Here is a 56,903-nt window from a genome sequence, read left to right on the forward strand (position 1 = left end):
TTGCCAGCGCCCGGCCACCTGCGGCAGGGTAGCCCGCGATGTCCGAGTCCCAGCCCGCCATGACCAGTCATCGCCCGTACCTGCTGCGGGCGCTGTACGAGTGGATTTCCGACAACGGCATGACCCCGCACATCCTCGTCGATGCGGGGCTGCCCGGCGTGCGGGTGCCGACGCACACGGTCAAGGACGGGCGCGTGGTGCTGAACATCGCCGACCGCGCCGTGGCCAAGCTCGAGCTGGACAACGATGCGGTGCGCTTCACCGCCCGGTTCGGCGGCGTGAGCCATCCGGTCGTGGTGCCGGTGTCGGCCGTCCTGGCGATCTACGCCCGCGAGACCGGCCAGGGCATGGCGCTGCCGGAGGAGGTGGGCCCCGGCCAGCCCCCGCCCGACGACGAACCCACGCCGCCCGACGACACGCCCGGCGACGATGGCGCGCCCAAGCGGGGCGCGCACCTGCGGGTCATCAAGTAGCAGCGCGCGAGTCGCGGCACGCCTGCGGCGTCAGTGCAGCGCCACGACCTGCGCCGCGCGCGCGGGCCCGGTGAACTGCACCAGTTCCTCACCGTGCAGCACCAGGCGGCCGACGTGCCGCTGCTCCCCGTCTTCCGAGTATTCGAAGCGGAAGCTCCGCTCCCAGCCCAGCCGGCCGTCGCGCCGTCGCCGGAGCCGCAGGCCCGCGGCGTGCACGCTCTGGTCGAGCCAGATCACACCGGCCGCGCGGCAGGCATCGCGGCCCAGCTGGGTGGCGCGCTCGGCCGCGGCACGGGACGCGTTCCACCAGGCATACCCGGCCGCGCCGGCGAGCATCAAAGCGATCAGGACGGGAAAGTCGGGCATCGGCGGAATGTGGCGGCGTCCGGCGCGGATTGCAATCGGGCCGAGTGTCGCGCGCCGGTCCCGCCGGGCGCCGGGTGGAAGCGCGACACGCCGGCGCCGCGGTCGCCTCGTGCCCTGTGCCCCTAGGCCTTGGCCAGGCGCGCGTCGGCGGCCGGGGCGTACGCGCGCGGCGCGCCCGCCGCCGCCGGGCCGGACGCGTCCACCGCCAGCGGCGGTACCTCGACGCGCGGCAGCAGGCGACGGGTGAAGTAGCGATCGTTGTAGTAGCGGATCTTGCGGCACAGCACCGGATGCGCCAGCCCCTCGTAGAGCAGGATCTGCTTCTCCGGCCCCATCGCCTTGAGTTCCTGCGGCAGCATCAGGGCGCGACGCTCCAGCACCTCATTGTCCGAGACGCTGCGCGCGCCGCCGTGCGAGCGTGTCCGCGCGCGCCGCTTGATCGTGCGGTAGCCCAGCATCTCCGAGTAATCGTTCGCGTCCTGCTGCTCGCGCGGCGCGTAGACGATCTGCAGCGCGTGGTTGGTCAGGATGGTGCGCGACAGTTCCTTGCCGTACACCGCGTCCAGCTGCGCCATCGACTGGATGATCGGCAGCAGGCGCAGGTTGTAGCCGGCCATGTAGGCCACCGCGCGCGAGAGGATGTCGACGCGTCCGATCGAGGTGAACTCGTCCATCAGCAGCAGGCACTGGTGCCGCAACGAGGGGTCGGTCTGCGGCAGCACGCGCGTGTTGACGTTGACCAGCTGGCTGAAGAACAGGTTCACGATCAGCCGGCTCTCGGTCAGCTTGTTGGGCTGGATGCCGACGTAGATGGTCATGCGCCTGCGGCGCAGGTCCTCGAGGCTGAAATCGTCGCCACTGGTCGCCGCGTCCAGCACCGGATTGAGCCAGGGATTGAGCGGCTCGCGGAACGATCCGATGATCGACGCGAAGGTGACGTCGGCCTGCGACAACAGGCCGGCGAACGCGGTCTGGGTGTGCCGGCTCAGCCCCGGGCGCTGCAGCAGCCCGTGCAGGTACGGCTTGAGTTCGCCGCCGTCGCCGGAGGCCACTCGCAGGATCGCGCCCAGCGTGGGCACCGGGAGCAGGTCCGGCGGCGTGCCGTCGCGCAGCTGGTGCTCGCGGGTCTCGAACAGGTACAGCGCGAAGGCGACGAAGGCGTTGCGCGCCTGGCTGGACCAGAACCGGTCCTTGTCGTCGCCGTCGGGATACAGCATCGCGGCGATGCCCTGCAGGTCGGAGATCCGGAACGCGGCGTCGGCCGACACATAGCTCAGCGGGTTCCAGCGTGCGGTGCGCCGGTCCTCGGCGAACGGGTTGAACAGGTGCACCTCGTGGCCGATCGACCGCCGCCAGCCGGAGGTCAGGTCGAAGTTCTCCTGCTTGATGTCGAGCACGACCGCCGATTCGCGGTAGTCGAGCAGGTTCGGGATCACCACGCCCACGCCCTTGCCCGACCGCGTGGGGGCGGCCAGTACCGCGAACTGCTGGCCGGACAGCCGCAGCAGCCTGCCGTTCATGCGTCCGACCACGATGCCGTCATCGCGCCGGCGCAGGAAGCCGGTGCGCGCGAGGTCGACCAGGCCGGCGAAGCGCGCGCGGCCGTGGATGTCGCGATGGCTGCGCAGCTTGAACAGCATCACCAGCACCGCCGCCCATGCCAGCAGCATCAGTCCGCCGCCGAGCGCGCCGGCCGTGAGCAGGCGGGTCGAATAGCGGGCGACGGCCGGGTGGTCCAGGTGCGTGAGATAGCGCAGGTAGGTGCCGAAACCCACGCCGGCGGGGTCCAGGCCCAGGAACATCAGCGCCAGGTAGCCGGAGAGGTAGAGCGCGGCCACGGCCGCGAGCAGGGTGGTCGCCAGGGCGGCCAGGAGTCGGGAATCGGTCACGAGGTCATCCTTGACGACGGGCGGGTACGGGCCGGGACGGGCAGCCGGGCGCGAAGGCGGGGCGGGTCATCGCGTCTGCGGTGCGGCGGCGGCATCGGCCCCGGTGTCGACCAGCACGTAGGCCTCGTTCCCGGCCCAGCGGCGCAGGCCGTCCTCCAGCTTCAGGCAGGGATGGCCGTCGCAGGAGGTGATCGTGACCTGCGCGAGCGCCTGCATCACGTCGCCGCGCACGCGGGCGTCCTGGGCGCGCGCGAGGTTGGCCCAGGCCACGTAGCCGGTCGCGGCGAGCACCGCCAGGGCCGCCAGCAGGACCGCGCCGGTCGCCTTCAGGCCCAGCCACCGCGCGCGCTGCTCGAGCAGCACCTGCTCCCGCTGCACGCGGTCGGCCACGCCCTGCAGTTGCCGTGCGCCATCGGCAAGCGCCTCCAGCGCGGCGGGAATCTCGGCCGCCAGCGATGCGCGCACCTGGGCGCGGGTGGATTCGGCGATCGACAACCGGCCGTCCTCCACGCTGCGTTCGAAGTGGGAGGCCGTCTGCTGCAGGCGGGCGCCAGCGCGCTCGCACTGCTGCCCCAGGTGCGCGGCGAGCAGCGCGGCATTGGCGACGAATTCCTCGATCGTGTCGCGATCCATGTCAGGCCTCCGCCCGTGCGGGGACGCGCGCGCCGCCCGTCCTGCCTGCGGCGGACCATTGCGTACGGTTGTCGCCAGGGCCGCTGGCGGAGCGCCGCGTGCCGCGATGCGGGCGCGGACAAGGCCGGCGATGGTGACTCGCCCGCCGCGTCGGGGCGGGGCCGCAACGCGGGCGGACGAAAGAATGGCGGAGTGCGGGTCGCGGCATGTTCGATCCTTCGAACGGGGGGTAGCGTCCAATGCGTCAGGCCGGCGGTCCGGCCGCGGCGCCCGCGTTCTTGCGCGGCGCCGGCGACGCATGCGGCCGCGGGTGCGGCGTGGGCGTCGGTGGGCCGATCTTGGACCACCGCGCCGCGTGCTGCAAGGCGGGTGGGCGCACGGATCGTCCGGCTGCACGCAGGTCGCCATGCACGCGGCCCGGAGCCAAGGCCGCGCGCCGAAATGCCGCTGCGCAGCCGGTGCGCGCATCGCGGGGGCGCTCGGCCATGCGCGTGCGATCGGCTACCCTCCCGGTCCGTCCAGGTTCCAGGAGCGCGACGCGCATGGCCGATCCGATCCCGCTGCTGATCGATACCGATCCGGGCGTCGACGACGCGCTCGCGTTGCTGATGGCGTTCGACGATCCCGCGCACGCGGTGGTCGGCCTGACGGTCGCCGCCGGCAACGTGGGGCTGGCGCACACCGTGGCCAATGCGCTGAAGCTGTGCGAAGTGGCGGGCCGCGGCGACATTCCGGTGTTCCCCGGCAGTGCCGCGCCCCTGCTGCATCCCGCGCCCGATGCGGCCTACGTGCACGGCCGCGACGGCTTCGGCGATACCGGCTACGAGCCGGCCGCCGCGAGGGCCGCCGGCGAACACGCCGCGCTCGCGATCCTGCGCCTGTCGCACGCGCACGCCGGGCGGCTGCTGCTGGTCGCGCTCGGACCCCTCACCAACGTGGCGCTGGCGCTTGCGCTAGACCCGACGCTGCCGCAGCGGGTGGCGCGGCTGGTGGTGATGGGCGGCGCGGTCACCGCGCACGGCAACATCACCCCGGCCGCGGAGTTCAACATCCATTTCGATCCCGAGGCGGCGCGGATCGTGTTCGAGGCCTTCCCGCACTTCGAACTCGCCGACTGGGAGGCCACGATCGCCCATGGCCTGCCGCACGCGGACGTGGAGTCGTGGCTGGGCGGCAGCGGCGCGCGTGCGCGCTTCTACGAGGCGATCTCGCGCCAGACCCGACGCTGGTCCGCCGATCGGCGCGGCGACCGCTGGTTCGCCGCCGACGCGCTGGCGATGGCTTGGGCGCTGGAGCCGGCCGGCGCGCTGGAGACCGCCGAGCGCGCCATGGAGGTGTGCCTGGAACACGGGCCGGCGCGGGGGGCGACGGTGGTCGACTGGAACCGCCAGTCCGGCCGGCCCGAGCGGGCGCGGATCCTGCTGCGCTACGCCCAGGACCGGTTCGAGGCCCGGGTGCGCGCGGCGCTCGCCGCCGGGTGAGGGGGCGGCTTGCGTCGTCGGGCCCGGGCGGGCTAAAATGCCGCTCTTTCCTCGCGCGAATCCGGTGCCCGCCCATGAAGGCCGACATCCATCCCGACTATCGTGAAGTCGTCTTCCAGGACGTGACCTCCGATTTCAAGTTCCTCACCCGCTCCACGCTGGCCGCTTCCACCAAGGAAACGATCAAGTGGGACGACGGCAAGGACTACCCGCTGGTGAAGATCGAAGTGTCCTCGGCGACGCATCCGTTCTACACCGGCCAGAACAAGATCGTCGACACCAGCGGCCGCATCGACAAGTTCAAGCGCCGCTACGCGAAGTAAGCCGCGTCGCGCACGCGAACGATCTGGCACGGCCGCCTCCGGGCGGCCGTTCTGTTTTCCGCTGTCGGGTGGCCTGCCCCCGGGCGTCGGTGCAGGCGTCGGCCGGCGCATCGGCGCGGCGCCCGCTGCCGTCCGGAGCGCCTGCGCATGGCCGGCGCGCGCCGCGACGGTCAGCGCGGCGGCGGTCCCAGCTTGAGCGACAGGTCGATCGCGCGCACGTGCTTGGTCAGGCCGCCGATCGAGATGCAGTCCACGCCGTCCCCGGCGATGGCGCGCACCCCGGCGAGATCGACGCTGCCGGACACTTCCAGCGGGATCCGGCCGTCGAACGGCGCGCCGTGCGCGATCGACACGGCCGTTCGCCGCGTCGCCGCATCGAAGTCGTCCACCAGGATCCGGTCGCAGCCCGCGGCGAGCGCTTCGCGCAGCTGGTCGAGCGTCTCGACCTCTACGATCAGCGGCAGCCCGGGCTGCGCCGCGCGCGCGGCGCGGATGGCGTCGGCGATCGAGCCGAACGCGCGCACGTGGTTTTCCTTGAGCATCACCGCGTCGAACAGGCCGATGCGGTGATTGTGCCCACCGCCCACGCGCACCGCGTACTTCTGTGCGGCGCGCAGGCCCGGCAGCGTCTTGCGGGTGTCGAGGATGCGGGTGCCGGTGCCGGCGACCGCATCGACATAGGCGGCGGTGGTGGTCGCGGTGCCGCTCAGTGTCTGCAGGAAGTTGAGCGACGCGCGCTCGGCGCTGACCAGGGCGCGCGCGCGCCCCTCGAGCGTCGCCAGCACCGTGCCGGCCGCCACGCGCTCGCCTTCGGCCACGGTCCAGTCGATCCGCACCTGCGGGTCGAGCGCGCGATGGCAGGCATCGAACCAGGGCCGCCCGCAGACCACCGCTGCCTCCTTGCACAGCAGGTAGGCGCGGTCGGGGCCATCAGGCAGCAGGGCGGCGGTGACGTCGCCGCTGCCGAGGTCTTCGGCCAGCGCGCGGGCGACGTCCTCGGCGACTGCTGCCGGATCGGGCGGCGTGATGGACCGGGTCGCGACAGGTGCGGTCATGGCGGAGGCGGGCTGCGGATCGCGCGCCCGGTCGCGCGCCACGCGCGCGCCGGTGCGCCGCGACTCAGGCGCGGGCCGCGTCGCCCCTCGGGAAGTCGGCGACCTGGCCGGTCGGAATGCCTTCCTCGACCAGCAGCACCGGGATGCCGTCGTCGATCCGGTACACCAGCCGCTGGTCGTGCGTCACCAGCGCCTCGCGCAGCGGCGCCGACTGCGGCGTGCCGTCCACGCGGCTCAGCGCGCCGGCGGCGACGGCGGCATTGAGCGCGGCCAGCCCGGACGCGCCCAGCATCGCCAGCGGTTGCCTGGTTTCGGGGCAGACGAGGAGATCGAGCAGCTTGCGGTCCATGGCGGGAAGCGGGGAGGGTGAACCGTTAGAATACGTCTTTAGGCAGGGGAGCAGGCATGTCCGCCAATCCGCAGAGCCCGCTGGTCGGCGTCGTGATGGGATCGCGTTCCGACTGGGACACCATGCAGCACGCAGTGCAGAAGCTCGAGGCACTGGGTGTCGCGCACGAAGTACGGGTCGTGTCCGCGCACCGCACGCCTGACGTCCTGTTCGACTATGCAGCGACCGCGCAGGCGCGCGGGCTGCGCGCGATCATCGCCGGCGCCGGGGGCGCCGCGCACCTGCCCGGCATGCTGGCGGCGAAGACCGCGGTGCCGGTGCTGGGCGTGCCGGTGCAGAGCCGCGCGCTCAACGGCCTGGATTCGCTGCTCTCGATCGTGCAGATGCCGGGCGGCGTGCCGGTGGCGACCTTCGCCATCGGCCAGGCCGGCGCGACCAACGCCGCGCTGTTCGCCGCGGCCATGCTGGCCGAGGGCCATGCCGCGATCGGCCAGGCGCTGGCGGAGTTCCGGCAGCGCCAGACCGACGAGGTGGCCGGCAACGACGATCCCCGCCGATGAGCGCCGCGATGACGACCGTCGGCATCCTCGGTGGCGGGCAGCTGGCGCGCATGCTGGCGCTGGCCGGCGCGCCCATGGGGCTGCGCATGCTGGTGATGGACACCGTGGCCGACGCCTGCGCCGGCCAGTGCGCGCCGCTGCTGGTGGGCGACTACCGCGACGAAGCGGCGCTCGCGGAGTTCGCGTCGAAGGCCGGCGTGGCCACCTTCGATTTCGAGAACGTGCCGGCCGAGAGCGCCGAATGGCTGTCGCGCCGCATTCCCGTGTTTCCCGGGCCGCATGCGCTGGCGGTGGCGCAGGACCGGCTGGCGGAGAAGACGCTGTTCCGCGAACTGGGTATTCCCGTGCCCGACTTCGTCGACGTGTCCACGCGCGCGGCGCTGGACGCGGCGGTCGCGCAGGTCGGCGTGCCCTGCATCCTCAAGACGCGGCGGCTCGGCTACGACGGCAAGGGGCAGTTCCGGATCCGCTCGGCCGCCGACATCGACGCCGCGTGGGCCGCGCTCGGTGCGCAGGCCGGCAGCGTCGGTCTGATCCTCGAGGGCTTCGTCGCCTTCGAGCGCGAACTCAGCGTGGTCGCCGTGCGCGGCCGCGACGGCGAATTCCGCACCTGGCCGCTGACCGAGAACTGGCACGTCGACGGCGTGCTGTCCGCGAGCCTGGCGCCGGCCGCGTGCTCCGACGAACTCCAGGCGCAGGCGAACTTGCACGCACGCGCACTGGCCGAGCGCCTCGACTACGTGGGCGTGTTCGCGCTGGAACTGTTCTGCAGGGACGGCGTGCTGCTGGCCAACGAACTTGCGCCGCGCGTGCACAACTCCGGGCACTGGACCATCGAGGGCGCGGAGACCTCGCAGTTCGAGAACCACCTGCGCGCGGTGCTGGGCTGGCCGCTGGGCGAGACGCGCATGCTCGGGCACGCCTGCATGCTGAACTGGATCGGTGCCATGCCGGACTCGGCGGCGGTGCTGCGCGAGCCGGGCGGGCACTGGCACGACTACGGCAAGCAGCCGCGCGACGGCCGCAAGGTCGGCCATGCCACGCTGCGCGCCGACACCCGCGAGGCGCTGGGGACGGCGCTGGAACGCGTCGGCGCGGCCCTGGGACGCGAGCCGCAGGTCGCGCCCGTGGTCGAACGGCTGCGCGGCTAGAGTCGATGCCGGTGGTCGGCTCGCGCCACTACGGCGCGCGCGCCTGCGGCATGCGCGAGGCGACCACGCTCCAGTTCACCAGCGACCACATGCCGGACAGATAGCGCGCGCGGGCGTCTGCGCGGTCCTGAATCCATGCGTGCGGCCACAGGCAGCAGGCCAGCAGCGGCACGTCGGGGCCGGTGAGCGGCGTCGCGGACTGCGGCGTGGCCAGGATCGCGAGGCGGCCGTCACGACGCAGCACCAGCCAGGCCCAGCCGGGGCCGGCCAACCGCTCGGCGGCGTCTGCGAATCGCTCCTGCAGCCGCCTGGCGTCGCCGAAATCACGCGCGACCGCATCGGCCAGCGGCCCCTTCGGGCCCGGCGTGTCGCCGGGCGGCGGCGGCCGCAGCGCGGCCCAGTGGAACGCTTCGCTCCAGGCCTGCGCTGCGCGTGCGGCCAGTGCGCCGCGCGCCTGCACGACCAGCGTCGCGAGCGCGGGCGCCTCGTCGTCCGCATGCGGGCCCAGCATCGCGTTCAGGGCGTCCAGGCCCGCCTGCTGCGCGCGCCGATGCTGCTCCACCGCCGCCGCGGGCAGGTGGGGCGCGAACGCCGCGGGGTCACAGGGCAGGGGATGCAGCTGGATCGGCATCGCAGGTCCGGATCGTTCGTGGGGCGGAATACAATACGCAATCCCGACGTTTTTCCCGCACGCGCCTGTCCGGCGTGGCGGCACAGGAGATCCACCATGGCCGTGCTCGAACGCATCCAGGCCGAAGTCGACGCCCATCCCGTGGTGCTGTTCATGAAAGGCACGCCGCAGTTCCCGATGTGCGGGTTTTCCAGCCGCACCGTCGAGGTGCTCAAGGCCGCGGGCGCATCCGGCATCCACACCATCAACGTGCTGGAGGATCCCGAGATCCGCGCCAACCTGCCGCGCTTCTCGAACTGGCCGACGTTCCCGCAGCTGTTCATCCACGGCGAACTGATCGGCGGCTGCGACATCACCCTGGAACTGCACGAGAGCGGCGAGCTGGCGCGCATGATCGCGGAAGTGCAGTCGGCGTGAGCGCGCTGGCGTCCGTGCCCGACACCCGTCCGCTGGCGGGGCGGGTCGTCCTGGTGGTCGGGGCCCACGGCGGCCTTGGGCGCGCGCTGGCGCTGGCTTGCGCGCGGGCCGGCGCGACCCAGGTGCTGCTCGGGCGCAGCGCGCGCAAGCTCGAGCGCGTCGCCGACGCGGTCGAGCAGGCCGGCGGTGAGGCGCTGCTGTATCCGCTCGATCTCGAGGGCGCGTCGCCTGACGATTACGCCGAGCTCGCCGCCCGCATCGGCGAGCGCTTCGGCCGCCTCGACGGCCTGGTGCACTGCGCCGCCGATTTCCCCGGCCTGACTCCGCTCGAACACGCCGATCCGGCCGGATTCGCGCGCACCGTGCATGTCGGGCTGACCGCGCGCTGGTGGCTCAGCCAGGCCTGCCTGCCGCTGTTGCGTGCCTCCGATGCGGGCCGACTGGTGTTCCTGGCCGACCCTGCGCCAGCCGCGGCGCCGGCCTACTGGGGCGGCTATGGCATCGTGCAGCCGGCGATCGAGGCGCTCGCGGCGACGCTGCAGGCCGAAACGGCCACCTCCCCGCTGCGCGTGCACGTGCTGCGGCCCGGGCCGCTGCGTACGCCGCTGCGGGCGCGCGCCTATGCCGCGGACGGCGATCGCCTGGCACGCGATCCGGCCGCCGCCGCGGACGACTGCATCGCGCTGCTGGCGCCCGGCCCGGATCCGGCGGCCGCGCCGTGACCATCCTTTCCGCCGCCCTGCTGCTGTTCCTGATCCTCGACCCGCTGGGCAACATCCCGGTGTTCCTGAGCATGCTGCGGCGGCTCGAGCCCGCGCGGCAGCGCATCGTGCTCGCGCGCGAGCTGCTGATCGCGCTGGCGGTGCTGATGCTGTTCCTGTGGGCCGGCAAGTACGCGCTGGAAGTGATGCACCTGCGCCAGGAGTCGGTGTCGATCGCCGGCGGCATCGTGCTGTTCCTGATCGGGATCCGGATGATCTTCCCGCCGCCGGAAGGGCTGATGGGCGAGATTCCCGGGGGTGAGCCCTTCATCGTGCCGATGGCGATCCCGCTGGTGGCCGGGCCGTCGGGCATGGCCGCGGTGATGCTGATGGGCAGCCGCGAACCCGACCGCCTGCCGGACTGGAGCCTGGCCCTGTTCCTGGCCTGGGCGGCGACCGCGGCGATCCTGTTCTCCGCCACCTGGCTGTACCGCCTGCTCGGCGCCCGCGCGCTGACCGCGATCGAGCGCCTGATGGGCATGCTGCTGGTCGCGATCTCGGTCCAGATGCTGCTCGACGGGCTGGCCAGCTACTTCGGGCGCGGGACTGCCTGAATCCTGTTGCGCTGCAGCAACAACGACTTGGCGGCACTATCTCGATCCGCCATCAAATCCAGCCACGTCAAGCACTTCCGTGAATTTGACGGCTGTCTTTTTGCTGTCATCTGCAACCGTTAACGTGTTAACCTTAAGTTAACCGTTGTGCCCCCGTGCCCGCCACTCGCGCCGGACGGGGACCGCCCCGGATGGCGCGGTGCACCGGTTCCGCCACACACGACCACTGCCTCGAGGCCACCCACCATGACCCACCGCAACCGCGTCCGACTGTCCAAACTGTCGATCGGTCTGATCGCCGCGCTCGCCGCGGCACCCGTCTTCGCCCAGAGCACGTCCGCCGGCGTGGGCGGCCTCGTCACCGACAGCAGCGGGCAGCCGGTTCCCGGCGCCGAAGTCGTCATCACCCACGTCGAGTCGGGCACGGTCAGCCGCGCCACCACCGACGCCAGCGGTCGTTACAACGCCCGCGGCCTGCGCGTGGGCGGCCCGTACGAGATCACGGTGACCAAGCCGGGTGAGGGAACGCGCACCGAGGACAACGTCTTCCTCAACCTCAACCAGGTCAACACGGTGAACGCGGCGCTGGCGGGCGATGTGACGACCCTCGGCACGGTAACCGCGGTCGGCGTCGCCGGTTCGGAGATCTTCAGCTCCAACAAGATGGGCACCGGCAGCAACGTCGCCCGTTCCTCGATCGAGGCCCTTCCGTCCGCGGGACGCGACATCCAGGATTACATCCGCCTCGACCCGCGCATTTCCCAGACGAGCAAGGGCCGCGGCGAGATCTCGGCGGGAGGCCAGAACTCGCGCTTCAACGCGATCCGTGTCGACGGCGTGGCGTCGTCGGACACGTTCGGCCTCGAGTCCAACAACTCGCCCACCATGCGCCAGCCGGTCTCGATCGACGCGATCGAGGAAATCAACATCGCGCTGGCCGATTACGACACCACGATCGCCGCCGCCACCGGCGCGGTCATCAATGCGGTCACCCGCTCGGGCACGAACAACTTCTCCGGCAGCGCCTACTACACCATGCGCGACCAGGACTGGGTGCGCGACGACGACGGCGAGGCCTATGGCTCGCGGCCGGGCCCGTTCACCGGTTTCATCGACGAGGAGACCTACGGCGCCACCTTCGGCGGCCCGCTGATCAAGGATCGGCTGTTCTTCTTCGCCAACTACGAGAAGTTCACCCGGACCGCGCCGGGCGCGACGGTGAGTTCGGCGGCTTCGGCGATCGACACCACGGACATGAACGACGTGATCCGGATCGCCCGCGACGTGTGGGGCTTCGATGCCGGCACGTTCGAAGCGCCGGACAACCTCAAGTCCGACCTCGAGGAGTACGCGGTCAAGCTCGACTGGAACATCAACGACAACCACCGCGCATCGCTGCGCTACAGCAACGTCGAGCAGTCGGACGTGTTCCTCTACGGCTTCAGCAGCACGGCGCGTTCGCTCAGCACGAACTGGAGCGTGACCGACAAGACCATCGAGACCGTGACCGCGCAGCTGTTCAGCGACTGGACCGACAACCTCTCGACCGAGTTCAAGGTGTCGCAGCGCGACTATTCCGCGGTCCGCAATCCGTTCTCCAGGCTGCCGTCGATCGGGATCGGCTTCGGCCCGCCCAATCCGGCCACCGGCGCCCCCAGCAGTCCCTTCCTGAACTTCGGAACCGACAGCTTCAGCCACTACAACACGCTCGAGACCGAGACGCTCAACGTGTTCGGCGCGGCGACCTGGTATGCGGGTGACCACGAGATCAAGTTCGGCTTCGACTACGAGGACAACGAGATCTACAACCTCTTCGGGCAGTCGCAGTTCGGCAGCTACAACTTCGTCTGCGTGCTCGCCAGCGAGTGCGACAACTCGTTCGAGGCCGGGCGCTACTGGTCCTACAACCGCTTCGCTCCCCAGCCCGGCGCGCCTCTCGACAGCATCGCGGCCGCGTACGCGCAGGACAACCTCGGGCTGTTCGTGCAGGATCGCTGGGCGGTCAACTACAACCTGACCCTGATGGCGGGCCTGCGCGTCGACCGGATCGGCCTCGACAGCGCGCCGCCGAGCAACGCGCTGGTCCAGCGCGTCTACGGCTACGACAACGCCTACACGCCCGACGGCGAGAAGCTGTGGCAGCCGCGGTTCGGATTCAACTACACCTTCGACACCGATCGCCCGACCCAGCTGCGTGGCGGCCTCGGCCTGTTCCAGGGCGCTGCCGCCAACGTGTGGATCGGCAACTCGTTCGCGAATGCCGGCATCAACCTGGTCGAATACGCCGTCAACTTCAACCAGGCCGACGACCGCGCGGCGATGGACGAACTGCTGGCGCTGTATCCGTTCTCGCCTGACCCGGACGACCAGCCGGTCCGCGATCGCGGCTACAACCAGACCGTCAACCTGATGGAACCCGGCTTCAAGCAACCCTCGGTCTGGAAGGCCAACCTCGCGTTCGACCACGAGCTGCCGTGGTACGGCCTGGTCGCGTCCGCCGAACTGTTGGTCACGCGCGTCAACGACGCCCTCCACTACGAGCGCCTCGACCTCGGTGCGCCCACCGGCTTCAGCGCGCAGGACGGCCGCGAACTGTACTGGAGCAACCTGGCGACGGGTTCCGGCATCCGCGCCAACCAGAATGCGGAGATCAACGCCCTGCGTGCGGCCGGGCAGATGCCCGCAGGCTACGAGAGCGTGCTCGGGTGGGGCGGCGATGGCGTGATCCTGCTGCGCAACACCGACAAGGGCGGCTCGGAGCAGTTCACCGTGAGCCTCACCAAGCCGCTCGTGGACAACTGGTCGTGGATGTTCGGCTACACCTACACGAACTCCACCGAGGTCAGCCCGCTCACCAGCTCGCGAGCGATCTCGAACTGGAACGGCCGCATGATCCGCGATCCCAACGAGGAGATCGACGCCCGCTCCAACTACGAGATCCGCGACCGCTTCTCCGGTGCGCTCACCTGGCAGCGCGCGTTCTTCGGCGACTACAAGACCACCGCGTCGGTCTTCTACGAGGGGCGCAGCGGCAAGCCCTACAGCTGGGGCTTCTCGAACGACGCCAATGGCGACGGCTACGTCAACGACCTGTTCTACGTGCCGGAGGCTCCGGGCGACGTGATCTTCACCGGCGGCGCCGAGATGGAACAGGCGTTCTTCGACTGGCTCGAGGAGAATCCCGGCCTGCAGCGCTACGCCGGTGGCGTCGCGTCGCGCAACAGCGCGACCTCCAAGTGGGTCAACACCTTCGATGTCCGCTTCAGCCAGGAGCTGCCCGGCTTCTTCAGCGGCCACAAGTCGGAGATCTGGCTCGACGTGATCAACATCGGCAACCTCATCAACAAGGACTGGGGGCAGGTGTACGAGGTCGGCTTCCCGCTGCGGCGCAACGTGGCGCAGTTCCGCGGCATCGATGCGGAGACCGGCCGCTACATCTACAACTTCGTCAACGCGCCGGGCACGTCGGCGAACACGGTCGGCGGCGTGGACCTGTACGACAACCAGGACCAGACCAAGGGCGTGTCGCGCTGGCAGGTCCAGGTGGGGTTCCGCTACAAGTTCTGACCGCGGCTCCCGCAAGGGCAGTCAGGAACGGCCGGGGCGACCCGGCCGTTTCCGTTCGGGCGGCCGGCTGCGCTACAGTCGCCACCTGATCAGGAGGACGAATGTCACAGCAGGCAAGCGAGACGGCGGCGACGGCGCTGCCGGTGGTGAGTACCCGGATCTATCCGCGCGGCGCGCTGGACATCCTGTCGCGCGACGAGGTGGCGCGGCTCAAGGATGCGTCCGCCGGCGGCATGCACGACCTGCTGCGGCGCTGCGCGCTGGCGGTGCTGACCAGCGGCAGCGCGTCGGACGACCCGCGCGCGGCGCAGGAGCTGTATCCCTCGTTCGACATCCAGGTACTGCAGCAGGACCGCGGTGTCCGCATCGAACTGATCAACGCGCCGGCGATGGCGTTCGTCGACGGCGCGATCATCCGCGGCGTGGCCGAGCTGCTGTTCGCGGTGGTGCGCGACCTCGCGTACACGGCGATCGAACTCGGGCCCCAGTACGCCGAGGACCTCGAGTCCTCCGCCGGACTCACCGACGCGGTGTTCGGCCTGCTGCGCAACGCGCGCATCCTGCACCCGATCGAACCGAACCTGGTGGTGTGCTGGGGCGGCCATTCGATCGGGCGCGAGGAATACCAGTACACCAAGGACGTGGGCTACGAACTCGGCCTGCGCGGGCACGACATCTGCACCGGCTGCGGCCCGGGCGCGATGAAGGGGCCGATGAAGGGCGCCACCATTGCCCACGCCAAGCAGCGCAAGCGTCGCACGCGCTACATCGGCATTACCGAACCGGGCATCATCGCGGCCGAGTCGCCGAACCCGATCGTCAACCACCTGGTGATCATGCCGGACATCGAGAAGCGCCTGGAGGCGTTCGTCCGACTCGGCCACGGCATCATCGTGTTCCCGGGCGGCGTGGGCACGGCGGAGGAGATCCTGTATCTGCTCGGCATCCTGCTGCGCGAGGAAAACGCCCAGCTGCCGTTCCCCTTCATCCTGACCGGCCCCACGGCAGCGGCGCCTTATTTCGAACGGATCGACCAGTTCATCCGCCTGACCCTCGGCGAGGCCGCGGCGGCGCGCTACGAGATCATCGTCGCCGACCCGGAGAAGGTGGCCAAGCGCATGACCGCGGGCATCCGCAAGGTGCGCGAGCACCGCATCGCGCAGAAGGATTCGTTCTATTTCAACTGGGGCGTGGACATCCCGCTGCCCTACCAGCAGCCGTTCGTGCCCACCCACGAGGCCATGGCCGCGCTCGACCTGCGCCACGGGCGCCGGCCGCAGGACCTCGCCGCCGACCTGCGCCGCGCGTTCTCCGGCATCGTCGCCGGCAACGTGAAGGAAGACGGCATGCGCCGCGTCGAGGAATTCGGCCCGTTCCAGATCCGCGGCGACCAGGACATCATGCAGGCCCTGGACGCCCTGCTGCGCGCCTTCGTGGAGCAGCGCCGGATGAAGATCTCGGGCGAATACCGGCCCTGTTACCGGGTCATCGCCTGAGGCACCGGCTGCCGTCAGCGCAGCGGCAGGGTGAGCGTGGCGACGTGTTCACCGTCGGCGACCGAAGTCGCCACGCCCCCTTCGCCATGCGTGAACAGCTGGAGGCGCGATCGCACCGCATTGAGCCCGATGCCGTGGCCCGCCGACGCCGCGGCCCCGGCGACGACCGGGTTGCGGACTTCGATCACCACCGTGTCCGGTGACCTGCGCAGCAGAATCGAGACAGTGCCTCCCGCGCGTGCGGGCTCGATCCCGTGCTTGATCGCGTTCTCCACCAGCGGCTGGATCGACAGCGGCGGGATGTCGATCTCGTCCAGGCGGGGATCGTCGTCCGGCACGTTCCAGAGCACCTGCAACCGGTCGCCGAAACGCAGGCGCTCGATCTCGAGGTAGCGTCGCGTCAGGGACAGTTCCTCGGCCAGCGACACCCGCTCACGCCCCAAAATGGCCGCACGGAACAGGTCGGACAGGTCCAGCAGAAGCCGCTCGGTCGCTTCGGGGCGCGCATGTACCAACGCGATTCCCGTATTGAGCGCGTTGAACAGGAAATGCGGGCGGATGCGCGCCTGCAGCGCATCCACCTCCGCCTGCTTGGCGCGGACCGCGAGCTGGCGGGCGCGCCACTGCGCCTGGAAGGCCGCGAACGCCAGCACGCCCACGGTCAGCGCCATCAGCGTCGCCTGCAGCGTGAACACGCCCCAGCCTCCGGTCGGAACCAACCCCAGCTGCGGCAGGAACAGGCGCGCCAGCCCGGCGACCAGCCAGGTACTGAGCAGCAACGCCGCCAGGCCGCTCTGCGCGATGACCGGCGGCGAAGCGCGATCGAGCCAGCGCTTGCCCAGGTAGAGCAGGCACAGCGAGATGATGAAGACCCACTGGATGGCGAACGAGGCCATCCCGAAATAGGGCAGGCGGGCTGCCTGGATGCCTGGCGCCAGGGCGAGCACGGCCGCCAGCGCCTCCCCGGCCAGCACGATCCACAGCAGGGTCCGGGGCTGCCACAGCAGGTCGAGCGGGCGCGGATCGCCGGGGCGGGTGGACATGCGGCGCGGGCCTCGGGGCGTGATGGCGTTCCGGTTTCGGAACGGGATCGACCCGGAGTGTAGCCATCCGGGGCTCCACTTGCGCCGTTCGTCCCCCAGTGCTTGGAGCAGGCTCGGGCAGCCGGCTAGGGTGTCTAGGCAACTGGGGAGTGGTATGCCGATGATCCGTCCAACGCGTCCGCACGCGCCCGCGAGGGCTACCCGTCCGGGCGGCTTCACCCTGATCGAACTGATGGTCACCGTGGCCGTGATCGGCATCCTCGCCGTCGTGGGTGTGCCGGCGATGGCGGGGCTGGTCAACGCCAACCGCATCACCGCAGCCAACGAGAACCTGACCGCCGCGCTGCAGCTGGCGCGGGCGGAGGCGATACGGCGGAGCGCCAGCGTGACCGTCTGCGCGAGCACGAACGGTACCACCTGCGTCAACCAGGCCAACTGGAACCGCTGGATCGTGATTGGCCGCGACAACGCGGCATCCGCTGCCGGCCCGGAAGTGATCGATGTCATGCGTGACGAGACGATGCCCGGCAACATGCAGCTGAGTGGGCCGGCCGCCGGGATCCGGTTCCGGCCCTCGGGGCTGATTGATGCGGAGCAGACGCTGACCGTCTGCCTGCCGACCGACCACCCGTCCCAGAACCAGCGCGTCGTCACCGTCATGCTGGGCGGCGGGGTGCGTACAACCAAGAACAACGGTGGAGGAAGTTGTCCGTGATGTCCAATTCTGCAAGGCAGTGGCGCGCGTCGGCAGGCCGGCGCCTCGCGGCCCGCCGCGGCATGCGCGGCCTGAGCCTGATCGAGATCCTGGTCTCGGTCGTGATCCTCGGCATCGGCTTGCTCGGCGTGGCCGCGATGCAGTCGCTGGCCCTGCGCGGCGGCCAGAGCTCGCTCGAGGCCAGCCAGGTTGTGATGCAGAGCAATGCCATCATCGAGGCGATGCGCGCGAATCGCGCCAATGCAGGCGCCTACAACACGGGCGGGGCATGGGTCTGCGCCGCCGGTGCAGGTGGCACGCTGGCGCAGAACGATATGGTGAACTGGATCACCACGCTTAAAGAGAACGTCAGCGGGACGGTTAATGCAGCTGCCGACGTGACCACGTGCGGGCAGATCGCCGGTTGCCCGGATGCGTGCGTGGTCAGCGTGCGCTGGGATGACTCCCGCGCTGGCGGCGACAACGATCGAACGTTCACGACCCGGACCCGCATATGAGCACGCACACCCTGCGCAGGCGTCGTACCGCACGGGCGATGGGCGGCTTCGGCCTGACCGAGCTAATGATCGCGATGGTCTTGGGGCTGATCGTGATCGGCGCCGCGTTCGCAATCTTCCAGAGCAGCCAGACCACGTTCCGCTCGAATGAAGGATTGAACCGCATCCAGGAGACCGCGCGTGCCGCGTTCGAACTGATGTCCCGCGACATCCGCGCCGCAGGCGGTTCCGCCTGCTCCAATTTCTCCGTCGTCGAGGGCGCCGGGGCGTTCACGGAGCAGTTCCGCAACAACGCGGTCAGTGGAAACGCGAACTCGCTGCGGGTGGTGTCGGGTGACGATACCGCCTATCGGGTGACCAACTCGACCGTTAATTCGGTGACGTTGCACGCCGATGATGTGGATGACGCGACTGACGTGTTCCGGGTCAACGATATCCTGATCCTGTGCAACGCGCGCAAGACACACGTGGTGCAGGCGACCGCCGTGGGCACCAATACGGTGACGTTTGCCGCATTGCCGGGCGGTTACGTGCCCACCGCCGACCAGTACGCGCCGCCGGCGGCTGTCGTGCTCGCACGCTATCGCGACGTGAACTGGTCCGTGGGGGCGAATCCGCGCGGCGGCAGTTCGCTCTGGGTCAGCAGGAATGGTGGGGCCGCCGAAGAGGTGGCGGAAGGTGTGCAGAACATCGCCTTCACTTATCTGCGAGAGGGCGCCACGAATTATGTCGCTGCACCGGCAGACTGGCGGGACGTGGTCGCTGTGCGCATCACCATGACGCTCCAGGGCGCGGATGGAGAGGGCAATGCCCTGACCCGAACCGTGTCGAACGTGGTCAGCATGAGGGGGCGGACGCTGTGATGTTGCGCGCATATCAACCCGGCCCTGTCGCGCGCCATCGCGAACGCGGCATCTCCTTAGTGGTGGTCCTGATCCTGCTGGTGGCGGTGTCGGTGCTTGGCATCGCCGTGCTGCGCAGTTCGGCCATGCAGGAGCGCATGAGCGCCAACCTGCGGGACCGCAACCTGGCGGTGCAGACCACCGAGGCTACTCTGCGTTTCGCACAGGAACGACTGGCCGCGGGAGCTTGGGATACCGCCTTGCCGGACGCCACGAGCTGTAACAATCTCAGCATCTGTCCCACAGGCTCGGCACCCCGCTGGCGGGCCATGCCTGCCGGCAGCTACGACGCGCAGATTCCCGACCCGCCGGAGTACTGGATCGAGTATCTCGGCCAAGGTCCCGCGCGCAAAGGGAGCTGTGACCAACTCCCCCCCACGCTCGACTGCTTCAGCCCGATGTATCGAGTCACCGCGCGCACACGTAGCGTTGGACGCGCGGACGTGGTCATGCAAGCCAACATCATCAGCCGCATCCCGGAACCGGGGACCTGACCTATGAACAACCGCAAACCCATCCAGCGCCCAGCGGTGCGGCCGGTGCCTCGTCGCCATCCGTGGAGGGCGGCGGCAGCGGCATTCTGCGCGACGATGCTGGCCTGGCCTGCCGCCGCCAACTTCGACGTCCCGAACGACCCGTTGACCACGGGCTCGCGCGTGCCTCCGAACATCATGTTCATCCTCGACAACTCGGGGTCGATGGCATTGATCTCGATGCCAACGTTACCGGAGGATTTCGATGTCCAGCCCATCGGTTATTCCGGAACGGGGACGGGCGCCAGCCGCACCGGTCTCCGGGATGATCCGCACGACCGTTCCTACTTGAATAACGGCGTGTACTACAACCCAGCGGTGACCTACCAGCCTTGGATGACCGCCGACGGCGTGACTCGGATGACTGGGGGCACGAGCGTTAGTGCCGCCTACTCCAACTGGAACCTGGCGTCGGGCTCGACGATCGATCTGCGCGGTAGCACGGAGTCGGTCTTCTATGTGCCGCATGCCGGCGTACAGGCTTCCACATCTCCCAGCCCGACTGACTACGACCGCTACAGCATCAATTCGGCCGGCGAGGTAGTACGAAGTGTGTATAGCAGGCCCACGGCCAACCCGGGGCTGCCCGCAGGGCCCTATTCGTCCAGTAACGGTAACGTGGTCGCTACGGTCAACATTACTGTTCCGACAGGAACCGAGATCCTTCAGGTTTTCACGACCGGAGGAAACAGTCGCGTACGATTGGATCTCTACCGCAACGGCAATGTCGAGTGCACATCCCAGAATGGCAATGGTGGTGAGTCCTGCTCTGTTTCCGATCCGGCATCCGGAACGTGGCAGGCCACCCTGCGCCGTGACGGAAGCGGTGGAAACGCCAATTTCACCGGCGTGAGGATCGATGCGCAAGTCGATGTCCCCACGCCCGCCGTACCAAATGCGTCGCGGACCCAAGCCCAGGAGCTGGCCAACTTCGCCACGTGGTATTCGTATTTCCGCACCCGCTTCAAGACCGCGAAGGCCGGCGCTTCCGAAGCGTTCTCGGGCTTGAGCAACGAACTGCGGGTCGGTTATACGCCGATCAATGGCCGCTCGTCCCACCTGAGCGCGACGGGTACTCAAGCCATCATTCCGGTTAACAGCAACAACGGCCTGTTCGAGTCGAACAATCGGACCAACTGGTTCACGAGCATGCAGTCGGAAGTCGTCAGTGCCGGTTCTACACCGTTGCGTACGACACTCAAGGCCGTGGGTGACTATTACACACGCTCGGACACCAACGGACCGTGGGGACCTGGCGCGCTTGCGAGCCAGCTCTCGTGTCGACAGAGCTTCTCGATCCTCACCACGGACGGTTACTGGAACGACAGCAATCCGAGCGGCATAGGTGACTCGGATGGTGACGGGAATGGCCCCACGCTGGGTGACGTCGCCGACTTCTATTACAAGAACGATCTGCGCGACAACCTTTCTAACAATGTGCCGACCTCCAACGCCGATCCGGCCAATTGGCAGCACATGGTGACATTCGGGCTGTCGATCGGTCTGCGCGGCAATATGCAGATCACCAACCCCCCTCCCGCGTCGAATTCCCCGCTCTGGACTAATCCGATGGACGGCGAAGACGCCGATCGCATTGACGATCTCTGGCACGCGGCGGTCAACTCTAAGGGCCGCTTCGTGGCGGCGAGTGACCCCCAGGCTTTCTCGCAGGGACTGCAATCGGCACTCGCCGCCATCGTCGAGCGGACGGGTTCGTTCTCGAACGTGGCGGCGAACTCGACCACGCTCGATGCCGGGTCCCGCGTCTACCAGGCCAATTACGTATCAAGCGTATGGACAGGCGAACTTCGTTCGCAACCAGTGACTGTGGCGGGCGGCGTTCAGGCTGTGGATTGTTCGGGAGCCGCGCAGCCCAGCGTCGGCTGGTGCGCCTCCAAGGGCATCCCGACCACCGGCCGTAACGTGTTCACCTCGGATGGTCGTTATCACAACGACGGATCTGGTACGCCTGCGCTGGACGCCACCACGGCCAACCAGCCTGCGCGCGCGTTCCCAGACCAGGCCACGAGCGGCCAGCTGAGTAGCCTGACCAGACCGGGCGTGACCGGAGCGAACAACGCCGCCTACATCGCGGGCGCGCGTACGCTTGAAGAAAGCCAGACCAACGGTTATCTGCGCAATCGCAACCACCTGCTCGGTGACATCATCGGTTCGTCGCCCGCTTATGTGCCGGGGACGGGTGGTTCCGCCGGAACGGTCTATATCGGTGCCAACGACGGCATGCTCCATGCGTTCGACGCCGCCAATGGCAACGAACTGTTCGCCTACATTCCCGGCATCATCAACTGGCATAACCTCGCCTCGCTGAGCCGCCCCGACTACGGCCATCGCTACTTCGTCGATGGCCCGATCGTGGTGTCCTCGCGCCAGCAGACGCCGAACCAGAACATCCTCGTCGGGGCGCTCGGCAAGGGCGGGAAGGGGTTGTTCGCATTGGATGTGACCAATCCTTCCACTTTCGGAACGGGAAACAACGTCAAGTGGGAGCGAGCCGAAACGCCGCTCGGGAATATGGGGCTCGTGCAAGGACGTCCGTTGCTGGCCACCGTGCCCGATACTGGCACCGGCACAAATGCCGTTGTCCTCGGCAATGGCGTGAACAGCACCAACGGTCGCGCCGCGCTCATCGTGCTTAACCTGGACACCGGGGCCGTCATTCGCGAGATCGCCGTGGGAACCGCCGGCGTGCCCAATGGGCTGTCTGCACCGACGGGTGTCCTGGGCGCTGACGGAAGGACTCTCAGCTACGTTTATGCCGGCGACATGCTGGGTAACGTCTGGAAGTTCGATCTCACAAACACCAATGCGGCTTCGTGGACGGCGACGCGCCTGTTCACGGCAACCAATGCGGCCAACCAGGCGCAGCCGATCAGCGGAGCGGTGACGGTTGCGACGCATCCGCGCAGCAACCAGCGCTGGGTGTTCTTCGGCACTGGCCGCTACCTGACGACGGCCGACGTCGCCAGCACAGCCGTCCAGAGCATGTACGGATTCGTAGACGACGGTACCGCGATCGTCCGGAGTGGAACGGGCGCCAACCTGACCCAACGCACGATCCAGGTCACCAACCAGACCAGCAACGGCTTCCCGGTGCGTGGCTTCGAAGTGAGTACGCCCTTGCCGCCAGATTCGAAAGGCTGGTACATCGATCTGCCAGCCAGCGGCGAGAGGATTGTGCAGGACGCGCAGGTCGTGTCCACCTTCCTGATCACCGCCAGCGTCATCCCGAGCGGCGATGCCTGCGAATCAGGAGGCAGCGGCTTCATCAATGCGCTGGACGCGTTTACCGGAACCAGCGCCGGCGGCTCCTATTTCAATCTTGACGGCAATGGCGGTACCAACGAGGTGGTTGGAACGCCGGCAAGGCCGGTTGGTTCGGTGAACGTCGGAGGCGGAATGCCGACGCTGCCCAACCTGCTTCGCGGCCGCTTCGTGGTCGGGGGTTCGGGCGGTTCCGATGTGCGCGGGACACAGACCCTGGCACCCCGCTGGGATCGGGCGTCGTGGCGTGAGATCAGGGGAGAGTGATGGGCATGTACAGACACGCCGCGCGTCGTGGTGCTTCGGGATTCAGCCTGGTGGAGCTGATGGTGACGGTCGCGATCATCGGCATCCTGGCCTCGATCGCGCTGCCGAGCTACAACGAACACGTGAGAAAGGGGCGTCGCGCCGGGGGCGCAGCCTGTGCGGCAACGATGGCGCAGGGAATGGAGCGGCATTACACGGCAGCGTTGACCTACGCGACGGCACCCAACGCGGACACGCTCGACAATCGCTGCGATCCCGATGCGCTGCGGTTCTACAGCATGCGCGTCGAACAGCTTGCTGCGAAGACATACCGCATTACCGCCACACCGAGAGACAGGCAAGTTGGAGACTCGTGTGGGACGCTCAGCATCGACCATACGGGGGCCAAGCAGCCGGCCACAGCGGGATGCTGGTGAAACCGGGAGGGCGTTGATTTCCATTCGCTGAAAACGCACGAGGCCCGCATCGCTGCGGGCCTCGTGGTATCCGGAATCTGGCGCCCGAAGTTGGACTCGAACCAACGACCCCCTGATTAACAGTCAAGTGCTCTAACCGGCTGAGCTATTCGGGCGGGCAGGAGATTGTAGTCGGCGGTCGGGAGCCGGGCAACCCGGGGTTCGGGGCGACGGCGACACGTCGGGCGCAGCGGGACAGCGGCCAAGGCGGTCTGCTTGCGTTGGGGGCGTTTGGGCGACGGGACGGCCCCTGCGTGCCCCTCAGCCCGGGCACGCCCCCGGAGCCGCGGGCCTGAACGTCCGCGGCCGGCCGGCATTGTTCACGATCACCGCGCCCAGCAGGCTGCCGGCGTCGTTGCAGACCGAGACGGTGAGGTTCGTGCCTGCGCTGCGGCCATCGGGCAGGTAGCGCAGTTGCGTGCGCCCCACCGTGCCGACAAGCCGGAGGGTCGGGCTCATCGGCCGGGTCTCGACCCGCAGGATCTCGTCGTCGGCGTCCGGCGCGCGGTTGCCGTCGCGGTCCAGGAACACCATCCAGCCCCCGCTCCAGTCGGTGGAGCCGTCGCAGGCGACACCATCGCGTGAAGGACACAGGATGGCGGGCTGGCGATAGGTGATGGCCGACATCCGGGCCAGCTGCATCTGGGTCGCCAGCGCGCCCATGGCGGCGCCCGCGCGCTGCCGCTCCAGCACTTCTCCCATGACCGGCGCGGCAACCGCCGCACACACGGCCAGGATCGCGACCGTCAACGTCATCTCGATCAGGGTGAAACCGCGCACCTTCGTGCCCATCCCGACGCCCTCCGTGGCAGTGGACCGACAGCATGGGCCCCGGCTCCTGCCGGGACGATCAGTCACCCCCGTCCCCCGGGGTAGGAAAATCCCCAATCCGTCCCCATCACGGGGGCTCGATACACTGGTTCGCCCGCTCCCCGGTCCCCCATGACGAATCCCCTGCATCCCGCCGCATTCCAGCTCGTCTCGCCGTACCAGCCGGCCGGCGACCAGCCGGCGGCGATCGAGAAACTCGTGGAAGGCTTCGAGAGCGGGCTGGCGCGGCAGACGCTGCTGGGCGTCACCGGCTCGGGCAAGACCTACACCATCGCCAACGTCATCCAGCAGGTGCAGAAGCCCACCCTGGTGATGGCCCCGAACAAGACCCTGGCCGCGCAGCTGTACGGCGAGTTCAAGTCGTTCTTCCCGCACAACGCGGTGGAGTACTTCGTCAGCTATTACGACTACTACCAGCCCGAGGCCTACGTGCCCTCGTCGGATACGTTCATCGAGAAGGACAGCTCGGTCAACGAGCACATCGAGCAGATGCGGCTGTCGGCGACCAAGGCGCTGCTGGAGCGGCGCGACGCGATCATCGTGTGCACCGTGTCGGCGATCTACGGCCTGGGCGATCCGAACGAGTACTTCCGGATGGTGCTGCACATGGTGCGCGGCGAGCGCATCGACCAGCGCGAGCTGATCCGCCGCCTGACGGAGATGCAGTACGCCCGCAACGACACCGAGCTGCGGCGCGGCACCTACCGCGTGCGCGGCGAGGTGGTCGACGTGCACCCGGCCGAGTCGGACGACGAAGCGCTGCGGATCGAGCTGTTCGACGGCGAGATCGAGAAGCTGACCCAGTTCGACCCGCTCACCGGCGAGACCCGCCGGTCGCTGGCGCGCTACACCATCTACCCTAAGTCGCACTACGTCACCACCCGGCGCACCACGCTCGAGGCGGTCGAGGCGATCAAGCTCGAGCTGCCGCAGCGGCTCGAGCAGTTCTACGCCCAGAACAAGCTGGTCGAGGCGCAGCGGCTGCAGCAGCGCACCCAGTTCGACCTGGAGATGATGGCCGAGGTGGGCTTCTGCAACGGCATCGAGAACTACTCCCGCCACCTCACCGGCCGCATGCCGGGCGAGGCGCCGCCGTGCCTGTTCGACTACCTGCCGCCCGACGCACTGCTGGTGGTCGACGAATCGCACGTGACCGTGCCGCAGGTGGGCGCGATGTACAAGGGCGACCGCTCGCGCAAGGAGACGCTGGTGGAGTTCGGCTTCCGGCTGCCCTCGGCGCTGGACAACCGCCCGCTGCGCTTCGAGGAATGGGAGCTGCGTTCGCCGCGCACCATCTTCGTGTCCGCCACACCGGGCAAGTACGAGATCGAGAAGTCGGAGGGGCAGGTGGTCGAGCTGGTGGTGCGGCCGACCGGCCTGATCGATCCGGAAGTCGAGATCCGCCCGGTCGCGACGCAGGTCGACGACGTGCTGGGCGAGATCCACCAGCGCGTCGCGATGGGCGACCGCGTGCTGATCACCACGCTCACCAAGCGCATGGCCGAGAACCTCACCGAGTACCTCGGCGAGCACGACGTGCGCGTGCGCTACCTGCATTCGGACGTGGACACGGTCGAGCGGGTGGAGATCATCCGCGACCTGCGCCTGGGCAAGTTCGACGTGCTGGTGGGCATCAACCTGCTGCGCGAGGGCCTGGACATGCCTGAGGTGTCGCTGGTGGCGATCCTCGACGCCGACAAGGAAGGCTTCCTGCGCTCCACCGGCTCGCTGATCCAGACCATCGGCCGCGCCGCCCGCAACCTGCGCGGCAAGGCGATCCTCTACGCGGACCGGGTCACCGATTCGATGCAGCGCGCGCTGGACGAGACCGACCGGCGCCGGCAGAAGCAGGTGGAGTACAACACCGAGCACGGGATCACGCCGCAGTCGGTGGTGCGGGCGGTCATGGACATCATGGAGGGCGCGCGCGACGAGCCGGCCGCGGCGCGCGCGGCGGCCCGCGGCAAGCGCGTGGCCGACCCGGCCGAGGACTACGCCGCGCTGGACCCGGCCAAGCTCGCCTCCCGCCTCAAGGCCCTCGAGCAGCAGATGTACCAGCACGCGCGCGACCTGGAGTTCGAGGACGCGGCCCGGGTGCGCGACGAGATCCGCAAGATCAAGGAAGCCACGCTGGCGGGCTGAACGGGGGGGCGGAGGATGGCAAGCCCGGTCGGGTTCGGCTAGAATTCGCCTCCCGCCGTACCCTGGCGGGTCCCTCCTTGGCCCCAACGCGGGTGGGAGCGGAGAGCAGACCATCGGGCCTGGCCCGGTCTTGCTCCACGTTACGGGCGGTTAGCTCAGCGGTAGAGCACTACCTTGACATGGTAGGGGTCACAGGTTCGAACCCTGTACCGCCCACCAGACCCGGCCACACGGCTTCGGCGTCTGGATCGAAACCCGCCGACTGGCGGGTTTTTCGTTTCCGGGGGGGCGACATTGCGCCGCTAGGTGCTTGCGCTCGAGGCTGGGCTCACCTCGCGATCGGTCCGGAGGGTTCGTTCCATCGACACGGCCCGGAGTCGATCCAGTTTGAAGCACCGTCCTCGACAATGCTCAGCCGTGCCCGCCGGCGCCGGCCGGGGATCGAGGCAAGCAAGACAGGACGGCCTTGCGCGCGAATCAGGGCAGGATGCCCCGACCGAGCGGAGAGCGATCCCCCCGCCGACGGGACGCGGCGTCGACCCGGAGACGCGAGCGGGATGGCCCAGGCGCCTTGATCGTCTCCCCTGCACGGGAGAAAGCCAAAAAAAATGCCCCGGCCGGGGGAGAGCCGGCCGGGGCTGCAGGGGCGCGGAGGCGCCGTCTGGATCAGAAGCGGTAGTTCACGCCCAGCAGCCAGGTGCGGCCCCACTCGATGTGCTCGAGCGGACGGTCGCGGGTGCCGGCATAGGTGCGGTAGGACTCGTCGGTGATGTTGCTCGCCTGCAGCAGCACGCTCAGCCCGCCCAGGCCGGTCTCGTCGCCGAACGCGTAGCTGATCTGCGCGTCGGTGATGTTCTCGCCCACCACGTAGCGCAGGGTGCGGTCGCCGTCGAAGTTGCCGATCTCGCCGATGAAGTCCGACCGCCGGCGCTGGCTCACGCGCGCCTCGAAGCCGCCACGCTCGTAGTAGGCGGTGAGGTTGTACACGCGCTTGGACAGGCCGGGCAGCATCACGTTCTCGCTGCCCACGCTGCTCTGGGCGTTCGGCGGCGGCGGGATGGTGATGTCGCTGTCGTTGAAGCTGGCGCTGGCCACGATGCCGAAGCCGGTCAGCGCCGGCGTGAACAGGTCGAGCGGCAGGGACGCGGTCAGTTCCAGGCCGCGCAGCGAACCGCCTTCACCGTTGTAGGGCGCGGTGAAGCGGCCGGTGGTCTGGGTCGGCGGCTCGTTCGGGCCGGGCACGTAGTCGACCAGCAGGTCGCTGAAGTCGTAGCCGTCGCGCGCCTCGGTGTAGATGTAGGTGCGCAGGTCCTTGTAGTAGAACGCCGCCGACACGTACGCGCGCTGGCCGAAGTACTTCTCGTACGACAGGTCGAACGCATAGGCCCGCCAGGGATCGAGCTCGGGATTGCCGCCCGACCCGCCGGGCTCGCCGGTCGCCGTGTTGACGCCGAACTCGAGCGAGGCGCGCAGCTCGTCCACGCGTGGCCGCGCGATCTGCTCGGCCAGGGCCACGCGCAGGGTCTGGTCGGACGTGAGCGAGAACGCCAGGTTCATGCTCGGCAGCACTTCCGTGTACGACTTGCCACGGGTGATCGGCTGCACGTTCTGGCCTTCGGGCAGGGTGGCGTCCCAGTAGCGGGAGGTGGACGACTGGTCCACGCGCTGCACCTGCACGCCGACGTTGCCGCGCACCGGCACGCTGCCCCACTGGGTGTCGAGGTTGGCGCGCGCGTAGCCGGTGGCGATTTCCTCATCCACCCGCCACGCCTTCGGGATCAGGTAGGAGAGGTTGTCGACCGGGATGAAGCTCATGTAGCGCGCGACCGCCTCGGGCACGTTCCAGGACGGGATCATGCCCACGCCGGCGAAGCCGAGGTCGACCAGGCCGTACTGCAGGTCGTCGGCGATCGGCGTGTCGCCCTGCGCGCCGAGGTTGATGTTGCCTTCGGGCTGCCACTTGCTCTTCTTGCGGTCGGCGTAGTTCAGACCCAGGTCGAAGTCGATCAGCCACGCCGCGGCTTCCGGCGCCGGGATCGAGGCGTCGACCCGGAATGCGCGCAGCTCGTCCTCCACCCGCGGCGTCTTGCCGTAGCCGGAACCGTAGATGGTGTTGGTGAGGTAGAGCGAGCCGGGATCCGAGTAGTCGCGGTTGGGAACCAGCTGCGAGAAGTCGTCGCTGCGGAACTCGAGCGCGACCGAGTCCAACTGCGGGGCCGGCAGCAGCTGGGTGTTGTTCTCGAGCACGATCTCGTCGCGCTCGGTCTTCGAGTAGCTCACGTCGGTGTTGAGCTCGACCGCGCCCAGGTTGAAGGCGTTGTTCCAGCCGAAGGCGTTGATCTCGTCCTCGCGCTGGTTGTACATGCCGCGCACCAGCGGATAGACGTTGTTGGCGACGCCGCCGGTGAACGTGCCGTCGGCGTTGATCACGGGGTTGGTGACTTCCAGGCGCCCGTAGCCGCCGTTGTAGTCGCCGATGTGGACCTCGAACTGGTTCGCGGTGCTGACCTGGTCGGCCTGCGAGTGGAACAGGTCGAGGGTGCTGGTCCAGACGTTGGACGGCCGGAACTGCAGCGTCATCATCACGCCGTCGCGTTCGGTGTTGCCGGTGCGACGCAGCGCCTTGATGCCGTCGGAGTAGAACGTGCCGGCCGGCACGCCGGGGCGCCAGCCGTCGCCGATGGCCTGCCACGGCTCGTACAGGCCCACCTGGTTCTCCTGGATCGGCGTGTTCGAGTGCGAATAGCCGATGGAGAAGCCGAAGCGGCGGTCCTCGGACCGGGTGATGTAGCTGGCGTTGATGCGCTCGCCATAGCCGGACGCATCGGCCGCGTTGCCGAGCGAATTGTGCTGGCCGCGCACGCTGACCACGCCGGTCGGCTCGTCGAAGCTCAGCGGGCGCACCGTCTGCATGTCCAGGGTGCCGGTCAGGCCCTGGCCCACCAGTCCGGCGTCGGGCGTCTTGTACACGGTGACGCCGCTGATCAGCTCCGAGGGGTACTGGTCGAACTCGACGCTGCGGTTGTCGCCCGTGCTCACCATCTCGCGGCCGTTGAGCAGGGTGGTCGAGAAGTCCGGCGACAGGCCGCGCACGCTGATCACCTGCGCACGTCCGGCCACGCGCTGCGCGGACAGGCCCGGCAGGCGCGCGAGCGATTCGGCGATGCTGACGTCGGGCAGCTTGCCGATGTCCTCCGACGAGATCGCCTCGACGATCGAGGTGGATTCGCGCTTGACCGAGATCGCGCTCTCGATGCCGCGACGGATGCCGCGCACGACGATCGTGTCGAGTTCGGCGGCCTCGGCCTGCGGCGTTTCGGCCGTGTCGCCGGTTTGCGCGTCCTGCGCATCGGCCTGTGCGGCGGCCAACGTGATGGCGGATGCGAGCGCGAGGCTCAGCAGGTTGCGCTGTGGATTCAACATGTCCCCTCCCGAAGGATCAGTCGACGTCTGTGGTGTACCCCGGCGCGTGCGGACGCGTTCGCAAGCGCGGTATCCATGGCTGGATTCGATGGTAGGCGTGCAGCGGACGCGGTGCGCCACGCTGCATACGTATTCATGCGGTTGCGGGCTGCGGTTCCGTCACCGCGGCGAGCTGTGCGTACCAGGCGCCGTGCGCGGGCAGTGCGAGTCGGCCGGAATCGAAGTGGGCCTGGGCCAGGCCGTGCCCCGCGAGCGATGCCGGCGCATGTGCCCACGATGGCAGCGTCATCGACACCGGCGCGTCGCCGAGGTTCAGCACGACCAGCACGCGCTGTTCGTGGGTCTCGCGCACGAAGGCGAGGACCGGTTCGGGCGCATCGATGAAGCGGATGGCGCCCTGCCTCAGGGCAGGCTGGGTGCTGCGCCAGCGCAGGAAGGCGCGCACGCCGTTGAGCGTCGAGGCCGGGTCGGTCTCCTGCGCGCGCACGTTGATGCCCAGGTGTTCGGCGGGGACCGGCAGCCACGGCTCGCCGTCGCTGAAGCCGCCGTTCGTGTCGCCGGTCCACGGCATCGGGGTGCGGCAGCCGTCGCGCCCCTTGAAATTGGGCCAGAACGCGATGCCGTACGGATCGCGCAGCGCCTCGAACGGCACGTCGGCCTCGGGCAGGCCCAGTTCCTCGCCCTGGTACAGGCATACCGACCCGCGCAGCGAGCACACCAGCGCCACCAGCAGTTTCGCCAGCGCCGGCGTGGCTCCCGTGCCGCCCCAGCGTGTCACCGCCCGGCGCACGTCGTGGTTGGAGATGGCCCAGCACGGCCAGCCCTCGGTCATGGTCGATTCGAGCCGCTCGACGGTGTGGCGGATGTAGCCGGCGCTGAAATCGTCGGTCAGCAGTTCGAAGCTGTAGCCCATGTGCAGCCGAGCGGGCGTCACGTACTCGGCGGTGGTCGCCAGCGAATCCTCCGAGGAGATCTCGCCGAGCGTCGTGGCCCCGGGATAGCGGTCGAGCAGGGCGCGCAGCGACTCGAGGAACGGCAGGTTCTCCGGCTGCGTGTTGTTGTAGTGGTGGTACTGGTAGGCGTAGGGGTTGTCGGTGCTGAAGCCGCGCCCGGTGCGCAGCGCCGCCGGCTTGGGCGGGTTGTCGCGCAGCTGGCGGTCGTGGAAGCAGAAGTTGATCGCGTCCAGGCGCAGGCCGTCGACACCGCGATCGAGCCAGAACTGCACGTTCTCCAGCGTCGCCCGCTGCACCTCCGGGTTGTGGAAGTTCAGGTCGGGCTGCGAGGCGAGGAAGTTGTGCAGGTAGTACTGCTCGCGCCGCGGTTCCCAGCGCCATGCGACGCCGCCGAACAGCGACATCCAGTTGTTGGGCGGCGTGCCGTCGGGGCTGGGGTCGGCCCAGACGTACCAGTCCGCCTTCGGGTTGTCGCGGCTCATCCGGCTCTCGCGGAACCAGGCGTGCTGGTCGGAGGTGTGGCTGAGCACCTGGTCGATCATCACCCGGATGCCGAGCGCATGCGCCTTGTCCAGCAGGCGGTCGACGTCGTCGAGGGTGCCGAACAGCGGGTCGACGTCGCGGTAATCGGCGATGTCGTAGCCGAAGTCGGCCATTGGCGAGCGGAAGAACGGCGAAATCCACACCGCGTCCACGCCGAGGCTGGCGACATGGTCGAGCCGGTCGATGATGCCCGGCAGGTCGCCGACGCCGTCGCCATTGGTGTCCTGGAAGCTGCGCGGGTAGATCTGGTAGATCACCGCGCCGCGCCACCAGTCCTGGCTGTTCCGTGCAGACACCGTGTTCTCCGCGACCCCGTTCGGTGGCGCGCACTATTCCACAGCGATCCGCCGGCGCGACCGCCCATGCGGCATCGAATGCAATGAATACGTATGCAGCGGCATGCCACGAGCGCCGCCCCGGTTCGACCGGGGAAGCGCGTCCGGGCGCATGAAACAAGGGATTTTCGTGCGATCCGGGCGCCCGGCGACGCATCACGCGCGCCCGCGCGCCCCGCGCCACAGCGCCGCGCTTTGTGGTCACAATGCGCCCCATCGCAGCGGGGGAGTGCGGGACGGATGGCGAGCAAGCCGCAACTGTCGTTCTGGCAGATCTGGAACATGTGCTTCGGGTTCCTGGGCATCCAGTTCGGCTTCGCGCTGCAGAACGCGAACGTCAGCCGGATCTTCCAGACGCTCGGCGCGGACATGGAGCAGGTGCCTGGGCTGTGGATCGCCGCGCCGCTGACCGGGCTGCTGGTGCAGCCGGTGATCGGCTACTTTTCCGACCGCACCTGGACAAGGCTCGGGCGACGGCGTCCGTACTTCCTCTGGGGCGCGATCTTCTCCACGCTCGCGCTGTTCGTGATGCCCAACTCGCCGCAGCTGTGGATCGCGGCGGGCACGCTGTGGATCCTCGACGCCTCCCTGAACGTGTCGATGGAGCCGTTCCGCGCGTTCGTGGGCGACCAGCTGTCGCCGCGACAGCGGCCGACCGGCTATGCGATGCAGAGCTTCTTCATCGGCGTGGGTTCGGTGATCGCCAGCCTGCTGCCCTGGCTGCTGGCCAAGGCCGGGGTCGCCAATACCGCGGGCCCCGGCGAGGTACCCGACACCGTGCGCTGGGCGTTCTATGCCGGCGGCACCGTCCTGCTGCTCGCGATCCTGTGGACGATCGTGCGCACGCGCGAATACCCGCCGGAGGTGTTGCGCGGATTCGACGATGCCGAACCGGCGGGACGCGCCGGCGGGGCGGTCCACGTGCCCGGGTCGACCGGTGGCTGGCCGTGGCTGCTGGCCGGGTGCGCCGGCGCCGTGCTGGTCTGGCGCCTGGGCTGGGACCGGCTGCTGTACGTACTCGCGGCGCTGCCGCTCGCGTACGGCCTGTTGCGCGTGCTGGCGCCGCGCCTGCGGCGCGAGTCGATGCTGGCCTCGCTGACCGCCGACCTGCACGCGATGCCCGCCACCATGCGCCAGCTCGGCGTGGTGCAGTTCTTCTCCTGGTTCGGCCTGTTCTGCATGTGGATCTACACCACCGCGGCGGTCACCGGCACGCACTACGGCACCACCGACACCGCGTCGGCGGCCTGGAACGAGGGCGCGAACTGGGTCGGCGTGCTGTTCGCGGCCTACAACGGGTTCGCGGCGCTGGCGGCGATCGCGATCCCGTGGATGGCGCGCCGTTTCGGCCTGCGCGGCAGCCACCTGTGCAACCTCTGGCTCGGCGGGCTCGGCCTGCTGTCGATCGCCTTCATCCGCGACCCGCAGTGGCTGCTGCTGTCGATGGTCGGGGTGGGTTTCGCCTGGTCCTCGATCCTGTCGCTGCCCTACGCGATGCTCTCCGACAGCCTGCCCGCCGGGAAGATGGGCGTGTACATGGGCATCTTCAACTTCTTCATCGTCGTCCCGCAGCTGGTCGCGGTCAGCACGCTGGGCGTGGTGCTCTCGCGCGCGCTCGGCGGGGAGCCGATGCATGTGCTGATGCTCGGCGGCGTCAGCCTGCTCGTCGCCGGCCTTTGCGTGCTGCTGGTGCGCGGCGAGCGCGGGCATGCACGCGCCGCCGTATCCGCTTCTTCCGGAGGAACTCCCTGATGTCTGCACGCCTGCTGACGAGCGTCTTTGTGCTCGCACTGCTGTCCGCCTGTGCCAGCACCCCGGCGCCGCGCGCTGGCGCCGGCGTCGACGAGGCGTACGGCACGCTGGAGCCGTTCGCGTCGGAGGCGGTGTACTTCGTCGTCACCGACCGCTTCGTCAACGGAGATCCGGGCAACGACCATCGCGAGCAGGGCGGCGCGCGCCGCACCTTCGACATTCCGCTGGAACCCTGCGACGGCGTGGCCGGCAACATCGGCTACCTGGGTGGCGATTTCCGCGGCCTGGCCGACAACCTCGACTACATCCGCGACCTGGGCTTCTCCGCCGTCTGGATCACCCCGGTGGTCGACAACCCGGACGAGGCCTTCACCGGCGGCCAGCCGCCCGGCTGCAACAGCAGCCTCGCCGACCACGGCAAGACGGGCTACCACGGCTACTGGGGGGTGAACTTCTTCGAGATCGACGAGCACCTGCCCAGTCCGGGCATGGGCTTCGCCGACCTGGCCGCGGCGATGCGCGCGCGCGAACTCCGGCTGGTGCTGGACATCGTCGGCAACCACGGCTCGCCCGCCTGGAGCATGACCGCCGATCAGCCCAAGTTCGGCAAGGTGTTCGGGCGCGACGGCCGCCTGCTGGCCGACCACCAGAACCTGCCGCCGCAGCGGCTCGATCCGGCCGGCAACCCGCTGCACGCGTTCTACAGCAACGTGGGCCCGGTGGATGCGGCGCAGGGCTCGATCTACGACGGCAACCTGGCCCAGCTGTCGGACTTCGATGCCGCCAACCCGGCCGTGCTCGACTACCTGGTCGAGGCGTATTCGCACTGGATCGACCAGGGGGCGGAGGCCTTCCGCATCGACACCATCGGCTGGATGCCGTCCTCGTTCTGGAAGCAGTTCGCCGACCGCATCCGCGCGAAGCGGCCGGGCTTCTTCATGTTCGGCGAGGCGTTCGATTACGACGCTGCCAACATCGCGGTGCACACGCGTCCGGAGAACGGCGGCGTGAGCGTGCTCGATTTCCCGATGAAGCAGGCGATGGAAGAGGTGTTCGGAACGAAGCAGGCCGGCTTCGAGCGCCTGGCGCCGGCGCTGTTGCTGGGCGAGGGCCCGTACGCGAACGTGTACGACCTGGCCACCTTCTACGACAACCACGACATGCCGCGCATGGAGGCGAGCGACGAAGGCTTCATCGACGCCCACAACTGGCTGTTCACCGCGCGCGGCATTCCGGTCGTCTACTACGGCTCGGAAGTCGGCTTCATGCGCGGGCGCGGCGAGCACGCCGGCAACCGCAACTACTTCGGGCAGGCCCGTATCGACGCGGCGCCGGAGAGCGCAATCCACCGGCACCTGCGCCGCATCGCCACCCTGCGCCGGGACACGCCGGCGCTGCAGCGCGGGCTGCAGGTCGACCTGCGGCTGGAGGGCGACACGGCTGCGTTCTACCGCATCTACCAGCATGCCGGCACCGCGCAGACCGCGCTGGTGCTGCTGAACAAGGGCGACCGGGCGCAGCGCATCACGGTCGACGCGCTGGTCCAGCCAGGTGCCTGGCGCGATGCCTTCGACGGGACGCCGGTGCGGATCGACACCCGCATCGATCTCGAGGTGCCGGCGCACGGCGTGCGGGTGCTGCTGCGCGACGCACCGGTGGACGCACCCGCGCTCAAGACCGCGGTCGCAACCGCGATGGCGCGTCCGCGCGCCGAGTAACCGGCGTGCGCGCGGGCGCGACGCGGTGGTGCGCACCGCCCGCACCGCACCCCAGCGCCTGCGTGGCGCGCAGGCCTGCGGACCGACCGGTGCGGGGCTTAGAGCGCCGCGCCGCTCGAGCGCCGCACCACCAGGGAGGTCTCCAGGCGCGTGCTCTCGGCCGGCTCGCCGTTAACCAGGCGCACCAGCGCGTCCACCAGCAGCTCGCCGGCGCGGATGGTGTCCTGCACCACGGTGGTCAGCGCCGGTGTCGCGATGCGCGCCGCCGGGATGTCGTCAAAGCCGACGATCGCCACGTCCTCGGGGATGCGCAGACCGCGCGCCTGCAGCGCGTGCATGGCGCCGATCGCGATCAGGTCGCTGGCCGCGAACACCGCGTCGAACGGCAGGCCGCGCTCGAGCAGCACGTTCGCGGCCGCGAATCCGGAGTCCTCCGCGCTCTCGGCATCCACCTGCAGCGCGCGGTCCAGGCCCGGCCCACCGGCCGCGCGCAGGCCGGCGTCGCAGCCCGCGAAGCGGTCCAGGAACTCCGGGTAATGGTTCGACGCGTCGCCCAGGAACGCCACCCGCCGACGCCCGGCCGCGGCCAGGTGCGCGCCCGCCAGGCGCCCGCCGCCGACGTTGTCGCAGCCGATCGACAGCCCCGGCTGGTCAGGCATCACCGCGCCCCAGCGCACGAACGGCGTGCCCTGTTCGACCAGTTTCGTCAGCTTGCCCTGGTGGGCGAGGTAGTCGCCGTAGCCCAGCAGGATCAGGCCGTCGGCCTTGTGGCTGTCGCCGTACTCGGCGTGCCAGTCGTCGGAGAACTGCTGGAACGAGATCAGCAGGTCCTGGCCGTGTCGGGCGCAGGCGCGGGTGATCGAGCCCAGCATCGGGAAGAAGAACGGGTTGATGTGCGACTCGTCCGGGGTCGGGTCCTCGAACAGCAGCAGCGCCAGGGTGCCGGCGTGCTGGCGCCGCAGCCCCGAGGCGTTCTTGTCGACCTTGTAGTTGAGCTGCTCGGCGATCGCCAGGATCCGCTTGCGGGTCTCCTCGTTCACCATCGGGCTGCCGCGCAGTGCGCGCGACACCGTCGGCTGGGAGACCCCGGCCAGGTGGGCGATGTCGAGCGAGGTGGGTTTGCCGCGGATGGTCATGCCAGGGCGCCTGGGGCAGGGCGGCATGATGCCACCGGGCCGTGCGCGCGCCGCGACGCGCCGCAGCATCGCCCGATCCGCGCTAGAATCGCAGCCACGGACCCGATCACGAGGTGGCCCGCGGAAACGCCGGCCGAGCGTGCGACATGAGCACTTCCACCGCCCATCGCTGAGTCGTCCCCGAGGCCACCTGCAGGGCGCCCTCGTGGCGCTTTTTTGTTGGCTGCGATGCGGAGCCCGGACCCGCGCGATCCCTGCATCACCGGCCGGTTCCGTGCCTCCCATGCCCGCGACCTTCCGCAGCCGGCCACTTCCCTCCCGTTCCCGAACCCCGGTCCCGCCCATGATCACGATCACGCTCCCCGATGGCAGCCGCCGCGAATTCGACCACCCCGTCACCGTGATGGAGGTGGCGCACTCGATCGGCCCCGGGCTGGCCAAGGCCACCGTCGCCGGCAAGGTCGACGGCCGCCAGGTCGACGCTTCCGACCCGATCGACCGCGACGCCAGCCTGCAGATCCTCACCCCGAAGGATCCCGAAGGCGTCGAGATCATCCGCCACTCCACCGCGCACCTGGTCGGGCACGCGGTCAAGCAGCTGTACCCGGACGCGAAGATGGTGATCGGGCCGGTGATCGAGGACGGCTTCTACTACGACATCTGGTACGAACGCCCGTTCACGCCGGACGACATGGCCGCGATCGAGGCGCGCATGCGCGAGCTGATCGCGCAGGACTACGACGTGGTGAAGAAGGTCACGCCGCGCGCCGAGGTGATCGACACCTTCATGCAGCGCGGCGAGACCTACAAGCTGCGCCTGATCGAGGACATGGGCCCCGAGGTCACGGCGATGGGCCTGTACCACCACCAGGAATACGTGGACATGTGCCGCGGCCCGCACGTGCCGAACACGCGTTTCCTGAAGTCGTTCAAGCTGCTGCGGATCTCCGGTGCGTACTGGCGCGGCGATTCGAAGAACGAGCAGCTGCAGCGCATCTACGGCACCGCCTGGGCCGACGACAAGCAGCTCAAGGCCTATATCCAGCGGGTCGAGGAAGCCGAGAAGCGCGACCACCGCCGCATCGGCAAGGCGCAAGAGCTGTTCCATCTGCAGGAAGAGGCGCCGGGCCTGGTGTTCTGGCACCCGAAGGGCTGGGCGGTGTGGCAGGCGGTGGAGCAGTACATGCGGTGCGTGTATCGGGAGACCGGCTACGGCGAGGTGCGCTGCCCGCAGATCCTCGACGTCGAGCTGTGGAAGAAGTCCGGCCACTGGGACAACTACAAGGACAACATGTTTTTCACCGAGTCCGAGAAGCGGACCTATGCGGTGAAGCCCATGAACTGCCCGGGCCACGTGCAGGTGTTCAACCAGGGCCTGCACAGCTACCGCGACCTGCCGATCCGCTACGGCGAGTTCGGCAGCTGCCACCGCAACGAGCCCTCGGGCGCGCTGCACGGCATCCTCCGCGTGCGCGGTTTCACCCAGGACGACGGCCACGTGTTCTGCACCGCCGACCAGGTGGAGGCCGAGGTGCGCGCGTTCCATGCGCAGGCGCTGAAGGTCTACGCGGATTTCGGCTTCGAGGACATCCAGATCAAGATCGCGCTGCGGCCCGAGTCGCGCCTGGGCGACGACGCCACCTGGGACAAGGCCGAGGCCGCCCTGCGCGACGCGCTGCAGGCCTCGGGCGTGGAATGGCAGGAACTCCCCGGCGAGGGCGCCTTCTACGGCCCCAAGATCGAGTACCACCTCAAGGACGCGATCGGGCGCACCTGGCAGCTCGGGACCATGCAGGTCGACTTCATGATGCCCGGCCGCCTGGGTGCCCACTACGTGGACGAGCACAGCCAGAAGCAGGTGCCGGTGATGCTGCACCGGGCCATCGTGGGCTCGATGGAGCGCTTCATCGGGATACTGATCGAGCACCACGCGGGGGCCTTCCCGGCCTGGCTGGCGCCGGTCCAGGCGGTGGTGATGAACATCACCGATGCCCAGGCCGAGGCCGTCCGGGACGTAGCCAAGTTCCTGAATTCGAAGGGGTTCCGGGTCCAGGCCGACCTGCGCAACGAGAAGGTCGGCTACAAGATCCGCGAGCACACCCTGCAGCGGGTGCCCTACCTGCTGGTGGTGGGCGACCGCGAGCGCGAGGCGGGCGCGGTGGCGGTCCGGACCCGGGGCGGGGAGGACCTGGGCAGCATGCCCGTCGACGCCTTCGCGACCCGGCTGGCGGCAGAATCGCACGCCTGATGGTTGTATCGCCGGCGGATTCCGTTAAAAATCCGTACTAACGTCCCGAGGGCGCCCCCCAGGCGCCCCGGCTTTTCCATTTCCGGAGACGCAGTATTAGCACCCCAGACAAGCAGAATCGACGCAACAACGAAATCCGCGTGCCGCGCGTGCGCGTGATCGGGTCCGACGGTGAGATGGTCGGCGTGTTGTCGCGCGACGAAGCCTTGAAGATGGCCGAGGACGAAGGCCTCGATCTGGTCGAGATCCAGCCCAATGCGGATCCGCCGGTCTGCAAGATCATGGACTTCGGCAAGTTCAAGTTCGACCTGCAGAAGAAGGCCAACGAGGCCAAGAAGAAGTCCAAGCAGGTCGAGATCAAGGAAGTGAAGTTCCGCCCGGTGACCGATGAGGGCGACTACCAGATCAAGCTGCGCAAGATGCGCGGCTTCCTGGAGGAAGGGGACAAGATCAAGGTCAACATCCGCTTCCGTGGCCGTGAGATGAGCCATCAGGAGCTGGGCCGCGAGATGGCCGCGCGGATCGAGGCCGACCTCGGCGAGGACATCGTGATCGAATCGCGTCCGCGCCTGGAAGGGCGGCAGATGGTCATGATGATCGCCCCGAAGAAGAAGTGAGCTCACGCGCTGCGGGCGCGTGAGGCCTCTGGTTCCCCCTCCCGTTCACGGGTGAATGGGGTTTGCCTGCGGGGCGCTGGCGCGCGATCGCATGAACGACCGGCGCGCTATGCCGGGCCGGACGGGTGAACGGGGCGCCGACCGGTTTGCTGCCCGGCCCGGCTGGGCACCGGGTGGACGAGCGCGCCGCATGGCGCGCTTCGCTTTTCAGGCGGTTCGTGATCGGAAGGTCCGGTCGTGGGAGCGTGGGCGCCTTGCGGACCGACGCCGCGTCCCGCCGCCCGGGAATCGCTCCTCCCTCGGTCAGGACATCCTGTCCTGACTCGGGCGCAGGACATCCATGTCCTGCTTGCCGCGATCCCCGGCCGGCGGGACGCGGCTCGCGGTCGACCAGCCTGCGTTGCTTCGAGCCCCTTTCGGAAGACGCGAGCGAAAGGTCCCCGGCGGCTGAGCCAGGTCCTGCCACGTCCGTCGGAGAGGGCGCGGCCTGCCGCGCTGGATGACGGATCCGCGGCGGATGACGCCGTGCCGTCCCGCCGAACACCCTGATTTGCAAGCGAAACCCCCGCCGGGCATAATGGCCGGCCCGGTTCGCCGGGTGCGTCATGCGACACCCTTGGACCCGCCCTGATGTCCTTTCGAATCAGCGGCTTACAAACCGGCCAGGCAGGATGGAAAGCCCGTTCCAGTGAGCGGCCTTGCGGCGCAGCCGCGAAGCCTCGACAGGAATGGCGCCCGGGCCAGTACTCGAAACGACCCCAGGACACCCAATGTCGAAGATCAAGATCAAGACGCATCGGGGCGCGGCCAAGCGCTTCCGGAAGACCGCTTCCGGCAAGTACAAGGCAGGCCACGCCAACCGCAGCCACATCCTCACCAAGAAGGCGACCAAGCGGAAGCGCAACCTCCGGCAGACGAACCACGTTCGTGCCGAGGACGCGGGCCGTCTGGACCGCATGCTTCCGTATCTCTGAGGGGGGCTGAACAATGGCACGAGTCAAGCGTGGCGTGCAGGCGCGCCGCCGTCACAAGAAGGTTCTCGGCCGCGCGAAGGGCTATTACAACGCCCGCCGCAAGGTCTTCCGCGTCGCCAAGCAGGCGGTCATCAAGGCCGGGCAGTACGCCTACATCGGCCGCAAGCAGAAGAAGCGCAATTTCCGCACCCTGTGGATCGCGCGCATCAATGCCGCCGCCCGCCTCAACGGCATGAGCTACAGCCGCTTCATGAACGGCCTGCTGAAGGCCGGCATCACCCTGGACCGCAAGGTGCTGGCGGACATCGCCGTGCACGACGCGGCGGGGTTTACCGCCCTGACCGAAAAGGCGAAGGGCGCGCTCGCGGCGTAATGCACGTGTCCCCGCCGGCGTCGCGCAGGCGACTGCCCGCGGGTGGCAAGCTGGTACACGCATGGGGAAGGGCGCGAGTCCTTCCCCATTCGTTTTTCCGGGCCCCGCGGACGCCGCCGCGCGACATCGGGTGCGACGCGCCGCTGGCACGGGCCCGATCGAGCAGTTGGCAACACCGGACCGATCCAGGAACCGAGGACGTTCGATGAGCGACATCGAAGCACTGTCGAAGCAGGCCCTGGCCGACATCGACGCGGCCCCAAGCGCCGACGCGCTCGAATCGCTGCGCGTCGCGCTGCTGGGCAAGAGCGGCGCGATCACCGCGCGGCTCAAGTCGCTGGGCGCGCTGCCGGCCGAGGAGCGCAAGGCCGCGGGCGAGGCGATCAACCGCGTGCGCGATGCGGTGGGCGCGGCGCTGTCCGCGCGCCGCGCGGCGCTCGAGGACGCGGAACTCGATGCCCGCCTGGCGGACGAATCGATCGACGTGACCCTGCCCGGACGCGATCCCGGTCGCGGCGGCATCCATCCGATCAGCCGGACCCTGCAGCGGATGGCCGACATCTTCGGCCGGCTCGGCTACGACCTGGCCGACGGCCCCGAGATCGAGGACGACTGGCACAACTTCGAAGCGCTGAACTTCCCCCCGCACCATCCGGCGCGGGCGATGCACGACACGTTCTATTTCCCGCCCGATGGCCGCGGCATCGCGCGGCTGCTGCGCACCCACACCTCGGGCGTGCAGGTGCGCTACATGCGCGATGCGCTCGCCGGCGGCAACGGGCTGCCGCTGCGCATGATCGCGCTGGGCAAGGTGTACCGCTCCGATTCCGACCAGACCCACTCGCCGATGTTCCACCAGTGCGAGGGCCTGCTGGTGGACGAACATTCGACCTTCGCCGACCTCAAGGGCACGCTGGCCGAGTTCGTGCGCGCGTTCTTCGAGCGCGATTTCGAGATGCGCTTCCGGCCGAGCTACTTCCCCTTCGTCGAACCCGGCGCGGAAGTGGACATCGCCTGGCAGCGGCCGGACGGCAGCACCCGCTGGCTGGAGGTGCTCGGCTGCGGCATGGTGCACCCGAACGTGCTGCGCGCGGTGGGCATCGACCCGGAGCGCTATACCGGCTTCGCCTTCGGCATGGGCGTGGAGCGGCTGGCGATGCTGCGCTATGGCGTGGACGACCTGCGCGCGTTCTTCGACAACGACCTGCGGTTCCTGAAGCAGTTCGCATGAGCGCAGGCGGCCGTTCGCGCGCGGCGCGGCCGCGTCTCCGGCGGGCGCGCGCGGCGGCGTGCGTGGTCCTGGTTTGCAGCGGTCCGGCGGTGGTTCACTGCACGCCGGACCAGACGATGAGAGTGACGGCATGAAGTTCTCCGAAAACTGGCTCCGCCAGCATGTGCCCACCGACGCCACGCGCGAGCGCCTGGTCGAGGTGCTGACCGCGATCGGCCTGGAGGTCGAGGACGTGGTCGCGCTGGGCGAGGCGCTGGACGGCGTGGTGGTGGCGCGCATCGTTTCGGCCGACAAGCACCCCGAAGCCGACCGGCTGCAGGTCTGCCAGGTCGATGCCGGGCAGGCTGGCAGGCTGCAGATCGTCTGCGGCGCACCCAACGCGCGCGTGGGCCTGGTCGCCCCGCTGGCGACGATCGGCACGCGCGTCGGGGAGCTCACGATCAAGGCCGCGAAGCTGCGCGGCGTCGAATCCAGCGGCATGCTGTGCTCGGCGAAGGAGCTCGGCATCGATGCCGACGCCTCGGGCCTGCTGGAACTGCCCGACGACGCGCCGGTCGGCGCGCCGCTGGCGGGCTATCTCGGCCTGCCGGACGCCAGCATCGAGATCAAGCTCACGCCCAACCGCGCCGACTGCTTCAGCCTGCGCGGGATCGCGTTCGATGTCGCCGCCGCGCTCGACGGCGAGGTGGTGGACGGGGACGCCACGCCGGTGCCGGCCACCAGCGACGCACACGTGGCGGTGGAGCTGGGCGCCGGCGCAGATGCGCCACGTTACGTCGGCCGCGTCATCGAGGGCGTCGATGCGGGCGCGGCGACGCCGCTGTGGATGGCCGAGCGGCTGCGCCGCAGCGGCATCCGCCCGGTGAGCCTGCTGGTCGACGTGACCCAGTACGTGATGCTCGACCTCGGCCAGCCGATGCATGCCTTCGACCGCGACCTGCTCACCGGCCCGGTGGGCGTGCGGCGCGCACGCGCGCACGAAACGCTGACCCTGCTCGACGGGCGCGACGTGGTGCTCGACGACGAGTTCCTGGTGATCACCGACGCCGACCGCCCCGTGGCGCTGGCCGGCGTGATGGGCGGTTTCGACACCCGCGTGACCGCCGCCACCCGTAACGTGTTCCTGGAGGCCGCGCACTTCGCCCCGGCCGCGATCATCGGCCGCAGCCGCCGACTGGGCCTGCACACCGATGCCGCGCACCGCTTCGAACGCGGCGTGGATCCGCAGTTGCCGCGCGTCGCGATCGAGGCCGCCACGCGCCTGATCCTGGAGATCGCCGGCGGCACGCCCGGGCCGATGGTCGAGGCCGCGCTCGACGACGGCGCGCCCGGCCCGCAGCCCATCACCCTGCGTCGCGCGCGGCTCGCGCGGGTGCTGGGACTGACCGTGCCCGATGCCGGGGTCGAGCGCATCCTGCGCGCGCTGGGCATGGAGGTCGCCGCGACCGCCGAGGGCTGGCGGGTGGTGCCCCCCAGCCGCCGCTTCGACATCGCGATCGAGGAAGACCTGATCGAGGAAGTCGCGCGCATCCACGGCTACGACGCGATCCCCGCCACGCTGCCGGCCGGTGCCGCGCGCATCGCCGCGCCCAGCGAGACGCGCGTCGCTGACGAGGCATTGCGTGCGCAGCTGGTGGCGCGCGACTACTACGAGGCGGTGAACTTCGCCTTCGTCGACGCGGGCCTGCTCCAGCACTGGCAGGCGCTGGACGGCAGCGTGCCGCTGGCCAATCCGCTGAGCGCGGAACTGGGCGTGATGCGCACGGCGCTGCTGCCGGGCCTGGTCACCGCGCTGGGGCGCAACCTCGCGCGCCAGCAGACGCGCGTGCGGCTGTTCGAGATCGGCAAGGTGTTCGGTGCGGCCGTCGATGGCGAGGCGCCGCGCGAGACCCTGCGCATCGCCGCCGCGATCCACGGCCTGGCCCACGCCGAGCAGTGGGGCGTGCCCGGTCGCGTGGCGGATTTCCATGATCTCAAAGGCGACCTGGACAGCCTTGCCGCCTGCGCCGGCGCGCAACTGGACTATCGTGTGCCGCAGGCGCCGCATGGCCATCCGGGTCGCAGCGCCGAGGTGTGGCGGATCGACGGCGATGCGGAGCGCCGGCTGGGCTGGATCGGCGAACTGCACCCGCGCCTGCTGCGCTCGCTGGACCTGGACGGGCCGGTGCTCGCGTTCGAACTCGATCTCGCCCCGCTGGCCGAACGCGCGATCGCGCGCGCGCAGCCGGTATCGCGCTATCCGTCCGTCCGCCGGGACATCGCGTTCGTCGCCCCGGAGCAGGTGTCCTGGGCGGCGCTGGAAGCCACCATCCGCCGCGCCGCGGGCGCGCTGCTGGCCGAGGTGCGGCTGTTCGACCGTTATCTCGGGAAAGGGGTCGATCCAGGGTTCAGAAGTCTCGCAACCGGCTTGATTCTGCTGGATAAATCGCGCACTCTCACCGACAGTGACGTGGAAGGGGTGGTTGCCGGCGTGATGGACGCGCTGCGCGACGAGCACGGCGCCAGGATCAGAAGCTGATGCGGAATCGGGGGACAGCGTGGCGTTGACCAAGGCGGAGATGGCCGAGAAGCTCTACGAGGAAGTGGGGCTCAACAAGCGCGAGGCGAAGGAGTTCGTCGACGCGTTCTTCAACGTGCTGCGCGAGGCGCTGGAGCAGGGCCGCCAGGTCAAGCTGTCGGGCTTCGGCAATTTCGACCTGCGGCGCAAGAACGAGCGCCCCGGCCGCAACCCCAAGACCGGCGAGGAGATCCCGATCTCCGCGCGCACCGTGGTCACCTTCCGCCCTGGCCAGAAGCTCAAGGAACGCGTGGAAACCTATACCGGATCGCGCGATGCTTGACCCCGGCAGCAACCGCGAACTCCCGCCGATCCCGGCCAAGCGCTACTTCACCATCGGCGAAGTGAGCGAGCTGTGCGACGTCAAGCCGCACGTGCTGCGCTACTGGGAGACGGAGTTCCCGAGCCTGAGCCCGGTCAAGCGCCGCGGCAACCGCCGCTACTACCAGCGCCACGACGTGCTGATGGTGCGCCAGATCCGCGGCCTGCTGTACGAGCAGGGCTACACCATCGGCGGCGCCCGGCTGCGCCTGGAAGGCGAGGGCGCGAAGCAGGAATCGGCGATGAGCAGCCAGATCGTGCGCCAGGTGCGCATGGAGCTGGAAGAGATCCTGCAGCTGCTCAAGCGCTGAGGCGCCGACCGCCGGTCCATTCAGCCCTCGGCCCCGCGCGCGGCCCCCATCGCGCGCTATAATCGCCGCCCATTCCGGGGTATAGCGCAGCCTGGTAGCGCACTTGTCTGGGGGACAAGTGGTCGTCGGTTCAAATCCGGCTACCCCGACCAAACACCGACGGTCCGCCGCAAGGCGGGCCGTTTCCATTTGCGGACCCGGCACCGGCTTGTCGGGGCAGCGCGTGCGACGCCCGCGGGCGGCCGCTACAGTGCGCAGCGATGGACGAGCACGCGCGCGCACTGATCCGGCTGCATGGGCTGGAGCCGCATCCGGAAGGCGGGCATTACCGGCGGATCCACGCGTCCGCGGTCGAGGTGGAAGCCAAGGGCCTGCGCCGCCCGGCGATGACGGCGATCCGCTACCTGCTGGGCGCCGGGCAACGCAGCGCCTGGCACCGCGTGGACGCCGACGAGGCCTGGCACTGGGAGCAGGGCGGGCCGCTCGAACTGCTGCAGTTCGAGCCGACGGCCGGCGTGCTGTCGCGCACCCGCCTGGGGCCGGCGCCGGACGGGGAGGCGCTGTCGTGCATCGTGCCGGCGGGCACCTGGCAGTCGGCGCGTGCGTGGGCTGAGGCGGTGCTGGTGCAGTGCGCGGTGGCGCCGGGTTTCGTCTGGGAAGGGTTCGAACTGCTGGCGCCTGGCTCGGACGTGGCGCGGGAACTGCAGCGACGCGGCGTGGTCCAGCCCTGAGTCCCGCGTATCCTCGCGGCCCGTCACGGATGTGCTGCATGCGCCAGTCCCCACCCCCGACGATGGTCTTCCTGTCGCTGGCGCTGCTGCTGGCGTCCGCCTCCGGCGTGGCGGCGCAGACGGTTTCCGCTGCTTCGGCGGCGGATCCTGCCGACGAGGCGATCGCCGCCGCGCCCACGTCGGCGTCGACGGTTGCGTCCGTTGCAGCGGCGGTGGACGCGCCCGTGCCGACGCCGGGCGACCCGGACGCGGCCGTCAACGTGGGCGGCGCAGTGCGCCCCGTCGAGTCCGGCATCGTCGACCACGCGACCATCGTCGTGTCCGGCCATCTGCCCGGTCCAGGCCTGTGGAAGGTGCGCCGGGGCGCGCACGTGATGTACGTGATGGCGACCCTGTCGCCGCTGCCCCGGCGCATGGACTGGGAATCGGCCGGGGTCGAATCCGTCGTCGCCCGGGCGCAGCAGGTGCTGCTGCCGCCGTCGTTCACGCTCGATCCCGGCGTCGGGGTGTTCCGCGGCATGCTGCTGCTGCCGTCGCTGCTCAAGGCGCGCCGCAACCCGGAAGGGCGCAGCCTGCGCGAGGCGGTGCCGGCGGACCTGTACGCGCGCTGGGAGCCGCTCAAGCGCCGCTATCTGGGCAACGATCGCGGCGTCGAACAGTGGCGCCCGATCTTCGCCGCGCAGGAACTGTACGAGGCGGCGATGCGCGATTCGGGCCTGAGCCGCGACGACGTGGTCGACAAGGCCGTCCGGCGCATGGCGCGCCGGCACGAGGTGCCGCTGCGCAGCGTCGACTTCAAGCTCGAGCTCGACGATCCCAGGGCGGCGATCCGAGAGTTCCAGACCACCACGCTCGCCGACACCGACTGCTTCGCGCGCACGTTGTCGCGGATCGAGGGCGATCTGGAGACGATGCGTCGCCAGGCCAACGCCTGGGCGACCGGCGACGTCGACACGCTGCGCGCACTGCACGGCGAGAGCCAGTACAGCGCCTGCGTGCGCGCGGTGACCGAGACCGGCCTGGCGCAGCGGCTGGGCATGGGTGACCTGCGCCCGCGCGTGGCCGCCATGTGGCTGGCAGCGGCCGACGAAGCGCTCGACACCCACGCGGTCACGTTCGCGATGCTGCCGCTGGGGCTGGTGACCGCGCCCGACGGCTATCTGGCGTCGCTGGCGGCGAGGGGCGACGTGGTCGAGGCGCCCTGAGCGCGGCTCAGGATTCGATCCGGTCGCGCCCGCCGCGCTTGGCGCGATACAGCGCCGCGTCCGCCTCCTCGATCCACTGCTCCAGCGACGCATGCGCGACGCGCGCGGGCGCGATGCCGATGCTCGCGCTGATGCGTTCGGCGGGAGCGGCATCCACGCCGATGCCGCGGATGGCGCGCTGGATCGTTTCCGCCACCCGCGTCGCGTCGGCCGGCCGGGTCGCGGGCAGGACCACGCCGAACTCGTCGCCGCCGTAGCGGCCGGCCTCGTCGCCATGGCGCAGGTTGCCGCGGATCGCGTCGGCCACCGCGCGCAGCACCTCGTCCCCCACCGAATGCCCGTGGCGGTCATTCGAGGCCTTGAAGTGGTCGATGTCGAGCAGCAGCAGGGTCGCCGGCGTCCCCGTGTCGCGGTGCAGGCGCAGCGCATCGTCGGCGAGCGACTGCCAGTGGCGGCGCACGTGCAGTCCGGTGAGCGAATCGGTGCGGCTGAGCTGGTCGAGCTGGCGGTTCTTGCGGCGGATCTGCTGCACCATCCGGTTGCTGGCCAGGCTCACCGCGATGGTGTGGATGACGAGCATCGGCAGCGACACGAGCATCACCGTGAGGCTGGTCTCGGGCCGCAGCGCGAACCCGGTGGCCAGCCCGCCGCCCAGGACGCCGACGGCGAACACCGGCAGCGACCACAGCCACAGCCGCGGAATCCCGGTGCTGATCTTGTCCACCGTGACCAGGGTGAACAGCAGCACGCTGGGCAGGAGGTTGAACTGCATCAGCGCCACCCAGAAGCCGGCCTGGGCGGAGTCGAGCAGCAGGTTGCGCAGCTCGGCGCGGTAGGGCGCGCGGCTGCGGCGGGCGGTCCGCAGCGCCACGTGCGGCCACAGCAGGGCGGTGAAGCCGCACAGGGCCCAGATCGCCGGAGGGGCGCCGGTTTCGAACAGCACCGCGGCGATGCACAGCCCGCCCAGGCCCATGCCGAGCAGGCGGAACACGAAGATGCGTTGCGGTAGCCGGTCCAGTCCGCGCGCTGCCTCGGCGCGGGCCGACCGGCCGGCGGTCGTCTCCACGCCCGGCCTCCCCCTGTGATTGTCCGCGTGCGGGCACGACGGCGGAACGCGTCGATTCTAGGCGGTTTGCCGGCAGGCCGGTGCGCGGGCGGGATCGCGCGGCGGTCGACCGACCGACGTCTCCATCATCGCGGCGTTGGCCACGGCCGCGGCAGCGGTACAGGGCGCGGTCGGATACGCGACCACGAACGAAGCGTCGCCGTGTCAGCCCGATGCGCTGCGCCGCGCGCGCTGGTCGCCGGCCTGCGGCCAGCGCCGCAGGATCGCTCCGCGGATGCCGTCCGCGTCCAGCCCCGCCTCGGCCAGCAGCGCCTCGCGGCTGGCGTGGTGCTGGAACGAATCGGGAAGCCCCAGCTGCAGCACCGGGTGCTGCACGCCCTCGGCCTGCAGCAGTTCCAGCACGCCCGAGCCGGCGCCCCCCATGACCACGTTGTCCTCGAGGGTGACGAAACCTTCGTGGTCCTGCGCCAGTTCCAGCAGCAGGGCGCGGTCGAGCGGCTTGACGAAGCGCATGTTGACCACCGTCAGCCCGAGTGCTTCACCCACCTGCTCGGCCGCCGGCACCAGCGCGCCGAAGGCGAGTAGGGCCAGGCGAGCGCCGTGGCGGCGCACCTCGGCCTTGCCGATCGGCAGCGTGTCCAGCGCTTCGCCGGCCGGGACGCCGGGGCCGCTGCCGCGGGGGTAGCGGACCGCGGCCGGGCCTTCGTGCCGGTAGCCGGTGCTCAGCATCTGTCGGCACTCGCGCTCGTCCGCCGGCGCCATCACCACCAGGTTCGGGACGCAGCGCAGGTAGCTCAGGTCGAGGTTGCCGGCGTGGGTAGCACCATCGGGGCCGACCACGCCGCCGCGGTCGATCGCGAACAGCACGTCGAGCTTCTGGATCGCCACGTCGTGCACCAGCTGGTCGTAGCCGCGCTGCAGGAAGGTCGAGTAGATCGCGACCACGGGCTTGGCGCCTTCGCAGGCCATGCCGGCCGCGAGCGTGACCGCGTGCTGCTCGGCGATGGCGACGTCGAAGTAGCGGTCCGGGTATTCCCTCGAGAACCGGACCAGCCCCGAGCCCTCGCGCATCGCCGGCGTGATGCCGAGCAGGGCGGGATCGCCGGCGGCCATGTCGCACAGCCAGTCGCCGAACACGTCGGTATAGGTCGGCTTCCTGGCGCCGGCCTTGGCTTCGAGGCCCTTGCTCGGATCGAACGGGGAGACGGCGTGGTAGCCGATCTGGTCGCCTTCGGCCAGCTCGTAGCCCTTGCCCTTGGTGGTGATCACGTGCAGCAGCTGCGGGCCCTTGAGCCCCTTGAGCGTCTTCAGTGCGCCGGCGAGCGCCTTCACGTCGTGGCCGTCGATCGGGCCGGTGTAGTGGAAGCCCATCTCCTCGAACAGGGTGGACGGCACGAACATGCCCTTCCAGTGTTCCTCCCAGCGGCGCACGAAGCGGGCCGGCCCGCTGCTGCGCTTGTCGCCGAGCAGCTTCTTGCCGCCTTCGCGCAGCGCGTTGAGGGTCTGGCTGCTGGTCATGCGGCCGAGCATCCGGGTCAGCCCGCCGACCGCCTCGCTGATCGACATCCGGTTGTCGTTGAGGATCACCAGCAGGTTCGGTTCGGGCTCCATGCCGCCGGCATGGTTGAGCGCCTCGTAGACCATGCCGGCGGTCATCGCGCCGTCGCCGATCACCGCCACCACCTTGCGCTCGCTGCCCGCGCGCGCGTTGGCGATCGCCATGCCCAGCGCGGCCGAGATCGAGGTGCTGGAATGGCCGACGCCGAAGGTGTCGTACTCGCTCTCCTCGCGCTTGGGAAACGGCGCCACGCCACCTTCCTGCTTGACGGTGTGGATGGCGTCGCGGCGGCCGGTGAGGATCTTGTGCGGGTAGGTCTGGTGGCCGACGTCCCAGACGATGCGGTCCTCGGGCGTGTCGTAGATCCAGTGCAGGACGGTGGTCAGTTCGACCACGCCGAGCCCGGCGCCGAAATGACCGCCGGACCGGCCCACGGACTCGATGAGATAGCCGCGCAGTTCTTCGGCGATGGCGGGGAGTTCGGCCTCGTCGAACCGGCGCAGGTCGGCCGGGCTGTCGATGCGGGCGAGGCGCGGATAGCGCGTGGAATCGATCATCCGCGCATTGTAGATCCTGGGCCCGCGCGGCGCCGTGCAGGACGGCCGTTCAGCGTCCCCGCAGGCGACCCAGCAGGCCGCCGCTGCGGGCCGGGGTGGCGGGTTCGGGGGGCTGCTCCGGCACCGCTTCGGCCACGCCCGTGGCCAGGTTGGCGTTCACGAAGTCGATGATGTCGTCCAGCGCGATGCCGCTGGCGGTGGCGACGTCCGCCAGCTTCGCCGGACCCTTCATCATCGCCGTGGCGATGCGGAAGTGGCGCGGGAACTCGCGCTCGGTCTGCGGCCAGCGGTTGAGCTGATAGCGCGCCTCGGGATCGTGGCCGGGCAGCAGCGTGCCCTTACCGCTGAGCAGGGCGCCGAGCCAGATCAGGCGGGCGAGCGGCTGCGGCGCGCCGGCGCCGGCCGATTCCTGGGCCCAGGTGGCGTCGTCGACCGGTTCCAGGTCCTCGCGCGCGACTTCGCCCTCGAAGTATTGCGCGAGCGGCTTGAGGGCGGTGGGCCCGTGGTAGGCCGGGGTGTCGGCGTCGATCAGCAGCGTCGGACCGCTGGGCCGGCGATAGCGCAGGCGGCCGCGCAGCGCGCCGCTGGTGAGCCAGCCGAGCAGGGTGGTCGGGGCCGCGGGTGCCACCGGTGCCGGGGGCACGGCGACGTCGGGGCCGGGCGCGGGCGGAGGAGCCGCCGCGGCCTGGGGCTCGGGTGTCTGGGGTGACGCAGGCACGGACGCTGCCACGTCCGCGGTGGGCGCGGCCGGTGGCACCTGCGGCGCAGGCGCGACGACCTCCGGTGCCGGTGCCGCCGGCGTCTGCGCCGGGGTCGCGGTCGCGATCCCCGGGGCGGCGTCCGCAGTCCGGGACGGCGCCGCCGTGGCGTCGCCATCGATCTCGCGCAGCAGGTCGGCCAGCGCGTCCGCGCTGAAGGGCCGGCCGAGGCGGAAGTCCGTCTGCGTGCGGAGCGCCGAGGTCAGCCCGATCACGCGCTTGCCCGACGCATGCAGGCGCAGCCAGCTCATCGGCCCGTACATGCTGTCCATGTCGACCACGATGTGGTCGGCCTGGGTCTCGGGAAGAAGCTCCCAGCGTCCCGCGAGTCGTTCGTTGGCTTCCAGGAAGGCCGCCTTGAGCGCGGCTTCGGTGGCCGGATCCATCCCGGCCAGGCCGATGGTCTGGGACATTGCGCGGGTTCGCTGGGAAAGGTGGGGCGAGTGTAAACCAGCGGCCCCTCATCTTCGTCCGGGTTCAGGCCGCGAACGCGGACGGCGCTGGGCAGGTGCGGGCGCAGGACGGCCATCCGGTCGGCGAGGGTGAGAGGCGGCGCCTGCGTGCGCCGCCAGGCGCATGCGCCGCATCGAACGCCATCCCGCGCAGCGGGAGGGCCGGGCCTCCTCGCGCAGCGTCAGGCGATGGAACGCGGACTGCGCTTGGGCAGGTGCGAGCGCAGGAAGGCCATCTGGTCGGCGAGGGTGAGAGGCGGCGGCTGCGTGCGCCGGCAGGCGCATGCGCCGGATCGAACGCCGTTGCGCTCGCGCGCAACGGCCGGCCATCCTCGCGCAGCGTCAGGCGATCGAACGCGGACTGCGCTTGGGCAGGTGCGAGCGCAAGAAAGCCATCTGGTCAGCGAGGGTGAGAGGCGGCGCTTGCGGGCGCCGGCAGGCGCATGCGCCGCATCGAACGCCATCCCGCGCAGCGGGAGGGCCGCGCATCCTTGCTCAGCGTCAGGCGATCGAACGCGGACTGCGCTTGGGCAGGTGCGAGCGCAGGAACGCCATCTGGTCGGCGAGGATGTTTCGGTTGCTCAGGATCAGGTGCTCGATCCAGCTCGGCCGGTAGGGGATGGCGAGCAGCGGCATCGACGCCTGCTGCGGCGTGCGGCCGCCCTTGCGCGAATTGCAGTGGAAGCAGGCGCAGACCACGTTCTCCCACGTGTCGCGCCCGCCGCGCGAGAGCGGCACCACGTGGTCGCGGGTGAGCAGCTGGCGGCTGAAGTGCTTGCCGCAGTACATGCACAGCGACTGGTCGCGCGCGAACAGCGCGGCGTTGGTGAGCGCGGGCGTGGGGTCGAGCGCCTGCGGTCGCACGTGTCCGCGCGCGGCGATGATCGGGTGCAGGTCGAGCAGGCTGCGTTCGCCGGTGTGGCGGCAGGTACCGCCGCGAATGCGCAAGCACGGATCGCCGAGGGTCCAGGCAACGGCTTCGCGCGCATACAGGCAGGCCGCATCCTGCCAGCTGATCCAGTTCAGGGCGCGGCCGTGGGCATCGAGCGAGAGCAGGCGGACCGCATCCAGGCGCAGCACCGGCGCGGGCAGGGAATCCTCGGCGGAGCCGGGGCCGTCCGGAATCCGCGGGACTCCGGCGGGGTTCACGCGTCGCAGCGCTCTGTCAGGCCCCATCGCGGCGAGCATACGCCGATTCGATGACGCCTGCGCGACCGGAAGCCGTTCCGTTCGAGCGCCGGGGTGGAGCCGGCGAACCGGCCCCGTCGCCGTTGCCGCTCAGTCGTGGGCGGCGCTCGCGCCTCAGGCGTCGAACGCGGCCTCGTCCAGCGCCAGCAGCGGGGCCGGACCGCTGTCGATCGCGGCCTTGTGCGCGAGCGTGCGCGGGAGGATCCGGGCGAAATAGAAGCGCGCGGTCTCGCGCTTGGCCTCCTTGAACGCCTGCGGCTGCGACGAGGCGTCGGCCGCCGCGACGCTGCGCGCCCACCAGTACGCCAGCGCGACGTAGCCCGAATAGAACAGGTAGTCGTACGCCGCCGCGCCGATCTCCTCCGGGTCGCCCATCGCGCGCTTGGCGATCGCCATCGTCAGCGCCTGCCATTCGGCCGCCTTCTCCCGCAGCGGCCCGACGAACTCCGACAGCGCCGAATCGTCGGCGTGCGCCTTGCAGAACGCCTCCACCAGGCCCAGGAAGACCTTCAGCCCGGCGCCCTGCAGCTGCATCGTCTTGCGGCCCATCAGGTCCAGCGCCTGGATGCCCGTGGTGCCCTCGTACAGCGTGGTGATGCGGGCGTCGCGCGCCAGCTGTTCCATGCCGTGCTCGGCGATGTAGCCGTGGCCGCCGAAACACTGCAGCGCGTGGTAGGTGCACTCCACCCCCCATTCGGTCAGGCAGGCCTTGACGATCGGGGTGAGGAAGCCGAGCAGATCGTCAGCCTGCCTGCGTTCGGCCTCGTCGGCGCCGTGCGCGGCGATGTCGACCTGCAGGCCGGCGTGGTAGGAGAGCGCGCGGCCGCCCTCGACCAGCGCCTTGCAGGTCAGCAGCATGCGCCGCACGTCGGGCTGGACGATGATCGGGTCGGCGGGCTTGTCCGGAAACTTCGCGCCCGACAGCGCCCTCGACTGCAGGCGTTCGCGCGCGTAGTGCAGCGCGTTCTGGTACGCGCGTTCGGACAGCCCCAGGCCCTGCATGCCCACGCCCAGGCGCGCGGTGTTCATCATGGTGAACATCGCCGCCAGGCCCTTGTGCGGCTGGCCGACGAGCCAGCCCTGCGCGCCGTCGAAGTTCATCACGCAGGTGGCCGAGCCGTGGATGCCCATCTTGTGCTCGACCGCCCCGCAGCGCAGCGCATTGCGTTCCCCCATCGCGCCGTCGCGGCCGACCTTGAACTTCGGCACCACGAACAGCGAGATGCCCTTGCTGCCGGCCGGCGCGTCGGGCAGGCGCGCGAGCACCAGGTGGACGATGTTCGGCGTGAGGTCGTGCTCGCCGGCGGTGATGAAGATCTTGGTGCCGGTGATGGCGTGGCTGCCGTCGGCGCCGGGTTCGGCACGTGTCCGCAGCAGGCCAAGGTCGGTGCCGCAGTGCGGCTCGGTCAGGCACATGGTCCCGGTCCATTCGCCGGAGACCAGCCGGGTGAGGAACACGTCGCGCTGCCACTGTTCGCCGTGGTGGAGCAGGGCGCTGGCCGCGCCGTGCGAGAGCAGCGGGAAGTTGCCCCATGCGAGGTTGGCCGCGTCGATCATTTCCTCCAGCGGCATGCCCAGCACGTGCGGCAGCCCCATGCCGCCGTACTCCGCGGGCGCGGCCAGCCCGCCCCAGCCGCCCTGGGCGAACTGGGTATAGGCGTCGCGGAAGCCCGGCGCGGTGGTCACGCTGCCGTCGGCCTGGTCGAAGCGCACGCCGTGCTCGTCGCCGACACGGTTGAGCGGCGCCAGCACCGTGCCGCAGAAGCGCGCGGATTCCTCCAGGACGGCGTCGATGGTGTCGCGGCCGGCATCGTCGAAACCGAGGCGGCCGACGCTGGACTCGATGTCCAGCACGTCGAACAGCGTGAAGCGGATATCGCGCAGCGGGGCGGAGTAACGGCTCATGGGCGTTCGCCGGCAGGAAGCGGAGGGGGCGGGGTCAACGCAGCACGCCGGGCAGGCCCGGCACCGGGCTCAGGCGGCTGTCGCGCTCGATCTCGTAGTCGCGCACCTTGCCGCGGTCGGCCGGCGCGGCGTCGATGGTGCCCTCGATGCGGTAGCCGATGCCGCCGCCGTCCGCCAGGCGTCCCGCCAGCAGCAGGCGCGCGTTCGCCGACGGATCGAAGGCCACGGTCACCACGTCCGCCGATTCCGGTCCGATCGTCAGGCCGGGCTCGGCCACCAGCGTGCCGGCGGCGTCCTCGCCGACCTGCAGCGCCAGCGACACGCGCTCGAAGCGCATCGGAATGCTGCTGTAGTTCTGCAGGCGCAGTTCGATCGACCAACGCCCGTCGGCCTGCACGGTCAACTGCTGCAGGCTGGCCGCGGGTTCGGAGATCCGCCGCGGAATCCCGCCGGTGGAGCAGCCGGCCAGGAAGGCCAGCAGCACGATCGCCGGCAGGACCGCCGGCATGCGCCATGCACGCTTCATCAGAACTCCACGCATCGCCCAGGACCGCCGCAGAATACTACGACGTACGGTGGCGTCGGCCGTGCGCCCGGCGGGACCCACTGCGTCGATCCGGAGCCGTACAGGCCGACGCTCCTGTCCGGTGCATCCGCTCCCGCACTACGGCCATCGGCTTGCCGCGCATCGCGCGCATCCGTATCATGGCGGGCTCGCACGGCCCCGCGCCGCTGCGTACTGGCCGGGTAGCTCAGTTGGTAGAGCAGGGGATTGAAAATCCCCGTGTCGGGGGTTCGATTCCCTCCCCGGCCACCACGTCGCAGTTCCTGCGCTCGTGGAGGCAGGCCGCGGTGTCCGCGTCCGCCGTGTCCACGCTGCACCACCGCCTGCCGTCGTTGCGCAGGCTGGGCCTCCGTGCACCGCCGGTCCTCGCGGCACAGTGGCCGCCCGACCAAAGTCCCAGCCGGGGCCCGAAGCGCCTATGCGATAATTGCTGCGTTGCGGCAGCCTTCCATGCCGCCTGCGCCGGGCCTGCGGGCCCGTCCGTACGCCCGAAACGAGGAGTCCTCCGTGTCAGACCATGTCGTGTTGAACGCCGGCGGCAAGTCCGTCGACCTGCCCGTCCTGAAGCCCACGCTCGGCAACGACTGCGTCGACGTGTCGCGGCTCACGAAGGAGACCGGGCTCTTCACCTACGACTCGGGGTTCACCGCCACCGCCAGCTGCAAGTCCGCGATCACCTACATCGACGGCGAGCAGGGCGTGCTGCTCTACCGTGGCTACCCGATCGAGCAGCTCGCCGAGCACTCCAGCTTCCTGGAAGTCGCCTATCTGCTGATGAATGGCGAACTGCCGGACAAGGCTGAATTCGCCAAGTTCGAGCACGAGGTGACGCATCACACGATGATGCACGAGTCGCTGAAGAACTTCCTGCACGGCTTCCATTACGACGCGCACCCGATGGCGATGCTCGCCGGCACGGTGGCGTCGCTGTCGGCGTTCTATCACGACAACCTCGACCTCGACGATCCCGAGCAGCGCCGCCAGGCCGCGATCCGGCTGCTGGCCAAGGTGCCGACGCTCGCCGCCGCCGCCTACCGCTATTCGATCGGCTGGCCGATCCGCTACCCGCGCAACAACCTGGGCTACGTCGACCGCTTCCTGCACATGATGTTCGAAGTGCCGAGCGAGCCGCTGGAGCTCAACCCGGTCGTGGCCAAGGCGCTCGACCTGCTGTTCATCCTGCACGCCGACCACGAGCAGAACGCCTCGACCTCGACCGTGCGCCTGGTGGGTTCGACCGGTGCCAATCCGTACGCCTGCATCGCCGCGGGCATCACCGCGCTGTGGGGCCCCGCGCATGGCGGCGCCAACGAGGCGGTGCTCAAGATGCTCGAGGAGATCGGCGATCCGAAGAACGTCGAATCGGCGATCGCCAAGGCCAAGGACAAGGAGTCGGGCTTCCGCCTCATGGGCTTCGGCCATCGCGTCTACAAGAACTTCGACCCGCGCGCCAAGATCATCCGCGAGATGACCCACAAGGTGCTGGGCGAACTGGGCGTGGACGACCCGCTGCTGGAAGTGGCGATGCGGCTGGAAGAGGCGGCGCTGAAGGACGACTACTTCATCCAGCGCAAGCTGTACCCGAACGTCGACTTCTACAGCGGCATCATCTACAAGGCGCTGAAGATCCCGACCGAGATGTTCACGGTCATGTTCGCCATCGGCCGCACCGCCGGCTGGGTGGCGCACTGGCTGGAGCAGCAGGTCGATCCAGAAGCCAAGATCGGCCGTCCGCGACAGATCTACACCGGCAGCGACGTTCGCGACTACGTGCCGCCCGGCAAGCGCTGAGCGTGCGCTCGAGCGGCGAACCGGGAGCGGGTCGCCGCCGAATTCACGTCTGGTAGGACTCAGTTCCCGATGTCGACGGTGTAATCCGAGCGCACGGCGGTGATCTCCATGCCGGGCGGCAGCGTGCAGGTGAAATTCGGGTTCCGGAACATGACCCCCGCTTCCGCCGACGTCCATTCGAACTCGTGGCTGGTGCCCGGCGCCAGGGTCGCTGCACGCGGATAAGCCGCCTGCAAAGAGATTCCGCCGTAGTGATAGCCGG

Annotated in this window: 47 protein-coding genes, 4 tRNA genes and 1 pseudogene (1 of these 52 only partly in view); 33 read left to right on the forward strand and 19 right to left on the reverse strand. The window is 69.7% G+C overall.

Annotated elements, in window-relative coordinates; genetic code table 11:
• Positions 1-38 precede the first annotated feature (38 nt).
• The gene (locus QFW80_RS15440; RefSeq protein ID WP_280602863.1) at positions 39-473 is read left to right on the forward strand and encodes a ClpXP protease specificity-enhancing factor; all 435 of its coding nucleotides are present in this window, start codon (positions 39-41) and stop codon (positions 471-473) included.
• A gap of 30 nt (positions 474-503) precedes the next feature.
• Here the strand turns inward: QFW80_RS15440 and QFW80_RS15445 are convergent, their stop codons facing one another.
• From QFW80_RS15445 to QFW80_RS15455, 3 genes and pseudogenes are all read right to left on the reverse strand, one after another.
• Positions 504-839: a DUF3301 domain-containing protein gene (locus QFW80_RS15445; protein ID WP_280602864.1), complete on the reverse strand. Its 336-nt coding sequence runs from the start codon at positions 837-839 to the stop codon at positions 504-506.
• A 200-nt stretch (positions 840-1,039) separates the two neighbouring features.
• A pseudogene (locus QFW80_RS15450) lies at positions 1,040-2,728 on the reverse strand (type IV secretory system conjugative DNA transfer family protein); the annotation flags it as partial.
• 66 nt (positions 2,729-2,794) lie between these two features.
• Complete coding sequence (locus QFW80_RS15455; protein WP_280602866.1) at positions 2,795-3,361, reverse strand: hypothetical protein; 567 nt, start codon at positions 3,359-3,361, stop codon at positions 2,795-2,797.
• Positions 3,362-3,903: 542 nt separating this feature from the next.
• Here QFW80_RS15455 and QFW80_RS15460 point away from each other — a divergent pair.
• A complete protein-coding gene (locus QFW80_RS15460; protein ID WP_280602867.1) occupies positions 3,904-4,842 on the forward strand; it encodes a nucleoside hydrolase in 939 nt (312 codons plus the stop codon).
• Between the two features lie 74 nt (positions 4,843-4,916).
• The gene (locus tag QFW80_RS15465; protein WP_280602868.1) at positions 4,917-5,165 is read left to right on the forward strand and encodes a type B 50S ribosomal protein L31; all 249 of its coding nucleotides are present in this window, start codon (positions 4,917-4,919) and stop codon (positions 5,163-5,165) included.
• Between the two features lie 170 nt (positions 5,166-5,335).
• Here QFW80_RS15465 and nadC read toward each other — a convergent pair whose 3' ends face one another.
• The gene (nadC, locus tag QFW80_RS15470; protein WP_280602869.1) at positions 5,336-6,220 is read right to left on the reverse strand and encodes a carboxylating nicotinate-nucleotide diphosphorylase; all 885 of its coding nucleotides are present in this window, start codon (positions 6,218-6,220) and stop codon (positions 5,336-5,338) included.
• 64 nt (positions 6,221-6,284) lie between these two features.
• Positions 6,285-6,569 carry a Trm112 family protein gene (locus QFW80_RS15475; RefSeq protein WP_280602870.1) on the reverse strand — a complete coding sequence of 95 codons (285 nt, stop codon included), beginning with the start codon at positions 6,567-6,569 and terminating at the stop codon, positions 6,285-6,287.
• Positions 6,570-6,625: 56 nt separating this feature from the next.
• Between QFW80_RS15475 and purE the strand changes: the two genes are divergently transcribed.
• Entirely contained in the window at positions 6,626-7,129 is a 504-nt protein-coding gene (purE, locus tag QFW80_RS15480) for a 5-(carboxyamino)imidazole ribonucleotide mutase (RefSeq protein WP_280602871.1), read from the forward strand.
• Positions 7,130-7,137: 8 nt separating this feature from the next.
• Positions 7,138-8,280: a 5-(carboxyamino)imidazole ribonucleotide synthase gene (locus QFW80_RS15485; protein WP_280602872.1), complete on the forward strand. Its 1,143-nt coding sequence runs from the start codon at positions 7,138-7,140 to the stop codon at positions 8,278-8,280.
• 28 nt (positions 8,281-8,308) lie between these two features.
• On the opposite strand, the gene QFW80_RS15490 is transcribed toward QFW80_RS15485, so the two are convergent.
• Complete coding sequence (locus tag QFW80_RS15490) at positions 8,309-8,911, reverse strand: Fe-Mn family superoxide dismutase (protein ID WP_280602873.1); 603 nt, start codon at positions 8,909-8,911, stop codon at positions 8,309-8,311.
• Between the two features lie 96 nt (positions 8,912-9,007).
• Between QFW80_RS15490 and grxD the strand changes: the two genes are divergently transcribed.
• The 5 genes from grxD (at position 9,008) to ppnN (ending at position 15,706) form a co-directional block, all read left to right on the forward strand.
• Positions 9,008-9,328, forward strand: coding sequence for a Grx4 family monothiol glutaredoxin (gene grxD / locus QFW80_RS15495; protein ID WP_280602874.1), 321 nt, complete (start codon positions 9,008-9,010; stop codon positions 9,326-9,328).
• A complete protein-coding gene (locus QFW80_RS15500; protein ID WP_280602875.1) occupies positions 9,325-10,050 on the forward strand; it encodes an SDR family NAD(P)-dependent oxidoreductase in 726 nt (241 codons plus the stop codon). The genes grxD and QFW80_RS15500 overlap by 4 nt, the downstream gene beginning before the upstream one ends.
• Positions 10,047-10,643, forward strand: coding sequence for a YhgN family NAAT transporter (locus QFW80_RS15505; protein ID WP_280602876.1), 597 nt, complete (start codon positions 10,047-10,049; stop codon positions 10,641-10,643). The genes QFW80_RS15500 and QFW80_RS15505 overlap by 4 nt, the downstream gene beginning before the upstream one ends.
• 246 nt (positions 10,644-10,889) lie before the next feature.
• Positions 10,890-14,210 (forward strand): TonB-dependent receptor, encoded by a 3,321-nt coding sequence (locus tag QFW80_RS15510; protein ID WP_280602877.1) that lies wholly within the window; start codon positions 10,890-10,892, stop codon positions 14,208-14,210.
• Between the two features lie 101 nt (positions 14,211-14,311).
• The gene (gene ppnN, locus QFW80_RS15515) at positions 14,312-15,706 is read left to right on the forward strand and encodes a nucleotide 5'-monophosphate nucleosidase PpnN (protein WP_280602878.1); all 1,395 of its coding nucleotides are present in this window, start codon (positions 14,312-14,314) and stop codon (positions 15,704-15,706) included.
• A gap of 14 nt (positions 15,707-15,720) precedes the next feature.
• On the opposite strand, the gene QFW80_RS15520 is transcribed toward ppnN, so the two are convergent.
• Entirely contained in the window at positions 15,721-16,749 is a 1,029-nt protein-coding gene (locus tag QFW80_RS15520) for a sensor histidine kinase (RefSeq protein ID WP_280602879.1), read from the reverse strand.
• Between the two features lie 160 nt (positions 16,750-16,909).
• Between QFW80_RS15520 and QFW80_RS15525 the strand changes: the two genes are divergently transcribed.
• Genes QFW80_RS15525 through QFW80_RS15550 form a run of 6 tightly spaced genes read left to right on the forward strand, consistent with a single transcriptional unit; the run spans position 16,910 to position 23,361 of the window.
• Positions 16,910-17,464 carry a GspH/FimT family pseudopilin gene (locus tag QFW80_RS15525; protein WP_280602880.1) on the forward strand — a complete coding sequence of 185 codons (555 nt, stop codon included), beginning with the start codon at positions 16,910-16,912 and terminating at the stop codon, positions 17,462-17,464.
• Positions 17,464-17,961 carry a prepilin-type N-terminal cleavage/methylation domain-containing protein gene (locus QFW80_RS15530; protein ID WP_280602881.1) on the forward strand — a complete coding sequence of 166 codons (498 nt, stop codon included), beginning with the start codon at positions 17,464-17,466 and terminating at the stop codon, positions 17,959-17,961. Before QFW80_RS15525 ends, QFW80_RS15530 begins: the two co-directional genes overlap by 1 nt.
• Positions 17,958-18,824 carry a hypothetical protein gene (locus QFW80_RS15535; RefSeq protein WP_280602882.1) on the forward strand — a complete coding sequence of 289 codons (867 nt, stop codon included), beginning with the start codon at positions 17,958-17,960 and terminating at the stop codon, positions 18,822-18,824. The genes QFW80_RS15530 and QFW80_RS15535 overlap by 4 nt, the downstream gene beginning before the upstream one ends.
• On the forward strand, positions 18,824-19,357 hold the full coding sequence (locus tag QFW80_RS15540; RefSeq protein ID WP_280602883.1) for a pilus assembly PilX family protein: 534 nt from the start codon (positions 18,824-18,826) through the stop codon (positions 19,355-19,357). Before QFW80_RS15535 ends, QFW80_RS15540 begins: the two co-directional genes overlap by 1 nt.
• 3 nt (positions 19,358-19,360) lie before the next feature.
• Positions 19,361-22,945 carry a pilus assembly protein gene (locus QFW80_RS15545; protein ID WP_280602884.1) on the forward strand — a complete coding sequence of 1,195 codons (3,585 nt, stop codon included), beginning with the start codon at positions 19,361-19,363 and terminating at the stop codon, positions 22,943-22,945.
• Between the two features lie 5 nt (positions 22,946-22,950).
• Positions 22,951-23,361: a type IV pilin protein gene (locus tag QFW80_RS15550; protein ID WP_280602885.1), complete on the forward strand. Its 411-nt coding sequence runs from the start codon at positions 22,951-22,953 to the stop codon at positions 23,359-23,361.
• 78 nt (positions 23,362-23,439) lie between these two features.
• Here QFW80_RS15550 and QFW80_RS15555 read toward each other — a convergent pair.
• Both QFW80_RS15555 and QFW80_RS15560 read right to left on the reverse strand, forming a co-directional pair.
• Positions 23,440-23,516: transfer RNA gene (locus QFW80_RS15555), tRNA-Asn, on the reverse strand.
• A 145-nt stretch (positions 23,517-23,661) separates the two neighbouring features.
• Positions 23,662-24,192, reverse strand: a complete 531-nt coding sequence (locus QFW80_RS15560) for a GspH/FimT family pseudopilin (protein ID WP_280602886.1) — start codon at positions 24,190-24,192, stop codon at positions 23,662-23,664.
• Between the two features lie 150 nt (positions 24,193-24,342).
• On the opposite strand from QFW80_RS15560, the gene uvrB reads away from it, so the two are divergent.
• Positions 24,343-26,373 carry an excinuclease ABC subunit UvrB gene (uvrB, locus tag QFW80_RS15565; RefSeq protein WP_280602887.1) on the forward strand — a complete coding sequence of 677 codons (2,031 nt, stop codon included), beginning with the start codon at positions 24,343-24,345 and terminating at the stop codon, positions 26,371-26,373.
• A gap of 144 nt (positions 26,374-26,517) precedes the next feature.
• Positions 26,518-26,592 (forward strand) — tRNA-Val (locus tag QFW80_RS15570).
• Between the two features lie 447 nt (positions 26,593-27,039).
• On the opposite strand, the gene QFW80_RS15575 is transcribed toward QFW80_RS15570, so the two are convergent.
• A complete protein-coding gene (locus QFW80_RS15575) occupies positions 27,040-29,796 on the reverse strand; it encodes a TonB-dependent receptor (protein ID WP_280602888.1) in 2,757 nt (918 codons plus the stop codon).
• Positions 29,797-29,929: 133 nt separating this feature from the next.
• Positions 29,930-31,588: an alpha-glucosidase family protein gene (locus QFW80_RS15580; RefSeq protein ID WP_280602889.1), complete on the reverse strand. Its 1,659-nt coding sequence runs from the start codon at positions 31,586-31,588 to the stop codon at positions 29,930-29,932.
• A 279-nt stretch (positions 31,589-31,867) separates the two neighbouring features.
• Here QFW80_RS15580 and QFW80_RS15585 point away from each other — a divergent pair, with 279 nt between their 5' ends.
• Together QFW80_RS15585 and QFW80_RS15590 are read left to right on the forward strand one after the other, a co-directional pair.
• Positions 31,868-33,379, forward strand: a complete 1,512-nt coding sequence (locus QFW80_RS15585; RefSeq protein ID WP_280602890.1) for an MFS transporter — start codon at positions 31,868-31,870, stop codon at positions 33,377-33,379.
• Entirely contained in the window at positions 33,379-35,097 is a 1,719-nt protein-coding gene (locus QFW80_RS15590) for an alpha-amylase family glycosyl hydrolase (RefSeq protein WP_280602891.1), read from the forward strand. The genes QFW80_RS15585 and QFW80_RS15590 overlap by 1 nt, the downstream gene beginning before the upstream one ends.
• A gap of 98 nt (positions 35,098-35,195) precedes the next feature.
• Here QFW80_RS15590 and QFW80_RS15595 read toward each other — a convergent pair whose 3' ends face one another.
• Positions 35,196-36,233: a LacI family DNA-binding transcriptional regulator gene (locus QFW80_RS15595; protein ID WP_280602892.1), complete on the reverse strand. Its 1,038-nt coding sequence runs from the start codon at positions 36,231-36,233 to the stop codon at positions 35,196-35,198.
• Positions 36,234-36,576: 343 nt separating this feature from the next.
• Here QFW80_RS15595 and thrS point away from each other — a divergent pair, with 343 nt between their 5' ends.
• From thrS to QFW80_RS15650, 11 genes are all read left to right on the forward strand, one after another.
• Positions 36,577-38,481, forward strand: a complete 1,905-nt coding sequence (gene thrS / locus QFW80_RS15600; protein WP_280602893.1) for a threonine--tRNA ligase — start codon at positions 36,577-36,579, stop codon at positions 38,479-38,481.
• A gap of 95 nt (positions 38,482-38,576) precedes the next feature.
• On the forward strand, positions 38,577-39,098 hold the full coding sequence (gene infC / locus QFW80_RS15605; RefSeq protein WP_280580553.1) for a translation initiation factor IF-3: 522 nt from the start codon (positions 38,577-38,579) through the stop codon (positions 39,096-39,098).
• Positions 39,099-39,868: 770 nt separating this feature from the next.
• A complete protein-coding gene (gene rpmI / locus QFW80_RS15610) occupies positions 39,869-40,072 on the forward strand; it encodes a 50S ribosomal protein L35 (protein ID WP_100322122.1) in 204 nt (67 codons plus the stop codon).
• 13 nt (positions 40,073-40,085) lie between these two features.
• Complete coding sequence (gene rplT / locus QFW80_RS15615) at positions 40,086-40,445, forward strand: 50S ribosomal protein L20 (RefSeq protein ID WP_280602894.1); 360 nt, start codon at positions 40,086-40,088, stop codon at positions 40,443-40,445.
• Between the two features lie 205 nt (positions 40,446-40,650).
• Positions 40,651-41,676 carry a phenylalanine--tRNA ligase subunit alpha gene (gene pheS, locus QFW80_RS15620; RefSeq protein ID WP_280602895.1) on the forward strand — a complete coding sequence of 342 codons (1,026 nt, stop codon included), beginning with the start codon at positions 40,651-40,653 and terminating at the stop codon, positions 41,674-41,676.
• A gap of 130 nt (positions 41,677-41,806) precedes the next feature.
• A complete protein-coding gene (pheT, locus tag QFW80_RS15625) occupies positions 41,807-44,194 on the forward strand; it encodes a phenylalanine--tRNA ligase subunit beta (protein ID WP_280602896.1) in 2,388 nt (795 codons plus the stop codon).
• 19 nt (positions 44,195-44,213) lie between these two features.
• The gene (locus QFW80_RS15630; RefSeq protein ID WP_280580366.1) at positions 44,214-44,516 is read left to right on the forward strand and encodes an integration host factor subunit alpha; all 303 of its coding nucleotides are present in this window, start codon (positions 44,214-44,216) and stop codon (positions 44,514-44,516) included.
• A complete protein-coding gene (locus QFW80_RS15635; RefSeq protein ID WP_146388068.1) occupies positions 44,509-44,865 on the forward strand; it encodes a MerR family transcriptional regulator in 357 nt (118 codons plus the stop codon). Before QFW80_RS15630 ends, QFW80_RS15635 begins: the two co-directional genes overlap by 8 nt.
• 75 nt (positions 44,866-44,940) lie before the next feature.
• Positions 44,941-45,017: transfer RNA gene (locus tag QFW80_RS15640), tRNA-Pro, on the forward strand.
• A 108-nt stretch (positions 45,018-45,125) separates the two neighbouring features.
• On the forward strand, positions 45,126-45,596 hold the full coding sequence (locus tag QFW80_RS15645; RefSeq protein ID WP_280602897.1) for a cupin domain-containing protein: 471 nt from the start codon (positions 45,126-45,128) through the stop codon (positions 45,594-45,596).
• Between the two features lie 38 nt (positions 45,597-45,634).
• A complete protein-coding gene (locus tag QFW80_RS15650) occupies positions 45,635-46,801 on the forward strand; it encodes a TraB/GumN family protein (protein ID WP_280602898.1) in 1,167 nt (388 codons plus the stop codon).
• Between the two features lie 7 nt (positions 46,802-46,808).
• Here the strand turns inward: QFW80_RS15650 and QFW80_RS15655 are convergent, their stop codons facing one another.
• The 6 genes from QFW80_RS15655 to QFW80_RS15680 all read right to left on the reverse strand — a co-directional run bounded on the left by QFW80_RS15655 (position 46,809) and on the right by QFW80_RS15680 (position 54,811).
• Positions 46,809-47,867, reverse strand: a complete 1,059-nt coding sequence (locus QFW80_RS15655; RefSeq protein ID WP_280602899.1) for a sensor domain-containing diguanylate cyclase — start codon at positions 47,865-47,867, stop codon at positions 46,809-46,811.
• 204 nt (positions 47,868-48,071) lie between these two features.
• On the reverse strand, positions 48,072-49,982 hold the full coding sequence (dxs, locus tag QFW80_RS15660; RefSeq protein ID WP_280602900.1) for a 1-deoxy-D-xylulose-5-phosphate synthase: 1,911 nt from the start codon (positions 49,980-49,982) through the stop codon (positions 48,072-48,074).
• Between the two features lie 49 nt (positions 49,983-50,031).
• The gene (locus QFW80_RS15665) at positions 50,032-51,153 is read right to left on the reverse strand and encodes a hypothetical protein (RefSeq protein WP_280602901.1); all 1,122 of its coding nucleotides are present in this window, start codon (positions 51,151-51,153) and stop codon (positions 50,032-50,034) included.
• A gap of 540 nt (positions 51,154-51,693) precedes the next feature.
• Positions 51,694-52,368 carry an HNH endonuclease gene (locus tag QFW80_RS15670; RefSeq protein ID WP_280602902.1) on the reverse strand — a complete coding sequence of 225 codons (675 nt, stop codon included), beginning with the start codon at positions 52,366-52,368 and terminating at the stop codon, positions 51,694-51,696.
• Between the two features lie 126 nt (positions 52,369-52,494).
• Entirely contained in the window at positions 52,495-54,285 is a 1,791-nt protein-coding gene (locus QFW80_RS15675) for an acyl-CoA dehydrogenase C-terminal domain-containing protein (protein ID WP_280602903.1), read from the reverse strand.
• 34 nt (positions 54,286-54,319) lie between these two features.
• Positions 54,320-54,811: an LEA/WHy family protein gene (locus QFW80_RS15680; RefSeq protein WP_280602904.1), complete on the reverse strand. Its 492-nt coding sequence runs from the start codon at positions 54,809-54,811 to the stop codon at positions 54,320-54,322.
• A gap of 215 nt (positions 54,812-55,026) precedes the next feature.
• Between QFW80_RS15680 and QFW80_RS15685 the strand changes: the two genes are divergently transcribed.
• Positions 55,027-55,102, forward strand: a tRNA-Phe gene (locus QFW80_RS15685).
• 255 nt (positions 55,103-55,357) lie between these two features.
• Entirely contained in the window at positions 55,358-56,641 is a 1,284-nt protein-coding gene (locus tag QFW80_RS15690; protein WP_280602905.1) for a citrate synthase, read from the forward strand.
• A gap of 59 nt (positions 56,642-56,700) precedes the next feature.
• Here the strand turns inward: QFW80_RS15690 and QFW80_RS15695 are convergent, their stop codons facing one another.
• Positions 56,701-56,903: the 3' end of a hypothetical protein gene (locus QFW80_RS15695; protein ID WP_280602906.1), read on the reverse strand. Its footprint extends 358 nt past the window's final position; the window shows 203 of its 561 coding nt (coding positions 359-561); its start codon lies beyond the right edge, outside the window; it ends in the stop codon at positions 56,701-56,703.

This window comes from Luteimonas rhizosphaericola, assembly GCF_029888045.1.
Lineage (GTDB): Bacteria > Pseudomonadota > Gammaproteobacteria > Xanthomonadales > Xanthomonadaceae > Luteimonas > Luteimonas rhizosphaericola.

What these genes read in the sequence shown, in the direction of transcription:
- QFW80_RS15440 (WP_280602863.1), top strand. Translation starts at nt 39, where the DNA reads ATGTCCGAGTCCCAGCCCGCCATGACCAGTCATCGCCCGTACCTGCTG.
- QFW80_RS15445 (WP_280602864.1), bottom strand. Translation starts at nt 839, where the DNA reads ATGCCCGACTTTCCCGTCCTGATCGCTTTGATGCTCGCCGGCGCGGCC.
- QFW80_RS15455 (WP_280602866.1), bottom strand. Translation starts at nt 3,361, where the DNA reads ATGGATCGCGACACGATCGAGGAATTCGTCGCCAATGCCGCGCTGCTC.
- QFW80_RS15460 (WP_280602867.1), top strand. Translation starts at nt 3,904, where the DNA reads ATGGCCGATCCGATCCCGCTGCTGATCGATACCGATCCGGGCGTCGAC.
- QFW80_RS15465 (WP_280602868.1), top strand. Translation starts at nt 4,917, where the DNA reads ATGAAGGCCGACATCCATCCCGACTATCGTGAAGTCGTCTTCCAGGAC.
- nadC (WP_280602869.1), bottom strand. Translation starts at nt 6,220, where the DNA reads ATGACCGCACCTGTCGCGACCCGGTCCATCACGCCGCCCGATCCGGCA.
- QFW80_RS15475 (WP_280602870.1), bottom strand. Translation starts at nt 6,569, where the DNA reads ATGGACCGCAAGCTGCTCGATCTCCTCGTCTGCCCCGAAACCAGGCAA.
- purE (WP_280602871.1), top strand. Translation starts at nt 6,626, where the DNA reads ATGTCCGCCAATCCGCAGAGCCCGCTGGTCGGCGTCGTGATGGGATCG.
- QFW80_RS15485 (WP_280602872.1), top strand. Translation starts at nt 7,138, where the DNA reads ATGACGACCGTCGGCATCCTCGGTGGCGGGCAGCTGGCGCGCATGCTG.
- QFW80_RS15490 (WP_280602873.1), bottom strand. Translation starts at nt 8,911, where the DNA reads ATGCCGATCCAGCTGCATCCCCTGCCCTGTGACCCCGCGGCGTTCGCG.
- grxD (WP_280602874.1), top strand. Translation starts at nt 9,008, where the DNA reads ATGGCCGTGCTCGAACGCATCCAGGCCGAAGTCGACGCCCATCCCGTG.
- QFW80_RS15510 (WP_280602877.1), top strand. Translation starts at nt 10,890, where the DNA reads ATGACCCACCGCAACCGCGTCCGACTGTCCAAACTGTCGATCGGTCTG.
- ppnN (WP_280602878.1), top strand. Translation starts at nt 14,312, where the DNA reads ATGTCACAGCAGGCAAGCGAGACGGCGGCGACGGCGCTGCCGGTGGTG.
- QFW80_RS15520 (WP_280602879.1), bottom strand. Translation starts at nt 16,749, where the DNA reads ATGTCCACCCGCCCCGGCGATCCGCGCCCGCTCGACCTGCTGTGGCAG.
- QFW80_RS15525 (WP_280602880.1), top strand. Translation starts at nt 16,910, where the DNA reads ATGATCCGTCCAACGCGTCCGCACGCGCCCGCGAGGGCTACCCGTCCG.
- QFW80_RS15530 (WP_280602881.1), top strand. Translation starts at nt 17,464, where the DNA reads ATGTCCAATTCTGCAAGGCAGTGGCGCGCGTCGGCAGGCCGGCGCCTC.
- QFW80_RS15535 (WP_280602882.1), top strand. Translation starts at nt 17,958, where the DNA reads ATGAGCACGCACACCCTGCGCAGGCGTCGTACCGCACGGGCGATGGGC.
- QFW80_RS15540 (WP_280602883.1), top strand. Translation starts at nt 18,824, where the DNA reads ATGTTGCGCGCATATCAACCCGGCCCTGTCGCGCGCCATCGCGAACGC.
- QFW80_RS15545 (WP_280602884.1), top strand. Translation starts at nt 19,361, where the DNA reads ATGAACAACCGCAAACCCATCCAGCGCCCAGCGGTGCGGCCGGTGCCT.
- QFW80_RS15550 (WP_280602885.1), top strand. Translation starts at nt 22,951, where the DNA reads ATGTACAGACACGCCGCGCGTCGTGGTGCTTCGGGATTCAGCCTGGTG.
- QFW80_RS15560 (WP_280602886.1), bottom strand. Translation starts at nt 24,192, where the DNA reads ATGGGCACGAAGGTGCGCGGTTTCACCCTGATCGAGATGACGTTGACG.
- uvrB (WP_280602887.1), top strand. Translation starts at nt 24,343, where the DNA reads ATGACGAATCCCCTGCATCCCGCCGCATTCCAGCTCGTCTCGCCGTAC.
- QFW80_RS15575 (WP_280602888.1), bottom strand. Translation starts at nt 29,796, where the DNA reads ATGTTGAATCCACAGCGCAACCTGCTGAGCCTCGCGCTCGCATCCGCC.
- QFW80_RS15585 (WP_280602890.1), top strand. Translation starts at nt 31,868, where the DNA reads ATGGCGAGCAAGCCGCAACTGTCGTTCTGGCAGATCTGGAACATGTGC.
- QFW80_RS15590 (WP_280602891.1), top strand. Translation starts at nt 33,379, where the DNA reads ATGTCTGCACGCCTGCTGACGAGCGTCTTTGTGCTCGCACTGCTGTCC.
- QFW80_RS15595 (WP_280602892.1), bottom strand. Translation starts at nt 36,233, where the DNA reads ATGACCATCCGCGGCAAACCCACCTCGCTCGACATCGCCCACCTGGCC.
- thrS (WP_280602893.1), top strand. Translation starts at nt 36,577, where the DNA reads ATGATCACGATCACGCTCCCCGATGGCAGCCGCCGCGAATTCGACCAC.
- rpmI (WP_100322122.1), top strand. Translation starts at nt 39,869, where the DNA reads ATGTCGAAGATCAAGATCAAGACGCATCGGGGCGCGGCCAAGCGCTTC.
- rplT (WP_280602894.1), top strand. Translation starts at nt 40,086, where the DNA reads ATGGCACGAGTCAAGCGTGGCGTGCAGGCGCGCCGCCGTCACAAGAAG.
- pheS (WP_280602895.1), top strand. Translation starts at nt 40,651, where the DNA reads ATGAGCGACATCGAAGCACTGTCGAAGCAGGCCCTGGCCGACATCGAC.
- pheT (WP_280602896.1), top strand. Translation starts at nt 41,807, where the DNA reads ATGAAGTTCTCCGAAAACTGGCTCCGCCAGCATGTGCCCACCGACGCC.
- QFW80_RS15635 (WP_146388068.1), top strand. Translation starts at nt 44,509, where the DNA reads ATGCTTGACCCCGGCAGCAACCGCGAACTCCCGCCGATCCCGGCCAAG.
- QFW80_RS15645 (WP_280602897.1), top strand. Translation starts at nt 45,126, where the DNA reads ATGGACGAGCACGCGCGCGCACTGATCCGGCTGCATGGGCTGGAGCCG.
- QFW80_RS15650 (WP_280602898.1), top strand. Translation starts at nt 45,635, where the DNA reads ATGCGCCAGTCCCCACCCCCGACGATGGTCTTCCTGTCGCTGGCGCTG.
- dxs (WP_280602900.1), bottom strand. Translation starts at nt 49,982, where the DNA reads ATGATCGATTCCACGCGCTATCCGCGCCTCGCCCGCATCGACAGCCCG.
- QFW80_RS15665 (WP_280602901.1), bottom strand. Translation starts at nt 51,153, where the DNA reads ATGTCCCAGACCATCGGCCTGGCCGGGATGGATCCGGCCACCGAAGCC.
- QFW80_RS15670 (WP_280602902.1), bottom strand. Translation starts at nt 52,368, where the DNA reads ATGGGGCCTGACAGAGCGCTGCGACGCGTGAACCCCGCCGGAGTCCCG.
- QFW80_RS15675 (WP_280602903.1), bottom strand. Translation starts at nt 54,285, where the DNA reads ATGAGCCGTTACTCCGCCCCGCTGCGCGATATCCGCTTCACGCTGTTC.
- QFW80_RS15680 (WP_280602904.1), bottom strand. Translation starts at nt 54,811, where the DNA reads ATGAAGCGTGCATGGCGCATGCCGGCGGTCCTGCCGGCGATCGTGCTG.